This is a genomic window from Mycolicibacterium phocaicum (assembly GCF_010731115.1).
Lineage (GTDB): Bacteria > Actinomycetota > Actinomycetes > Mycobacteriales > Mycobacteriaceae > Mycobacterium > Mycobacterium phocaicum.
The window spans coordinates 5125428-5182041 of sequence record NZ_AP022616.1; the positions used below are offsets into that span (position 1 = coordinate 5125428).

General features: G+C 66.5%; 55 protein-coding genes and 5 pseudogenes (2 of these 60 only partly in view). 42 read left to right on the forward strand and 18 right to left on the reverse strand.

The genetic code is table 11. The annotated features are described in order from the left end of the window. The 7 genes from G6N46_RS24620 to G6N46_RS24655 form a co-directional block, all read left to right on the forward strand. Positions 1 to 317 carry the end of an HAD family hydrolase gene (locus G6N46_RS24620; protein ID WP_234880757.1) on the forward strand. Its footprint begins 958 nt before the window's first position, so the window shows 317 of its 1275 coding nt (coding positions 959-1275); its start codon lies off the left edge, out of view; it ends in the stop codon at positions 315 to 317. A 176-nt stretch (positions 318 to 493) separates the two neighbouring features. Continuing rightward, complete coding sequence (gene rplM, locus G6N46_RS24625) at positions 494 to 937, forward strand: 50S ribosomal protein L13 (protein ID WP_020101494.1); 444 nt, start codon at positions 494 to 496, stop codon at positions 935 to 937. Positions 938 to 948: 11 nt separating this feature from the next. Beyond that, positions 949 to 1407 carry a 30S ribosomal protein S9 gene (rpsI, locus tag G6N46_RS24630; RefSeq protein ID WP_073697610.1) on the forward strand — a complete coding sequence of 153 codons (459 nt, stop codon included), beginning with the start codon at positions 949 to 951 and terminating at the stop codon, positions 1405 to 1407. A gap of 88 nt (positions 1408 to 1495) precedes the next feature. Then, entirely contained in the window at positions 1496 to 2833 is a 1338-nt protein-coding gene (glmM, locus tag G6N46_RS24635) for a phosphoglucosamine mutase (RefSeq protein ID WP_110767471.1), read from the forward strand. Positions 2834 to 3381: 548 nt separating this feature from the next. After that, the gene (locus G6N46_RS24645; protein ID WP_064859822.1) at positions 3382 to 3684 is read left to right on the forward strand and encodes a type VII secretion target; all 303 of its coding nucleotides are present in this window, start codon (positions 3382 to 3384) and stop codon (positions 3682 to 3684) included. A 2-nt stretch (positions 3685 to 3686) separates the two neighbouring features. Next, on the forward strand, positions 3687 to 5150 hold the full coding sequence (locus tag G6N46_RS24650) for a hypothetical protein (protein ID WP_220098079.1): 1464 nt from the start codon (positions 3687 to 3689) through the stop codon (positions 5148 to 5150). Positions 5151 to 5233: 83 nt separating this feature from the next. Further along, the gene (locus G6N46_RS24655) at positions 5234 to 6127 is read left to right on the forward strand and encodes a manganese catalase family protein (RefSeq protein WP_135357792.1); all 894 of its coding nucleotides are present in this window, start codon (positions 5234 to 5236) and stop codon (positions 6125 to 6127) included. A 52-nt stretch (positions 6128 to 6179) separates the two neighbouring features. Here G6N46_RS24655 and G6N46_RS24660 read toward each other — a convergent pair whose 3' ends face one another. The 3 genes from G6N46_RS24660 to G6N46_RS24670 form a co-directional block, all read right to left on the reverse strand. Then, positions 6180 to 6764 (reverse strand): hemerythrin domain-containing protein, encoded by a 585-nt coding sequence (locus G6N46_RS24660; protein WP_064859825.1) that lies wholly within the window; start codon positions 6762 to 6764, stop codon positions 6180 to 6182. A 30-nt stretch (positions 6765 to 6794) separates the two neighbouring features. Next, positions 6795 to 7487: a phosphodiesterase gene (locus tag G6N46_RS24665; protein WP_234880756.1), complete on the reverse strand. Its 693-nt coding sequence runs from the start codon at positions 7485 to 7487 to the stop codon at positions 6795 to 6797. 83 nt (positions 7488 to 7570) lie between these two features. Beyond that, on the reverse strand, positions 7571 to 8422 hold the full coding sequence (locus G6N46_RS24670; protein WP_138250401.1) for a dienelactone hydrolase family protein: 852 nt from the start codon (positions 8420 to 8422) through the stop codon (positions 7571 to 7573). A gap of 85 nt (positions 8423 to 8507) precedes the next feature. Here G6N46_RS24670 and glmS point away from each other — a divergent pair, with 85 nt between their 5' ends. Then, positions 8508 to 10376, forward strand: a complete 1869-nt coding sequence (gene glmS / locus G6N46_RS24675) for a glutamine--fructose-6-phosphate transaminase (isomerizing) (protein ID WP_138250400.1) — start codon at positions 8508 to 8510, stop codon at positions 10374 to 10376. 122 nt (positions 10377 to 10498) lie between these two features. Then, on the forward strand, positions 10499 to 11941 hold the full coding sequence (locus tag G6N46_RS24680) for a GGDEF domain-containing protein (protein WP_138250399.1): 1443 nt from the start codon (positions 10499 to 10501) through the stop codon (positions 11939 to 11941). Here the strand turns inward: G6N46_RS24680 and G6N46_RS28855 are convergent. The 3 genes and pseudogenes from G6N46_RS28855 to G6N46_RS24690 form a co-directional block, all read right to left on the reverse strand. Beyond that, positions 11938 to 12144, reverse strand: a pseudogene (locus G6N46_RS28855) (HNH endonuclease); the annotation flags it as partial. The gene G6N46_RS24680 and the pseudogene G6N46_RS28855 sit on opposite strands and share 4 nt — an antisense overlap. A 106-nt stretch (positions 12145 to 12250) precedes the next feature. Next, on the reverse strand, positions 12251 to 13687 hold the full coding sequence (ltrA, locus tag G6N46_RS24685) for a group II intron reverse transcriptase/maturase (RefSeq protein ID WP_061000203.1): 1437 nt from the start codon (positions 13685 to 13687) through the stop codon (positions 12251 to 12253). 542 nt (positions 13688 to 14229) lie between these two features. Beyond that, a complete protein-coding gene (locus G6N46_RS24690) occupies positions 14230 to 15069 on the reverse strand; it encodes a DUF222 domain-containing protein (RefSeq protein WP_322790407.1) in 840 nt (279 codons plus the stop codon). 95 nt (positions 15070 to 15164) lie between these two features. Between G6N46_RS24690 and G6N46_RS24695 the strand changes: the two genes are divergently transcribed. The 11 genes and pseudogenes from G6N46_RS24695 (at position 15165) to G6N46_RS29130 (ending at position 24630) form a co-directional block, all read left to right on the forward strand. Further along, positions 15165 to 15902: a TnsA-like heteromeric transposase endonuclease subunit gene (locus tag G6N46_RS24695; protein ID WP_234880755.1), complete on the forward strand. Its 738-nt coding sequence runs from the start codon at positions 15165 to 15167 to the stop codon at positions 15900 to 15902. 125 nt (positions 15903 to 16027) lie between these two features. Beyond that, positions 16028 to 17991 (forward strand): annotated as a pseudogene (locus G6N46_RS24700) (Mu transposase C-terminal domain-containing protein). After that, positions 17979 to 18994: pseudogene (locus tag G6N46_RS24705) on the forward strand (TniB family NTP-binding protein). The pseudogenes G6N46_RS24700 and G6N46_RS24705 overlap by 13 nt, the downstream one beginning before the upstream one ends. A 327-nt stretch (positions 18995 to 19321) precedes the next feature. Continuing rightward, positions 19322 to 19855, forward strand: coding sequence for a hypothetical protein (locus G6N46_RS29125; protein WP_235688671.1), 534 nt, complete (start codon positions 19322 to 19324; stop codon positions 19853 to 19855). A gap of 132 nt (positions 19856 to 19987) precedes the next feature. Then, a complete protein-coding gene (locus tag G6N46_RS24715) occupies positions 19988 to 20266 on the forward strand; it encodes a type VII secretion target (protein WP_163692579.1) in 279 nt (92 codons plus the stop codon). Position 20267: 1 nt separating this feature from the next. Continuing rightward, complete coding sequence (locus G6N46_RS24720; RefSeq protein ID WP_138250395.1) at positions 20268 to 20981, forward strand: hypothetical protein; 714 nt, start codon at positions 20268 to 20270, stop codon at positions 20979 to 20981. 15 nt (positions 20982 to 20996) lie between these two features. After that, positions 20997 to 21332, forward strand: coding sequence for a hypothetical protein (locus tag G6N46_RS24725; RefSeq protein ID WP_138250394.1), 336 nt, complete (start codon positions 20997 to 20999; stop codon positions 21330 to 21332). Positions 21333 to 21977: 645 nt separating this feature from the next. After that, positions 21978 to 22562 carry a DUF1942 domain-containing protein gene (locus G6N46_RS24730; protein ID WP_174814107.1) on the forward strand — a complete coding sequence of 195 codons (585 nt, stop codon included), beginning with the start codon at positions 21978 to 21980 and terminating at the stop codon, positions 22560 to 22562. 131 nt (positions 22563 to 22693) lie between these two features. Then, positions 22694 to 23076, forward strand: a pseudogene (locus G6N46_RS24735) (BlaI/MecI/CopY family transcriptional regulator). Continuing rightward, a complete protein-coding gene (locus G6N46_RS24740; protein WP_138250391.1) occupies positions 23073 to 24011 on the forward strand; it encodes a M56 family metallopeptidase in 939 nt (312 codons plus the stop codon). Before G6N46_RS24735 ends, G6N46_RS24740 begins: the two are co-directional and overlap by 4 nt. 31 nt (positions 24012 to 24042) lie before the next feature. Then, a pseudogene (locus G6N46_RS29130) lies at positions 24043 to 24630 on the forward strand (hypothetical protein). Positions 24631 to 24652: 22 nt separating this feature from the next. Here G6N46_RS29130 and G6N46_RS28875 read toward each other — a convergent pair. After that, the gene (locus tag G6N46_RS28875; RefSeq protein ID WP_235688659.1) at positions 24653 to 25063 is read right to left on the reverse strand and encodes a hypothetical protein; all 411 of its coding nucleotides are present in this window, start codon (positions 25061 to 25063) and stop codon (positions 24653 to 24655) included. A 432-nt stretch (positions 25064 to 25495) separates the two neighbouring features. Here G6N46_RS28875 and G6N46_RS24755 point away from each other — a divergent pair, with 432 nt between their 5' ends. Together G6N46_RS24755 and G6N46_RS24760 are read left to right on the forward strand one after the other, a co-directional pair. Continuing rightward, positions 25496 to 25786 (forward strand): transposase, encoded by a 291-nt coding sequence (locus G6N46_RS24755; RefSeq protein WP_103850853.1) that lies wholly within the window; start codon positions 25496 to 25498, stop codon positions 25784 to 25786. After that, a complete protein-coding gene (locus G6N46_RS24760; protein WP_103850854.1) occupies positions 25783 to 26718 on the forward strand; it encodes an IS3 family transposase in 936 nt (311 codons plus the stop codon). Before G6N46_RS24755 ends, G6N46_RS24760 begins: the two co-directional genes overlap by 4 nt. Here the strand turns inward: G6N46_RS24760 and G6N46_RS24765 are convergent. The 4 genes from G6N46_RS24765 to G6N46_RS24780 all read right to left on the reverse strand — a co-directional run bounded on the left by G6N46_RS24765 (position 26699) and on the right by G6N46_RS24780 (position 30710). After that, positions 26699 to 26908 carry a hypothetical protein gene (locus G6N46_RS24765; protein WP_138250388.1) on the reverse strand — a complete coding sequence of 70 codons (210 nt, stop codon included), beginning with the start codon at positions 26906 to 26908 and terminating at the stop codon, positions 26699 to 26701. The two genes, G6N46_RS24760 and G6N46_RS24765, sit on opposite strands and share 20 nt — an antisense overlap. Positions 26909 to 27350: 442 nt before the next feature. Beyond that, a complete protein-coding gene (locus G6N46_RS24770; protein WP_138250387.1) occupies positions 27351 to 27638 on the reverse strand; it encodes a hypothetical protein in 288 nt (95 codons plus the stop codon). Between the two features lie 324 nt (positions 27639 to 27962). Continuing rightward, on the reverse strand, positions 27963 to 28721 hold the full coding sequence (locus tag G6N46_RS24775) for a DeoR/GlpR family DNA-binding transcription regulator (protein ID WP_138250386.1): 759 nt from the start codon (positions 28719 to 28721) through the stop codon (positions 27963 to 27965). A gap of 24 nt (positions 28722 to 28745) precedes the next feature. Then, complete coding sequence (locus G6N46_RS24780; RefSeq protein ID WP_138250385.1) at positions 28746 to 30710, reverse strand: PTS mannitol transporter subunit IICBA; 1965 nt, start codon at positions 30708 to 30710, stop codon at positions 28746 to 28748. A 211-nt stretch (positions 30711 to 30921) separates the two neighbouring features. On the opposite strand from G6N46_RS24780, the gene G6N46_RS24785 reads away from it, so the two are divergent. Beyond that, entirely contained in the window at positions 30922 to 31995 is a 1074-nt protein-coding gene (locus tag G6N46_RS24785; RefSeq protein WP_138250384.1) for a zinc-dependent dehydrogenase, read from the forward strand. A gap of 3 nt (positions 31996 to 31998) precedes the next feature. Here the strand turns inward: G6N46_RS24785 and G6N46_RS24790 are convergent, their stop codons facing one another. Beyond that, positions 31999 to 32364 (reverse strand): hypothetical protein, encoded by a 366-nt coding sequence (locus G6N46_RS24790; RefSeq protein ID WP_138250383.1) that lies wholly within the window; start codon positions 32362 to 32364, stop codon positions 31999 to 32001. Between the two features lie 137 nt (positions 32365 to 32501). On the opposite strand from G6N46_RS24790, the gene G6N46_RS24795 reads away from it, so the two are divergent. From G6N46_RS24795 to G6N46_RS24840, 10 genes are all read left to right on the forward strand, one after another. Continuing rightward, a complete protein-coding gene (locus G6N46_RS24795; protein ID WP_138250382.1) occupies positions 32502 to 33914 on the forward strand; it encodes an NAD(P)H-hydrate dehydratase in 1413 nt (470 codons plus the stop codon). A gap of 43 nt (positions 33915 to 33957) precedes the next feature. Further along, positions 33958 to 35319 carry a glutamate decarboxylase gene (locus G6N46_RS24800; protein ID WP_163692997.1) on the forward strand — a complete coding sequence of 454 codons (1362 nt, stop codon included), beginning with the start codon at positions 33958 to 33960 and terminating at the stop codon, positions 35317 to 35319. A gap of 98 nt (positions 35320 to 35417) precedes the next feature. After that, positions 35418 to 36563, forward strand: coding sequence for an alanine racemase (gene alr / locus G6N46_RS24805; protein WP_138250380.1), 1146 nt, complete (start codon positions 35418 to 35420; stop codon positions 36561 to 36563). Between the two features lie 5 nt (positions 36564 to 36568). Beyond that, on the forward strand, positions 36569 to 37660 hold the full coding sequence (locus G6N46_RS24810) for an alpha/beta fold hydrolase (RefSeq protein ID WP_138250379.1): 1092 nt from the start codon (positions 36569 to 36571) through the stop codon (positions 37658 to 37660). Further along, positions 37653 to 38114: a tRNA (adenosine(37)-N6)-threonylcarbamoyltransferase complex ATPase subunit type 1 TsaE gene (tsaE, locus tag G6N46_RS24815; protein ID WP_060999919.1), complete on the forward strand. Its 462-nt coding sequence runs from the start codon at positions 37653 to 37655 to the stop codon at positions 38112 to 38114. Before G6N46_RS24810 ends, tsaE begins: the two co-directional genes overlap by 8 nt. Continuing rightward, the gene (gene tsaB, locus G6N46_RS24820) at positions 38111 to 38734 is read left to right on the forward strand and encodes a tRNA (adenosine(37)-N6)-threonylcarbamoyltransferase complex dimerization subunit type 1 TsaB (protein ID WP_138250378.1); all 624 of its coding nucleotides are present in this window, start codon (positions 38111 to 38113) and stop codon (positions 38732 to 38734) included. The genes tsaE and tsaB overlap by 4 nt, the downstream gene beginning before the upstream one ends. Further along, positions 38731 to 39231: a ribosomal protein S18-alanine N-acetyltransferase gene (rimI, locus tag G6N46_RS24825; protein ID WP_138250377.1), complete on the forward strand. Its 501-nt coding sequence runs from the start codon at positions 38731 to 38733 to the stop codon at positions 39229 to 39231. Before tsaB ends, rimI begins: the two co-directional genes overlap by 4 nt. After that, positions 39228 to 40253 (forward strand): tRNA (adenosine(37)-N6)-threonylcarbamoyltransferase complex transferase subunit TsaD, encoded by a 1026-nt coding sequence (gene tsaD / locus G6N46_RS24830; protein WP_138250376.1) that lies wholly within the window; start codon positions 39228 to 39230, stop codon positions 40251 to 40253. The genes rimI and tsaD overlap by 4 nt, the downstream gene beginning before the upstream one ends. Further along, the gene (locus G6N46_RS24835) at positions 40250 to 40702 is read left to right on the forward strand and encodes a nuclear transport factor 2 family protein (protein ID WP_138250375.1); all 453 of its coding nucleotides are present in this window, start codon (positions 40250 to 40252) and stop codon (positions 40700 to 40702) included. Before tsaD ends, G6N46_RS24835 begins: the two co-directional genes overlap by 4 nt. Further along, positions 40699 to 41646, forward strand: coding sequence for a DMT family transporter (locus G6N46_RS24840; RefSeq protein ID WP_138250374.1), 948 nt, complete (start codon positions 40699 to 40701; stop codon positions 41644 to 41646). Before G6N46_RS24835 ends, G6N46_RS24840 begins: the two co-directional genes overlap by 4 nt. A gap of 15 nt (positions 41647 to 41661) precedes the next feature. Here G6N46_RS24840 and G6N46_RS24845 read toward each other — a convergent pair whose 3' ends face one another. The 3 genes from G6N46_RS24845 to G6N46_RS24855 are packed head-to-tail and all read right to left on the reverse strand — an operon-like array spanning position 41662 to position 45390. Next, positions 41662 to 43377: a GMC oxidoreductase gene (locus G6N46_RS24845; protein WP_138250373.1), complete on the reverse strand. Its 1716-nt coding sequence runs from the start codon at positions 43375 to 43377 to the stop codon at positions 41662 to 41664. Between the two features lie 10 nt (positions 43378 to 43387). Next, positions 43388 to 44419 carry a Rieske 2Fe-2S domain-containing protein gene (locus tag G6N46_RS24850; RefSeq protein ID WP_138250372.1) on the reverse strand — a complete coding sequence of 344 codons (1032 nt, stop codon included), beginning with the start codon at positions 44417 to 44419 and terminating at the stop codon, positions 43388 to 43390. After that, complete coding sequence (locus G6N46_RS24855; RefSeq protein WP_138250371.1) at positions 44416 to 45390, reverse strand: PDR/VanB family oxidoreductase; 975 nt, start codon at positions 45388 to 45390, stop codon at positions 44416 to 44418. The genes G6N46_RS24850 and G6N46_RS24855 overlap by 4 nt, the downstream gene beginning before the upstream one ends. 143 nt (positions 45391 to 45533) lie before the next feature. Between G6N46_RS24855 and G6N46_RS24860 the strand changes: the two genes are divergently transcribed. The 6 genes from G6N46_RS24860 to groL all read left to right on the forward strand — a co-directional run bounded on the left by G6N46_RS24860 (position 45534) and on the right by groL (position 52482). After that, positions 45534 to 46802: a PucR family transcriptional regulator gene (locus G6N46_RS24860; RefSeq protein ID WP_167526433.1), complete on the forward strand. Its 1269-nt coding sequence runs from the start codon at positions 45534 to 45536 to the stop codon at positions 46800 to 46802. A 130-nt stretch (positions 46803 to 46932) separates the two neighbouring features. After that, complete coding sequence (locus tag G6N46_RS24865) at positions 46933 to 48027, forward strand: Abi-alpha family protein (RefSeq protein WP_138250369.1); 1095 nt, start codon at positions 46933 to 46935, stop codon at positions 48025 to 48027. A 29-nt stretch (positions 48028 to 48056) separates the two neighbouring features. Then, positions 48057 to 49478 carry a DUF445 domain-containing protein gene (locus G6N46_RS24870; protein ID WP_138250368.1) on the forward strand — a complete coding sequence of 474 codons (1422 nt, stop codon included), beginning with the start codon at positions 48057 to 48059 and terminating at the stop codon, positions 49476 to 49478. 5 nt (positions 49479 to 49483) lie between these two features. After that, on the forward strand, positions 49484 to 50266 hold the full coding sequence (locus G6N46_RS24875) for a universal stress protein (protein ID WP_138250367.1): 783 nt from the start codon (positions 49484 to 49486) through the stop codon (positions 50264 to 50266). 209 nt (positions 50267 to 50475) lie between these two features. Then, positions 50476 to 50778: a co-chaperone GroES gene (gene groES, locus G6N46_RS24880; protein WP_029367666.1), complete on the forward strand. Its 303-nt coding sequence runs from the start codon at positions 50476 to 50478 to the stop codon at positions 50776 to 50778. 84 nt (positions 50779 to 50862) lie between these two features. Further along, positions 50863 to 52482, forward strand: a complete 1620-nt coding sequence (gene groL, locus G6N46_RS24885) for a chaperonin GroEL (protein WP_138250366.1) — start codon at positions 50863 to 50865, stop codon at positions 52480 to 52482. Positions 52483 to 52533: 51 nt separating this feature from the next. Here groL and G6N46_RS24890 read toward each other — a convergent pair whose 3' ends face one another. Together G6N46_RS24890 and G6N46_RS28325 are read right to left on the reverse strand one after the other, a co-directional pair. Then, positions 52534 to 53844, reverse strand: coding sequence for a carboxylesterase family protein (locus tag G6N46_RS24890; protein WP_138250365.1), 1311 nt, complete (start codon positions 53842 to 53844; stop codon positions 52534 to 52536). A gap of 59 nt (positions 53845 to 53903) precedes the next feature. After that, the gene (locus tag G6N46_RS28325) at positions 53904 to 54074 is read right to left on the reverse strand and encodes a hypothetical protein (protein WP_167526434.1); all 171 of its coding nucleotides are present in this window, start codon (positions 54072 to 54074) and stop codon (positions 53904 to 53906) included. A gap of 165 nt (positions 54075 to 54239) precedes the next feature. Here G6N46_RS28325 and G6N46_RS28985 point away from each other — a divergent pair, with 165 nt between their 5' ends. From G6N46_RS28985 to G6N46_RS24900, 3 genes are all read left to right on the forward strand, one after another. Continuing rightward, positions 54240 to 54362, forward strand: a complete 123-nt coding sequence (locus G6N46_RS28985) for a hypothetical protein (RefSeq protein ID WP_268815740.1) — start codon at positions 54240 to 54242, stop codon at positions 54360 to 54362. Between the two features lies 1 nt (position 54363). After that, positions 54364 to 54522, forward strand: coding sequence for a globin family protein (locus G6N46_RS28880; RefSeq protein WP_234880753.1), 159 nt, complete (start codon positions 54364 to 54366; stop codon positions 54520 to 54522). Between the two features lie 162 nt (positions 54523 to 54684). After that, the gene (locus tag G6N46_RS24900) at positions 54685 to 56022 is read left to right on the forward strand and encodes an adenylate/guanylate cyclase domain-containing protein (protein WP_138250364.1); all 1338 of its coding nucleotides are present in this window, start codon (positions 54685 to 54687) and stop codon (positions 56020 to 56022) included. On the opposite strand, the gene G6N46_RS24905 is transcribed toward G6N46_RS24900, so the two are convergent. Continuing rightward, positions 55963 to 56614, reverse strand: partial view of a mycofactocin-coupled SDR family oxidoreductase gene (locus G6N46_RS24905; protein ID WP_138250363.1) — the 3' portion only. It continues 182 nt past the right edge of the window; 652 of the gene's 834 nt are visible here — the last part of the coding sequence; its start codon lies off the right edge, out of view; its stop codon occupies positions 55963 to 55965. The genes G6N46_RS24900 and G6N46_RS24905 overlap by 60 nt on opposite strands.

Below are 56614 nucleotides of genomic sequence, written 5' to 3' on the forward strand. Positions count from 1 at the left end.
CCGCCGCTTTCGACCAGCTGCCCGAGCCCAAGCGCGCCGCCTTCGCCGCGGGGGACTCGGATACCGACGTCACGTTCCTGACCGACGCCACCGCGCTGCGGCTGGTGCTCAACCGGAACAAGACCGAGCTGATGTGCACCGCCTACGACAACGCCGGTGGGAACTGGCTTGTCAACCCGATGTTCATCGACCCCAAGAAGCAGGGCGACCCGTATGCCTGCGCCACCAAGGGCTACATCGAGCCGTCCGGCGCGAAGGGGCCGTTGCACCGGCCCGACGGCAGCGTGGTGCCCGACCAGCAGGACCGGGTGTACTGACCTGTCGCCCGTTTTGACCTGCAACGAAGCTCGCAGGTAAAGTCCTTCGTTGGTGCGCAGCACGCCGAGAGGCCGCTGCTTCCCGGGTCACCGTCGGTCGCCGGGAAATCGCAGGTCGCGCACTTGACCGGCACCCGGATAGCACCGGGAACCACCCGAGAAAAAGAGGTATAGCTGTGCCTACATTCACGCCGAAGGCGGGTGACACCACGCGTCAGTGGTATGTCATCGACGCCCAAGACGTGGTGCTCGGCCGGCTCGCCGTGGAAGCAGCCAAGCTGCTCCGCGGCAAGCACAAGCCGACGTTCACGCCCAATTCCGATGAGGGTGACTTCGTCATCATCATCAACGCCGAGAAGATTGCCCTGTCGGGCAAGAAGCTCACCGACAAGTTTGCTTACCGTCACTCGGGTTTCCCGGGCGGTCTGAGCAAGCGCTCCATCGGCGAACAGCTGGTGAAGCACCCGACCCGCACCGTTGAGAACGCGATTGTCGGCATGCTCCCGCACAACAAGCTGTCGCGCCAGGTCCAGAAGAAGCTGAAGGTGTACGCGGGTCCTGATCATCCGCACGCCGCGCAGCAGCCGATTCCTTACGAGATCAAGCAGGTGGCCCAGTGACCGAAGTTGACGTGACTGAAGTCACCGAAGTTCCCGAGTTCGAGGCTGTCGAAGAGTCGACCCCCCGCGAGCCCGTCTACATCGACCGTCCCATCCAGACCGTTGGCCGCCGCAAGGAGGCCGTCGTCCGCGTTCGCCTGGTGCCCGGCACCGGCAAGTTCAACCTGGACGGCCGCAGCCTGGAGGACTACTTCCCGAACAAGGTGCACCAGCAGCTGATCAAGGCCCCGCTGGTGACCGTCGACCGCGTCGACACGGTGGACATCTACGCCCACCTCGACGGTGGCGGCCCCTCGGGTCAGGCCGGCGCGCTGCGTCTGGCCATCGCCCGTGCGCTGATCCTGGTTCAGCCCGAGGATCGTCCGGCACTCAAGAAGGCCGGGTTCCTGACCCGTGACCCGCGTGCCATCGAGCGCAAGAAGTACGGCCTCAAGAAGGCCCGCAAGGCGCCTCAGTACAGCAAGCGCTGATCGTTTCTGCTCGTGGGCGGGCGTGTCGCAGTCTGGACACGCCCGCCTTCGGCGTTTCATGGGGTACCTGAAGGACGAAAGAAGGTTCATGAGTCGGCTGTTCGGCACCGATGGCGTCCGTGGCGTCGCAAACCGTGATCTGACCGCGGAGTTGGCGTTGGCGCTGGGTTCAGCTGCCGCCCGTCGGCTCTGCTCGACTTCCGGAGCCGGCCGTTGCGTCGCGGTCGTCGGACGAGATCCCCGGGCAAGCGGCGAGATGCTGGAGGCCGCGGTCATGGCCGGCATCACGAGCGAGGGCGTCGACGTGCTGCGGGTCGGCGTGCTGCCGACCCCCGCGGTGGCGTATCTGACCGCCTCGTATGACGCCCAGCTCGGCGTGATGATCTCCGCCTCGCACAACCCCATGCCGGACAACGGCATCAAGATTTTCGGTACCGGCGGGCACAAGCTCGACGACGACACCGAGGACCGCATCGCCGAGCTGGTCGCCGCGGGCCCGGGCACCCGGCCGACGGGCGCCGGCATCGGACGGATTCTCGACGCACCTGACGCGCTCGACCGCTACCTCACCCACGCCGCCAAGGCCGCGGTTGCGCCGCTGGCCGGGCTGACCGTGGTCGTCGACTGCGCGAACGGCGCCGCCTCCACGGCCGCATCGCTGGCGTACCGGGCCGCGGGCGCGACGGTCATCGCGATCAACGCCGAGCCGACGGGCCTCAACATCAACGACGGCTGCGGCTCGACGCACATGGCGCAGCTGCAGCAGGCCGTCATCGACCACGGGGCCGACCTGGGTCTGGCCCACGACGGCGACGCCGACCGCTGTCTGGCCGTCGACGCGTCGGGCGCCCTCGTCGACGGCGACGCGATCATGGTGGTGCTGGCGCTGGCCATGCGCGACGCCGGCGAGCTGGTGTCGAACACATTGGTGGCAACCGTGATGAGCAACCTCGGTCTGCACCTGGCGATGCGCGAAGCCGGCATCGAGGTGCGCACCACGGGTGTCGGCGACCGGTACGTGCTGGAGGAACTGCGCGCGGGCCGGTTCGCCCTCGGCGGCGAGCAGTCCGGTCACATCGTGATGCCCGAGCTAGGCACCACGGGCGACGGCATCGTCACCGGCCTGCGGCTGATGTCGCGCATGGCGCAGACGGGGCAGTCGTTGGCCGCGCTGTGCGCGCCGATGAAGACGTTGCCGCAGGTGCTGATCAACGTCGAGGTGGCCGACAAGGCCACGGTGGCCCAGGCGCCGGCGGTGCAGACCGCGGTCGCCGCGGCCGAGGCCGAACTCGGCGACACCGGCCGAATCCTGTTGCGCCCCTCCGGAACCGAACAGGTGGTCCGGGTCATGGTGGAGGCCCCAGATGAAATCACGGCGAGGACCGTCGCGTTCCGCGTCGCCGAATCCGTCAGCGAGCAGCCCTAAGGGTTGCGGCCGTAGACTTTACCGGGTGGGCGGACCGTGTCTAACCGGCGCAGACCTAGTTCGCCGGGCACGTGACTTAAGGCCGCCCATGGAGGTCTCCTCGTACCTCGAGGTACTTGGAATGGCACGGCCATCAGCGCGGCTCGCATGGCACTGTGCGGCGACGGCGCTCATTACGTCTCGCGCTGGATCAGGTTGAAGGCTAGGGCGTGTCTGATAAAAGTTTCGGGTGTGGTGGCCGAGACTTGGAGGCATAGGAAAGCAATTGGAACCGCGACACCGTCGCGTCCGCGGCGATGGGGCCGCAACGTCGTTGAACTCAACTTCAACGACGTCAAGCAATGGCGCGGACTGGCCACCCGCTACGACAAGCTGGCCATCGTCTACCGTGCCGCGGCAGTCCTACGGGCAGTCACCCTTTGGCTACCCCATTTATCAGACACGCCCTAGTGCCGACAGCCGTCCAGGAAGGTTGTTCTGGCGGGTGGACACAGGACATTTTCAGCTTCGATGGAACCGAACGGCCGCGCCGCGCGTCATAGCAAGGCATGGGAGAACGTGACGTCGCTCGGATAGACCTCTCGGCAGTGCGGGATGTCGCGCAGCGGTGCGAATCGGTAGCCGACATGCTCGGCACCGCGGTCGCGCCGTTGTTGCGCTGGTACTTCGACGGGTTCTGCGGCGGGCGTGATCATGCTGCCCGCGCTGCCGCCTTGCGCGCCGCGCTGGACCAGTCGGCCGGGCAGCTTCGGGCATGGGCGTCAGCGTCGACGGAAGCCGCAGCGGCACTACGGGTTTCGTCAGGGCGCTACGAGGACGCGGACACCGACCTCGCCGGCCGGTTGGTCTGATGATGGCGGCTGCGTTCGATGTGGCCGGGCGGCTCTCCGAAGGCGACGGCGCGGTGACGGTCCTCGACGAGTACGTGACGGCATGCCAGGTGTTGGGCTCGCCGTCTCCAGGGCCGTTGGCGGAGTTGTATTACGCCGAGACTGGGCTGAACCTCGACGCGCTGGCCGCGGACGCCCGCTCGCTTGACGCTGCGGTGGTGGTGGCGCAGGATGCAGTGCGGTTGCAGGGCAACGGATATCGGGACCTGACGGCACAGTGGTCGGGTGCGGGTGGGGACGCTGCCGGCGGGTTTCTGCGCACCCTGACGGTGGCGGCCGAGGATGTGGTCGCGCATCTGCAGCGGAGCGCGCAGGCACTGACGATGCTGCGGGACGCGTTGTGGCGCGCCGTCGACGCCAAGGTCGACGCGGTGTTGCGGGCCGACGCGCAGACTGCCGGACACCGAGACCAGTGGAGCGCAGCGGCCCGCGCCGTCCTCGCCCGGGCCGGCGACCTGTCGGCCGCCAGCGAGATCGTCGATCAGCAGGTCAAGCCCTTCGTCCTTCGTGCGGTGTCGGGGGACCTGCTGCCTGCGCTGCAGGACGCCTCCGATGCCGTTGCGGCGGCGTACGATTCGGCCATCGCGGCGGTCACCCCGGCAGGGGTGTCGTTCGCGGTGCCCGTCGTGCTGACGCCCGATTGGGCGCCTCAGGCTTCGCCCGCACCGGCGTGGCCGGCCGCGCCGGCATATCAGGCCGCGGCGGCTGCGCCCTTCGCGACGTTGGGAACCGCGGCGGGGTGGGCGCCGACGGCGCCGTCCGCACCTGCGGCTCCGCCGGTGCCGGCCGAACCTGTTGCCGCGCCGTCGACCCCGCTCGTTTCTGCCGAATCCGCTCCGGCACCGTCGACCCCTGCGCCCGGAGGTCCCGAACCGGCGCTCGGCGCTGCCGCAGCAACCCCGGCGGCAACCGGGCCGTCCGGAGACCTCGGATTCGGTTCGGGTATCGGCGGTTTGGGCCGGCAGCTGACCGATGCCATCGGGGGAGCGCTGGGTTCCATGGCGGGTTTGGCGCCCGGCGTATCGGGACTGGGCGGTCTCGACAACGTCAGGGACGGTCTGGGAGACGACCTCGTGCTCGGCGCCGATGGCACCGATACCGACCACGAGCCGGACGACGCGGCGGATGGCGATGCCGATGACGAGCCGGACGACAGCGACGCAGAGGAGGCCGACGAGGAGGACGCCGCCAAGAGCGATGCCGCCGGCGAGGAGGACACCTCGGGGGAGACCGCTGAGTCCGATGACGCCGAGCCCGGCCCCGTCGACGCCCCGGTGCTACCGCCTCAGCAGCCGGTACCCGGCCAACCAGTAGCCGACCCGGCGCCCACCACGCCGCCGGTGGAACCGGTTGCGGAGCAAACCGATCCGACCACCAAGACGCCATGCGAGATCGCGGCCGACGAACTACCGAATGTGGGGGAGTGAAGCCGTCGGGCTGGATGCTGTTTCGCCGGGCCGGCAGGGGGTACGCGGTTGCGGTAGATCACTACCAGCCCAAGGGAGCGTGAATGTTCACTCATCACAAGGATTTGCAATTCGAGGTACGCGTCGATCAACCCGATCCGCGCTTTGCGACGCTGCTGCAGGAGCAGTTCGGCGGCGCGAACAGGGAACTCAAAGCGGCGATGCAGTACTTCACCCAGGCATTCGTACTGCGCGAGAAGAACCCGAAAATGTACGACCTGTTCATGGACATCGCCACCGAGGAACTGAGCCATCTCGAGATGGTCGGTGCCATGATCACGATGCTGCTGGACGGCTTCAATGACGATCTCAAGCAGGCCAACGAGCGCTGCGACTGGATGGCGACGGTCGCCAGTCCGGATGGCCGCGACCAGGCCATTCACCAGGTCGCGATGAATCCGCTGTACTGCGTGCTGACCGGCGGCGGCCCGGACGTCAGCAATGCGGCCGCGATTCCGTGGTCGGGGTCGTATGTCAACGCGAACGGTGATCCGTCGGTCGACCTGCGCAGCAATCTCGCCGCCGAGTCGAGGGCCAAGATCGTCTACGAATACCTCAAGCAGTTCACCGACGATCCGGGGGTGCAGGACACGCTCACGTTCCTGATGACGCGCGAGGTCACCCATTTCCAGCAGTTCACCGCCGCCCTGAACGAGCTGCCGGTCAACTTCCCGCCGGGCACCCTGGCCGGTGACGAGCGTTTCCAGACCCTCGCGTTCAACATGTCCAACGGTCAGGGCGACGTCCGCGGACCGTGGAACGAAGGTCAGGGTCCGTGGCCCGAAGGTATGTCGTGGAACTACGTGAAGTCGCCCACGAAAGACTGGCTGGGCACGTCCCTGCAGAAGAACACCGGGGCCAAGAACAATCCCAGTGGAGAACCCGCGGTGCACTGCGACAAGCCGTTCACCCACGAACAGCACACCGCCACAACCTGATCCAGCGGTCCGCTGCCACCGGCGAACGCCGGTGGCCGCGGCCGTAAGACAATCACGAGGTAGGTGGGTCGGGCGGATTCTGTCGGTCTCGTCCACTCACCGCGTCCCGAACGTGGTCGACCACGGCGGCCGCCACACCCACCGTTTTCTGTACCGCGGAACTCGACGGGGTATCTGGATGCGGCCGGGTGGCCGCCATCTTCTTGGCTGCTTCGAGCTCGTGGCCCAGCTTTTCCAAGCGTTCGTCGCTCACCGCGGCGGACAGCCTCGGCCACACGACGTCTTGCTCGTAGGCGATGTGCTCGCGGCCGGCCTTGATGAATTCGTCAAGTGCCGCATGATATTCCGCTTCGCCGGGCGCGCCGTCCGCCAATTGCTGCAGCAGCTTCTTCCCGGCCTCTTCCTGAGAGATGGCGTGATCGGCGAGTTCGTCACCGTCATCGAGCGCGTCCCGGACCGCCGGCCAGAACAACTGCTCTTCGATTGCCTCGTGCTGTGATTCGGCGATCACCAAGTTTTCGACCATCGTCGCCAGGCCGCTCTGCTGAGCGCCGGTCCCGCGGGGAGCTCCGTCGAGCACTTCGAACATGCCCAGCACGCTCTCGTGTTCACGTCGCAGAAATGCCAAGGCGTCCATACGGTTTCTCCTCTTCGGTCCGGATCTGGGTCATGCGCTGTCGGGGTGCCGCCCTTTGCGGCTGCGTCGATACGCCTGCATCCGTAGGTTCGACAGCCAGTGCGGCGCCAACTGCACGCCGGGTGCGGTGTGCAGCACCGGGTCGAAGTCGGTGTCAGCTATTTCATCGTGCGGCACAACGTCTTTGATCGTCAGCCTGGCCAACGGGCGAAACGATGCGAAGCCCGGGGCCTGGTCGATGGCGACGGTCATCGGCCCGTCGTGCAGGGCGCTGCGGATGCTGTCCAGCGACACTCCGGCGCCGTCGACATGGCTCAGGATCTGCGCGCGCAGCCACCAGTTGGTGCCCTGGTACCGCAGTGGCATGACACTGGACATCGGCTGGCCCGGCCATCGAACGACCGGCCGGACGCCGACGCGGCTGAGCCGTCCGCGGCCCGCCGACGCCAACAGCACGTCCCAGGGCGGTGCCGCCGATGCCGTCTCCGAGTCACCCGCCGGTAGCCGGAACGCCAGTCCGATCACGTCGGGCAGCGCTCTCGGTGTGCCGATGCCTTTCGACAGCCGCACCAGTACGTCGGAGGCGGACTCGATCGGTAGGCCTACGCCGGGCGCGGCCACCCGCTCGATCGAGCCCCATGCCAATACTCCGCGCGGGTGGAACACCCGGCGGTGGCGGGCGGCGGCGACCCACTGAAACGGGGCGGTGACGGTCTCCAACACGCTGACGCAGGTACCCCGGACGTCTGCGGCAAAAACGTCATCGCTGGGGTGGATTGTGGCGGTGCCGCGTCGTGCACGCGTTCCTAGCCCTTCAACAGGGCTGCGACCTTGTCTTCCAGTCCCGGGGTCTCGGCGTCGGAATCGGCGGCGACGGTCTTCGGCAACACCACGTCGGGGTCGGCAAAATCCTTGTAGGTCTTGTCGCCGGTCAGCTGAAACAGCAGGTAACCGGTCAGCAGGGCGCGCACCGTCTTCTGGGTGCGACGATCCGCGCCAGGCATCCCGACCAGTTTGGACAGCCGGAAGCCTTCGGCCAGCCCGCCCGGCTCGGCCTTGGCGACGGTGCGCACCGTCGCCGTCCGCCACGCGGCCGCCAGTTCGGTGGCGTTGGAGTGGATGGTCAGCTCGGCGCCCGGCGCGTTGAGGATCAGGCCGGGCACCCGCAGACCGGCCGCGGGCTGATCGGCGTCGGGCTTGCTGGCGGTCGGGAACACCGCGGCCACCGCTTTCAGCGGGTTGGCCGACGAGCCCAGGCCGGCGGCGGTGAAGATCGCGGCCGATGCCCCGAAACCGTGCCCGACCAGGCCGAGCTTGGTGGGGTGCACGCTGATCTTGCCGGGTCCCAGCCGGACCCCGGTGATGATGTCGAGGGTGGTCCCCAGGTCGAACGCCAGGTTCAGCACCGACGGCGCGATGCCGGTCTCGGTGTTGGGCGCGGCCGCGACGATGCCCCAAGACGCCAGATGCTCGAGCGTGCCGTTGTAACGTCCGACACCCTGCAACCAGTCGTGGCCGAACGCCACGCCGGGCAGATTCAGCCCCGACTCGGGGGTGTAGACGGTGCCCGGCAGGCCGGCAAAACCCAGGTCACCACGCAGAACGCGGTGCGGGCCGCGGCGCGTCAGGGCGCCGAAGAGCTTCTTCGTCTTGGCCACCCGATGACGTTAGCGCAGTGGCCCTGGTTTATGCGCCACGCATGCACGGTCCGGCACTGGGGCGGCTGCACTACCCTGGATAACCATGTGTGGAATCGTCGGCTATGTCGGGCAACGGCCGGCCCGCGACATCGTGGTCGACGCGCTGCGACGGATGGAATACCGCGGCTACGACTCGTCCGGTGTCGCTCTGGCCGATGGCCACGGGGGTCTGACCATCCGGCGGCGCGCCGGCCGACTGGCCAACCTGGAAGAGGCGCTGGCCGAAACCGATGCTGCCCAGCTCGAAGGCACCACCGGTATGGGGCACACCCGCTGGGCGACCCATGGGCGTCCCACCGACCGCAACGCGCATCCGCACAGCGATGCCAGCGGCAAGCTCGCGGTGGTCCACAACGGCATCATCGAGAATTTCGCCGGTCTGCGAGCCGAGCTCGAGGCCGCCGGCGTCGAGTTCCAGAGCGACACCGACTCCGAGGTCGCCGTCCACCTGGTGGCGCAGGCCTACCGGAACGGGCCGACAGCCGGTGACTTCGTCGCCTCGGTGCTGGCGGTGCTGCGCCGGCTGGAGGGCCACTTCACGCTCGTGTTCTCCAACGCCGACGAGCCGGGCACCATCATCGCGGCCCGCCGCTCCACGCCGCTGGTGGTCGGGGTCGGCGACGGCGAGATGTTCATCGGCTCCGATGTCGCGGCCTTCATCGAGTACACGCGCGACGCCGTCGAACTCGGACAGGACCAGGCCGTGGTGATCACCGCTGACGGCTACCAGGTGCTGGACTTCGACGGCAACGACGCGTCCGACCGTGCGCGCCCGTTCCACATCGACTGGGACCTGTCGGCCGCCGAAAAGGGTGGCTACGACTACTTCATGTACAAGGAGATCGCCGAGCAGCCCACGGCCGTCTCCGACACGCTGCTCGGCCACTTCGTCGACGGCAAGATCGTGCTCGACGAGCAGCGGCTGTCCGACCAGGAACTGCGCGATGTCGACAAGGTCTTCATCGTCGCCTGCGGAACCGCGTACCACTCCGGCCTGCTCGCCAAGTACGCCATCGAGCACTGGACCCGGCTGCCGGTCGAGGTCGAGCTGGCCAGCGAGTTCCGCTACCGCGACCCGGTGCTGGACCGCAGCACGCTGGTGATCGCCATCTCGCAGTCCGGCGAGACCGCCGACACCCTGGAGGCCGTCCGGCACGCCAAGGGCCAGAAGGCCAAGGTGCTGGCGATCTGCAACACCAACGGTTCGCAGATTCCGCGCGAGGCCGACGCCGTGCTCTACACCCGGGCCGGGCCGGAGATCGGCGTTGCCGCGACCAAGACGTTCCTGGCTCAGGTGGCTGCCAACTACCTGGTGGGCCTGGCGCTGGCGCAGGCGCGCGGCACCAAGTACCCGGACGAGGTCGCCCGCGAGTACCGCGAGCTGGAGGCGATGCCGGCGTTGGTCGAGCAGGTGCTCGAGCGGCTGGACCCGATCGCCGATCTGGGCCGGCAGTTCGCGCAGTCGCCGACCATCCTGTTCCTCGGTCGGCACGTCGGCTATCCGGTGGCCCTCGAGGGTGCGCTCAAGCTCAAGGAGCTGGCGTACATGCACGCCGAGGGCTTTGCCGCCGGCGAGCTCAAGCACGGTCCCATCGCGCTGATCGACGACGATCTGCCGGTGATCGTGGTGATGCCGTCGCCCAAGGGCTCGTCGATGCTGCACGCCAAGCTGCTGAGCAACATCCGCGAGATTCAGGCCCGTGGGGCGGTCACCATTGTCATCGCCGAGGAAGGCGACGAGACGGTGCGCCCGTACGCGGACTACATCTTCGAGCTGCCGACGACCTCGACGCTGTTCCAGCCCCTGCTGTCGACCATCCCGCTGCAGGTGTTCGCCGCGTCGGTGGCCCGCGAACGCGGATATGACGTGGACAAGCCGCGGAACCTGGCGAAGTCGGTCACCGTCGAGTAGCTCCGTATCGACTCGTTCGCTGGCATGAAAGATGCCTATGCCCTAGCATGGGAAATCGCAGGTCAACCGCGTCCGCACTTTGGGCTGAAATATTAGCTGCGGAAGCGGTTGAATGCGGGTGAGTGTCAGTCGAAGGTGTTCGTCGTGAGGGCCGTGGATTGTTGCTGGATGCTGCTGCGCGCCACGCCACGGTCCGATTGGTCCGCGAATGGTGGCACACGCCGACCGACTACGCGGCGCAGGTCGAGTACTTCGCCAAACGGTCACTGACCGGGCTGATCCAGTTCCTCGTCGGGCTCGGCGTCGGCATGGTCGGTTTGATCGTCATGATTGCCCAATGGTCCGTTGACCAGCCCGCAGGTGTGGCGGTCCGGGCTGTGTCGGTCGTGTTCATCACGGCGATGTACGTGTGGAGCTGGGTGTGGTGGCTGCGGCCGTGGCCGTCGTACCGGCTGTCGCGCGCGTTCATCATCAACGTCGACGTCGGCGTCACCGTGGTCACTCTGCTCAACCAGAAGGTGCTGTCCGGCATGTTCGGGCTGAGTGCGCTGCTGTTGGTGTCGTTCTACATCATCTTCTTCGACGGCCCGAAAGCTCTTGCCGTACACAGTTGTTGGGCGGTGTCGTCGATCGCGGCGATTTCCGTCGAGATCGCGATGATCAGCGGCGGCGATCCGGTGCTGGCGTTCGTGAAGTTGTTGTCCGGCGGGGCACTCGCGGTGGCACCGATCGCCGCCCACTTCGGCATCTGGGTGCTGCGCAATGAGGCCAACGAGGCCTCGAACGACCCATTGACCGGATTGCTGAACCGCCGCGGTCTCAATCTCCACATCGACGACCTGCTGCGTGGTCACCGCAAGCGCACAGCCGACGTCGTGGTCATCGTGATCGACCTCGACCGGTTCAAAGTCGTCAACGACCGGTTTGGCCATGGTGTCGGCGACGAGGTGCTGGTGCGCTGCGCCCACCGGCTGGAGTCCGCGGTGCACGGCGGCGCGCTCGTGGCGCGAGTAGGGGGCGAGGAGTTCGTCGTCGTCGACGTCCTGCAGCCGGGGGACTGGGCGTCCGTGGCCGACCGGATCCGGGTCGCGCTGTGCGGCCGCGGCGACCACGCGCCGATCACGGCGAGCATCGGTATCACCGCCGCGGCGATCACCCACTTCGCCGAATCGGGGTGCGACCACGCGGAACTGCTCGGCGATCTGGTCGCCCGTGCGGACGAGGCGATGTTCGTCGCCAAGCGTGGCGGCGGCAACGCCGTCAGCTACTGCCGTCGATGCCCGACGCGGTTCGGACATCGCGGTGAACCGTTCGCGATCCACCCACGCGCGGTGCGGCGTCGCAGTGTAGATCGCCGAAAGAACCAACACTCCATAACCGGCCGTCCCGGCGGACAACAGGATTGGGCCTCGGGTCACACGTCCATAACTCGGCCTGTGCTCCAGAATGGTGGCGCCTCGTCGAGCCGCTCCGGGTGCGGGCCTGCCGCTGCGCCGCCGAAGCGGCAGGCCCGCGATGCGTGTTCACTGTTGAGTTGTCAAGGTGCGCAATGCTTTAGGTGTTAGGCGGCTGTGTCGAGTCGCATGGTGCGGCGGTTGTAGGCGGGGATGGGTTTTCGGTGTGGGTCGACGGTGGCTGGTGGGATGAGCCAGGGGTGTCGGTCGAGGCCCATGACGACGTCCCAGCCGTCGTGGTGGATGTTGGCGTGGCAGGCTGGGCACAGTAGGCAGCCGTTGCCCAGACTGGTTTCGCCGTGGTGGGTCCAGTAGGCGTCGGCGGCGGGCGTAGTGTCCGGGCTTGTCGCCCGGGCTATTTCCCGCCGCCGCGCCCCCGAACCGGACGTGCGATTCTCACCGCATCCGGCTCTCCGTAGGTCAAGCTGGGACGGCGCTTGATGGTGCCCAGGGTGTGGGGATTTTCGAGCCCCGGTAGCGGTAGCGCTGGATGCGCATCGTGGTGGGGTCGTAGAGCCGAACACCGTTGTATTCCGGCCACTTACGCACGTGGTAGCTGGCCCACAGGGCCCGTTTGTAGGTGCGTGGGTGTTTATGCATCAGCCAGCGCCACACCCGCCACCACAAGTAGTTGCGGATGTGGGAGTAAGCCCGGCTGGCTGAGCTGTGCCGGAAGTACTGGGCCCAGCCGCGAACCATCCGACTCAATCGCCTGAACATCTGGTCCGCGGATTGGTGGGTGATCCGTTTGGTCACCGTCTTGAGTTTGTGTCGCATTGTCTGCAGCGAGGTCCGCGACGGGTAGCTGTAGACGTATGACCGGGTGCTTCCCCTCTGGGTGTGCCGCTGGATGTGGAATCCCAGGAAGTCGAAGCCCTCGTCGATATGGACGACCTGCGTCTTGGCCGGGGCCAGCCGCAGCCCCATCGGTGCCAGCAGGTCGGCCATGTCCTCCCACAGGTGTTCGGCGTGCCCGCGTTGACCGAAGACCAGAACGACGAAGTCATCGGCGTACCGCACGAGGTGGTACGTCGCTGCGCCGCGTTGGCGGTGGCTACGGCGGGCCGAGGCGTCCCGGTGGGTCGCCCATCGGGCATCGAAGTGATCATCGATGACCGATAAGGCGATGTTGGCCAGTAGCGGCGAAAGGATGCCGCCCTGGGGAGTTCCGGAGTAGGTGTCATAGGTGGTGCCGTCGGTGTCGAGCACTCCGGCCTTCAGGAATGCTTTCACCAACCGCAGGATGCGTGTGTCGCCGATCCGGCCACGTACCCGCTGCAGCAGGGCGCTGTGGTCGATCTCGTCGAAACACGCCGCGATGTCAGCTTCGAACACCCACTCGTAGCCTTCACGAGCGAACTTTCGAATGTCCTCGATCGCGTCTTGTGCCCGTCGCCCTGGCCGGAAGCCGTAACTCGAATCGGAGAAGTCCGTTTCGAATATTGGCTCCAGCACCAGCTTCAGCGACGCCTGTACCACCCGATCGGCCACGGTCGGGATACCGAGCTTGCGGACCTTGCCGCCGCTTTTGGGTATCTCCACTCGCCGCACCGGTACTGGTCGAAAAGCACCGGAGCGCAACGCTTCCCGCAATTCTTCCAGAAACCCGGCAACGCCATCGGCTCGCGCCTCGATGCTGCCGGCGGTGCGTTTGTCGATCCCCGCACTGCGGGCACCGGTGTTCTCCCGGACCCGTGACCACGCCACCGCGAGGAAACACGGATCCGCCGCGAGGTTGAACAGATCATCAAACCGACGACCACGATCGGCCGCCGCCCAACAGTGCAGTTTGGTTTGCATCCTCAGTACCCGCCGGTGCGCCACCAACGGCAGCTCCAGCGCGGCACCGATATTCATCGGCGCATCTCCTGACATGGCAATCCCCAATCTGCGTGTCCTACTGCCGCCCTTCCCGATGTGGCCGGCTTTCCCGACCTCGCAGTACTACGGCGGCTCCGCCCCATCCCGATGCTGTTGGTGGGCATCGACACCTACCCGCCGCACCCCTGGCCGGGATGCGGGTAGGGAAGCACCCGGATGGTTCCCGTGTTCACGTGTCTCCGATTGGCGAGTCCGGCACCCAGCTTTGCCCCGGTGGCCCCGGTGGGTACGCCACAGACCATTCCCCACCAGCTGCCGCTCACCCCAGGCCGAGACGAGCGGCGGACGCGTCCGTCTACATCACTTCCGCGTGCACCACACACCAGTCCGATATCCACCAGGTTTACAGACCGGTTCCACATAACGAGGGTTCTGACACTGGTTCCTCACGTATGCCCTCTCACCGCGCTCACCACGCGCCGCGTCATCTGGCAGTGCTGACGCGCCGTGGCTTTGTCAGGGCCGCTTGCCACCCAATCTTTCTCGATCCCTTCAGGATTGGGCTGCCCTCAGCTTTATCAGGCCGCTGTGACGGCCCGATATCGGAGGTCTTTCACCTCCGATCGGAAAACACGCGCCTCACGGCGCACGTGCACGATGTGGTGGGCGTGGGTGCGTCCGGGTGGGGCGCCGCATTTGATGCAGCACTGATCGCGCAGATATAGCGCTTTGCGTAGGTGCGGTGGGAACAGGCGTTTCTCGCGGCTCATGTCGAGGGGTACGTGTTCGCCGTCGACGATGATCGTGGTGACGGTGGTGTCGCAGGTGAGCCGGTCCAGGGTCATGGTGCTGATCGATCCGATGAATTCCAGCGTGGCCAGGTCCGGAGTGTCGGCGGGCACCGTCACCAACAACTGCGTCCGCGGCGCCGACGCGACATCCCCGCCGCGGGCGGCGATGTCCAACACCGCCTCCAGCGCATCAGCGCGCCGTCTGCCGGCCGTGCGGGTGTCGGGGCTGCCGTCGGGTTCGGGCCGCGGCGCCGACAGTTCTTCCATCGCCGCGATGTATTTGGCGCCGACTTCGGCATCCAGGTCCGCGCGGACCTGGACCCTGCCGTCGCTGGTGATGCGGTGTTCGGCGGTGTTGATCGAGCGGTCCTCGGCGGCCGGCAGCCCACCCTCGGCGGCCGCGTGCCGGTTGCCCAACCGCCGGGCCCGGTCGGCGATCGCCGCGGGGGTGGCGCCGGAGAAGAACTGCCCCAGCAGGTCGGTCACCTGCGCAAACCGGGCCGCCTCATCCACTGGACCTGGCGAGCGGGCTCGTATGTGGTTGATGCCTTTGACGATCGCATCGACATGTTCACCGGAGATCGCCCCGTCGCCGGCGTGCGCCGAGAGCGTGGGCAGCGCCGGCAGCTGTCCGTTCTCATTTGATCTGTTGTTTTCTCAAATGAGCTGATATATCGGCGTGCCTTTCTCATTTGACCTGATACAGGCATTATCTTTGGGGCATGTCGACGCTGGCTGTGGGTGCCCGGGTCGATTCGTTCTGCGGCGCTGAGCTGGAGGTCGCCATGGATGGTCAGCGCTCCCGGCTGCCGTTGGAGCGAGCCTGTGCGATCGGTTTCGATACCGATTGCGGTCCGGTCCGGCGGTTTCCTTCGTTTCGCGGGCAACGCAATTTTCCTGGTTCGTGGTGGTTGACCGGTACTCGCACCCATGTCGGTTATGAATCGTGGCTGGAGCGCGATCATGTGATGGCTTTTGACGCCGACCCTGATGTCATTGGCGTTGCCTCGCAACCGTTTCGGATTCATTGGCCCGATGGGCGCCATCATGTTCCGGACTTCTACGTCCGGCGCTCTGATGGCACCGTGTTGATCGTTGACGTTCGCGCTGATGACCGCATTAAGCCGGCCGACGCCGAACTGTTTGCCTGGTCCGAGGTGGCGTGCTCGGCCGTGGGTTGGCGTTATCGCCGCGTCGGTGCGCTCGATCCCATCCTGGCGGCCAACCTGCGGTGGCTGTCGGGTTACCGGCATTCGCGGGTGCTGCGCCCGGGCCTGGCGGCCGAGCTGCTCGCACATTTCGCCCAGGAGCGGCCGTTGCTGGCGGGCGCGAAGGCGGTCGGCAACCAGGTAGCGGCGTTACCTGTGCTGTTTCACTTGTTGTGGCACCGGCGGTTGGTGGCGGATTTGACGCTGTCGGTGCTCGACGATCAGACCTCCGTGGTCGCGGCCGCAGCATGACCAGTGGGCGCAGCGGCGTGATCGGGGTGGGCGACGAAATCCGGTTGGGTGCACAGGTTTTCACCGTCGCTACCCTGTCAGGTCAGACAGTCCGGCTGATCGACGCGGTGGGCGAACGTCGCGTGATGTCGTTGTCGGCGCTGTTGGCTGATCCCTCGTTGGCGGTGCTGGCTGGGTCGCGGCCGGCGTTGTGGTCGGCAGCCGTGCTTGATGGTGTTCCTGATGAGGTCGCCCGCCGTGCCCAGTGGTGGGAGCGGCACGTGGTGGAGGTGTTGACCGGCCGCCCCCCTGGCATCGAACCGGGATGGGCGCCCCGGCCACAGTTCGATCCGGCGACGCGTTCGTTGCGCCAACGTGAGATCGCCAAGCTCGCCGAATTGCACGCGGCCGGCGAGGAGATGACGTTGCTGACGTTGCAGCGCCAGCGCCGCCGGTATGAGGATATGGGCCTGCTGGGCCTTGTCGACGGCCGCTACCGGGCGCGCCGCCCGGTGTTAGGCCGCGTCGATGAGCGCGTGGTCGCGGTGGTGCGGCGGCTGATCGACGAGGAAACCGACATGTCGACCGGCACGGTAAGCCGGCTGCGCCGCCGCGTGGAAAAGGCCCTGGTAGCCGAATACGGGCCCGAGAACGCGCCGAAAGTCCCGGCGCAGGCCACGTTCTATCGGCTGGTTAACCGCCTCGCTGAGGGCCGGCACACCTTCGGATCGGCGCGTACGCGCCGATCGCTGGCCAAACAACCCGAGGGCCCATTCGGCGCGGTGACGGTTGCCCGCCCAGGTGAGATGGTCGAGATTGATTCGACGCCACTGGATGTGCGGGTCGTCCTTGACGACGGTGTGGTCGATCGGGTTGAGCTGACCGCCATGGTCGATAGCGCAACCCGCACGATTGTGGCGGCGGTGTTGCGGCCCACGACCAAGTCGGTTGATGCCGCGCTGCTGTTGGCGAGGGCCTTGACCCCCGAGCCGATGCGTCCCGGATGGTCGGACGCGCTGCGGATGTCGCGGTCGGTGCTGCCGCACCGCAGCCTCACCGATGTCGACCAGCGCCTAGCCGATGCCGCCGCACGGCCGGTGATCGCTCCCGAAACGATCGTGTTCGATCACGGGAAAGCGTTTCTGTCACAAACATTTCGGCAGGCCTGCTGCTCATTGGGTATCAATCTGCAGCCCGCGCACCCCGACACCCCCACCGATAAGCCGAAAGTGGAACGCACTCTGCAGTCGGTGGCGACGTTGTTCGCCCAGCACGTCGCGGGCTACGTCGGTTCCAGCGTCGAATACCGGGGCAAGAACGCCGACCAGCAGGCGGTCTGGTCGATGCTGGAACTGCAAGCGCTCCTGGATGAGTGGATCGTCGCGGTGTGGCAGAACCGCCCCCACGATGGGTTGCGTGATCCGGTGACGCCAGGAAAGGCGTTGACCCCCAACGAAAAATACGCGGCATTGGTGGAGATCGCCGGGTACGTGCCGGTGCCGTTGTCGGCCGATGACTACATCGAGCTGCTGCCGACCACCTGGCGCACGATCAACTCCTACGGGATCCGGGTCAACAACCGCACCTACGATGCCCGCGCATTGAACCCCTACCGTCGGCAAGACTCCGGCGTGCGATCGCATAACGGCCAGTGGGAAGTGCATTACGACCCTACGACGTGTCGCGGATCTGGGTGCGTAATCACCACGACGGCGGGTGGATCACCGCCGTATGGAAACACCTGCGCAGCACGCCCGTTCCTTTCGGTGAAGCGGCGTGGCGCCAGGCCCGCATCATCGTTGCCCAGCGCGGCCGCGACCACGTCACCGAATCGGAGATCGCCGCCGCGGCCGACGCCCTTCTTGATCGCGCGCAACACGGCCCCACCGGCGACGATGAAACACCGCCACCGGCAAGTTCAGCGGCGCGACGAACTGCGGCGCGCACCCGCGCCACCGGCGATCCGTCATGGCCACGCCCCGCGGTTGAGGCGTCGGAGGCTGCTGTGCCCGCTGGGCCGCAGGAATTCGATGAGGATGACGACATCGCCGAGGTCATTCCGCTGCCCGTGTTCGATGCCCGTAAGGAGGCTGAGCAATGGCGTTGGTGAGCCCGATCAGTCAGCTCGAAGATCGACGACAACCCACCACCACTTTGGAGGGCTGGCGGCGGTTCATCGATGCCGACCGACCCGAGTTCACGCTGCTACCGGAGCAGGAATGGGCGGGGCTGGACGATGTGAGCCGGATGGCCTACAACGAGGCGCGGGTGGCCCATCACTCCGAACTTGTGGTGGTCACTACCTCGGCGATCCAGAAGATCACCAACGAAGGCCAGTTGCTGACGCTGCTCAATCAGCGCGAGATCGGCGCCCGGCGCGGGCTGATTGTTTCCGGTGGCGCCGCGACCGGAAAGACCACCGCGATCAAACAACTCGGCCGTTTCCACGAGCTGCGGATACGGGCCCGTTTCACTGACACCGCCCGCATCCCGGTCGTCTATGTGACCGCACCCCCGAAAGGATCGCCCCGCAAGCTGGCGATGGAATTCGCCCGGTTCCTCGGGCTGCCGCCGGTCCGGTCGCGGATGAATGTCACTGATATCGCTGACGCGGTCTGCCAGGTGCTCATCGACGCCCGCACCGATGTGGTCGTGGTTGATGAGATTCATAACCTGAACCTCGATACTCGTGCCGGAGAAGAACTTTCCGACCATTTGAAGTACTTCACCGAGCACCTGCCCGCCACGTTCATCTACGCCGGGATCGATGTGGAACGCTCTGGGTGTTCACCGGCACCCGGGGCCGGCAACTCGCCGGCAGGTGCGCGGTGATCAACACGTCCGCCTTCCCGTATGGCCAGGAGTGGAAACCGTTGGTCGCCGCCATGGAAAGTACGTTGCGGCTGCATCGCCACGAGCCTGGAACCCTGGTCAAGCAGGCCAAATACCTTCATCAGCGCACGGGCGGGATGATCGGCAGCCTGGCGCATTTGATCCGTTCGGCTGCGATCCGGGCGATGCTCGATCAAACCGAACAGATCACTCGTGAATCGATGGACAGTGTGCTCATCGACTACGCCGCCCAGACCTCCGCGCAGCGCAGCGCCAGCTGATCAGATATGACGGCGGTGAGTGTGCGCTGGCCCGAACCGGCTGTTCGGGCTCTACCGCGACCGGTCACCGCATTCCAGTTTGAAACCGTTCATTCCTTCATCACGCGGCTTGCGCACGCCAATCATGTTGCGCCACAGGACTTACGCGGATACGCCGCCCGCCCGGGTGACTACTATCCCAACACCGAGCGTCTCGGATTGCTCAGTGGATATCCGCCCGCGGTACTGCTGAACCGATTGCGGGGCCTGCGCCCGGATGAGCGTGACGCCACCCGTCAACGGGCACGATCACGGCCGGCGTGCCGCTGGTGTTGCGCCCGGCGCGGCGTGAACGAACCCGTTCACTGCTGGTTTCCCGACCACGTGACCGCGTGTTATCGCCATTACCGCTGGATCGGCCCGTCCGCGAACACCTGGGATGATCAAGTGTCACTGACCGGCCACCATGGCGTGATCGCCGCCGCCAGGAGGCACGCGCGCCTGCACCGGCTCCATCATCCCGACATCATCGAGGCCGCACTGAACGACGCACTGCGCATCGTCATGCGGCAGCGTCGCCTCGACGGCCAGCCCGAGTGCGATATCACCAACGCCAGCCCATCGGCACGATGGGCTACCGCCAAAGACGTACGCACACACCTGACGACCTACCCGCAGGTCATCACTGTCGCCGGAGCCATCATCGCCCATCGGCCACTACTGCTGAACGCCGGCAACGAAAACCTTGTCATCGCAGCGTTTCTCGCCCGTGCATACATGGCGTTCCACCCGAAGACTGACAGCGTCGAGGAAGCACTGCGGTGCTGGCTCTACGACCAACAGATCATCCGCCGCTCACGTCATGGCGCCCGCAATGGTTAGCCCCACACAGCGATCCGCGATCGGCTCACCTTGATGGCGACATCCTCGAGACCGGTGCCAACGCCCACCGCGTGGACGACAGCACTTAAAACACATACCGCCCCCGAGATCGCCGCACGTAGACTTGACTGTGTGGGGGACGTGATCGAAGTTGACAGTCAGGGATTGGGTGTGCTGGCCGCACAGTGCGACCAGGCGAGCAACGCGCTGAACATCGTCCCCGCTCCCATGGCGGGTCCGGCCCGCCAGGCTACCGCGACCGCAGTCGCTGGCGCCTACACCGACTTTCACGCCGCAGCTGGAGTTCTGGCCGCCCGAGCCACGTCAACGGGGTACAAGCTGCGCACCGCCAGTGGCCTCTACCACACGACCGACGACGAGTCTGCACAGAACTTGACGAGGGAGCTCTGAGATGCCGAACGTCAACACCGCTGGGCTGCCGGGCCTGTCGCAGATCACCGAATGGGACACCACGCACCTGCAGACCGCGGCCCGTGACTGGTCGGCGGCCGCGCAGCGATGGGAGGACCATTTCACCGTGATCCACCAGGGCACGCTCTCGCCAGGCGGCACCGTGTGGGAAGGACCCGCAGCCGATGCGGCGGCCGACCGGACTTTCGGCGACCTGGTGAAAGTGCGCGGTGCCGCCAACTGCTTGTACGACGCCGCGGGTGTTGCCCGCAACGGCGCCGATGAGCTGGCGTGGGCCAAAGGCCGTGTGCTGGAAGCGGTCACCGACGCCCAAGAGGCGCAGTTCGTCGTCACCGAGAACCTGTCGGTCAGCGACCCGACCACCACCGTGCTGATGCGCGGCTGGGAAACCCGGCAAGCACAGGCACAGGAGCATGCCGCCGAGATCGTTTCGCGAGCAACGATTCTCGCCGCGACGGACCGGGAGGTAGCCGGCAAAATCACGGCCGCGCTAGCCCCGCTGCGTGAGCTGCGGTTCGACGAGCCCACGGACTCTCCGGTCCAGTTGGACGGCTGGCACTCGGCGCCGCCGACGGGCATCGTGTGGTGCCGAGACCATCCTGGTGGCGGATTCATGTGCCGCGAATTGCTACCGAACGGCACGATCTCAATATTCGCGTCACCGACCGACATCAGTGGCCACTGGCCGGACTGACGAGAGGCACCCACGATGGATGGCAACGAACCACAATATGTGCTGGTAGTGCGGCCCCAGGCCAAGCAGCACACCGACCAGACGTGGACGGCCTGGTACCCGAAATCGGACTGGTCAGTGACCGGCACCACCAAATCCGAAGCGCTACAGGAACTCCGGAGCGAGTTCGAGCGGCGACTATCGGCTGGCCTGGCCAACAACGAGCCTGACGACGCGCTCCTGGCTGAGCACCTCGCCGCCCCTATTCCTGGGGTATACGCCATCGAGCACGCGGCCTATATGCGGATGCGCAGCGGCCCGAACTTCCAGCAGACACTCGACGCCTATATCGAGCAGTTGGACGCCGGGTAGCAACACCAACGCCAGATTGAGTGCAGTCTGGGTGGCTGGCCGGGCTGTCCCAGTTGAGGATGATGTGCTGGCCGCCGGCAAAGGCGCCCTGTGGTCATCACCCACCGCGACTCCACCATCTCCGTGGGTGGCCGATCTCGGTGATCCGCAGGCGGCCCGCATCTGGCTGTTGATGTGATGGGGCGGCGACTTCAGGGTCGATGCTGCTGCTTAACACCGTGGTTGCGTCCACTTGGTCGCCTAACGATAGACATGGAAGCAACCGTTCCCCATCCATCGGCGAAATGATCATATCCCCGGCGTGCAGGCTCGGAGAAGATCCGCTGGCAGTCTGGGGCGACCAAAATGGGTGCCGGCACGCTATACGCGCCAACCGATGTTGGCGCTGATGCCGCGGCGTCCCACTGACAGTGACATCGACCGACTGAAAAGCCTTTTCGCCCAACAGCACCGAGCCGCGGGTATCGGACGTCGACATCGCCGCCGCAGTCATGGCCATCACCGACAGCATGGCCCGAACCGAAATCGATCACATGACGCTGGGAGGCGGCCGCCCGCGCCGATCCGGCGCCGCAGCGCCGCACACCTGGTACTAATGTACGTAGTACGTACGTAGATTATGTGAGAGGGCGTGTTCAGGTGTACATGGTTCGACGGATGGTGGTGGCGGCAGCCGGGATGTTCGGCTTGGCGATGATGGGGGCACCGCTGGCCGCGGCGGCCGAGACGTGTCCGCATCAGATGGGGTCGGCGCAGCACCTGCCCGACGCCGGTGGCGGCGCGGCGGCCGACTGGACGCTGACCGGTCTGCACCCCAGCGCCGACCCGGCTCCCGGATACCCGCTGGCCGGGCGGTTGTGGGAGGCCACCGTGACGGTGCGGGCGGTGTCGGGTGCGGTGACTCCGATGATCCCGAACTTCAGCGCGATGGGTGAACAGCACGCCCAGTATCCGGTGTTGTGGCAGCTGGCCAGCCCGTCGGGTATCTCGGCGGCCACCCTCGCGCAGGGGCAGAGTGCCACGGGCAAGGTGTACTTCGACGTGACTGGGGCCGACCCGATGATGGTGACGTATTCCGCCGGTGGGCCCAAGCCGGCGATGATGTGGTGCGACATGGCGGCGATGGCGCCGATGATGTCCAAGCCGATGCCCATGCCGATGGACGACTGCCCCTGCTGCGACGGCGGCTGCGATTGCTGCGACAACAAAGGCATGAACAACGGAATGTAGGACCCGCGGCGCTGGGCACATCCGGCGCACCCGTTCTACTATGTAGCTACGTAGAACGATGCGGGACGGCGAGCATTCCGCTGCCCGGCCAGATGGGCGAGAAGCCACGACATGAATTTGAGGTGTGGGGCATGCGGGTTCGGGGTTTCGGGGAACTTGAAGCGGTCATCATGGACCGCATCTGGAACCGGACGAGGACTCGCCGACCACCGTGCGGGAGGTGTTCGACGAACTGGCCGCCGAGCGCGACATCGCGTACACCACGGTGATGTCGACGATGGACAACCTGCACACCAAGGGGTGGCTGACCCGGGACCGCCGCGGCAAGGCCTACCACTATCGGCCCGTCCTGACCCGTGAGGAGCACAGCGCCCGGCTGATGCGCGACGCGCTCGACGGCGGCGGCAACAGCGATCTGGTGCTGGCCCATTTCGTGGAGCACATGAGTGCCGAGGAGTCGGCGGAGCTGCGGGCCGCGTTGCGTCGCCTGGCCAAACGGGCGGACACCCCGTGAGCACGGTGGTGTGCCTGCTTGGCTACAGCCTCGCGGTGCTGCTGGCCGGGCCACCCGTGCTGCGCCGGCTCACCGCCGGCGGGCACGCGCCCCGCCTAGGGGCGGCGGCCTGGCTGACCGCGATCATCAGCGTCCTGGCCAGCTGGGTGGCCGCAGCCGCGATCACGATCGTCGAACTGGTCCGCCATTGGGGACATCTGGACCGCCTCATCGTCTCGTGCCTGATGTGGCTGTGCCGCGCGGCCAGCGGCGCCGTGGACAGCACGGCGCAGGCTGTGGTGATCGGTGCGCTCGCCGCGGCGGGCGCCGGTGCCGCGATCGCCGCGGTGCGGGTGGTGCGAGCAGCGGGTCTGCTGCGCCATCGTGCCCGCGAGCACGCCCGCGATGTGCGGCTGGTCGGGCGCGCGACCGCCGACGCCGATGTGGTGGTCATTGATGCGCCCCAGCCCGCGGCCTACTGCGTGACGGGCCGCCCGGGGGCCATCGTGTTCACCAGCGCCGCGCTGGCTGCGCTCGATGACCGCCAGCGCGCGGCGGTGCTGGCCCACGAACGCGCCCACTTGGCCGGGCACCATCTGACGGTGATGGTGGGGATGCGCGCCCTGGCCCGGGTTTTTCCCCGCCTGCTGCTGATCACCGAAGGCGTCCAACAGGTTTCGCGGCTGTTGGAGATGTGCGCCGACGATGTCGCGGTCCGCGATCATGGTGCTCGCGCGTTGCTGTCCGGGCTGATCGCGCTGTGCGGCGCGGCACCGGCCGAAGCCCTCGGGGCGGCCGATGTTGCCGTGCTGGACCGTGCTGCCCGCCTGACCGGGCCCGCCGGCACAGGGCTGGCGGCGCGGGCGGGTTTGGCCGCCGCGCTGGTGACGGTCATCGCAGGGCCACTGTTCATCGCCGCCTTGGCGGCATCGGGCACAGCGCTGTGCATGGGATAGGACCACATGTCGAGGTAAGGACGATCCGAAGATGGCCAGTGACACGACTTTTCGTTACCTGACCCGCCGAGCCGCCCTGGCGGCACTGGGGTTGGTGCCGTCGCGGGCCTGGCCTACGCAGTGCTCGGGATCGTCGAATCACCCCGGGCGTCCGGTTGACTGACGGCGCGATGATGGGGGTCGGCGGCGCCGACATGGCCCGCTACATGGAGATGTTCGCGCGGCACACCGAACTACGCCGCACCGTCGAGGACATTCCCGGCGGGTACGCACCACCACCGAATCCGGCGCCCCCGAACTGGCCGCCCAACTCAAAGCGCACGTGGCAAGCATGTACACCCACGTTGACCAGGGCAATGAGGTCATGTGCATGAGCGAGAGCCTGCCGACCCTGTTTCGGCACGCAGGCGGCTACCGCCGCCAACTGTCGTTCACCGACACCGGTGTGGTGGCCGAGGAAACCTCCGACGATCCTGCGATCACCGACGCGATCCGAGCCCACGCCCGGGAAGTGAGCGGCTTCGTGCGTGACGGCATGCCCGCCGGGATGCGGTCCACGATGGGCGATTCGGGATCGATGATGGGCCCCGGGCCCATGATGGGACCAGGAGGCCACTAGTAGTGGCCCCGGTGCGGCCGAGTCACTCGTCGCGCCCGAAAGCGTAGGTAGCCGGGATGGTTTCACCCGGTGCCGGCGCACCGTAGACGATGGCGATCTCGTCGTGGGCTTTCAGCAGGATCGCCGCTGGATTGCCGGACTGTAGTGCGCCGTTGACGAACACCCGCACATTCTTGCCGCCGCTAGCGTGTAACGCGCCAATGTTGATGGCCGACAGGCTGACCTGCCACTCGGAGAAGAATTCACCGAGGCTGAATTGCCGGCTGGCCGGCGATTCGACATGGATGACGCCGGTGTCGTCATGGGTATGCAGCGGGCTCATGGTGCGACGCTTCAAGTCGATGCCGATGTTCGCCGGCACCGGCACCGGCCGCCCGTCGACCAGTACATCGACATGGGCGTGAACGTGATCGACCATGCCCTCTTCACCCAACATCGGCAACCCGCCGCAGCCACAGCGCCGGCGGCATCACGTGGCGCGGGCCACGGCGGCATCCTGTTGGCGCCCACCGCCACCGTTGCGGCCGGGTGATCCAGGCCAGTCGCCGCCACCTTGGCGTGGTTGCGGGCATTGTGCGGTAGCCAGACGAACACCGCCGCGAGCACCGCCGCCGCCACAACAACGAATGCGCCGATCCAGACCCATCTGCCGCGGCGTCCGCCATCGCGCACATGCGCCATCGCTTTTCGCTGCGCCCGTTCGGCTTTCGCCGCATCTCGCGGATGCGTGGCTCCCATGCGGTCTCTCCGATCTCGCTACCTAGGCCAACTGGACACAGATACCGACGCCCCATATCGGCATCAAAGCTGGTGCTCCCGTGACCTTCCCCCGAGACCGTGGAGGCATCAGCTATAAGGAGTAGCGATGTCAGAGAAGCGGAAGAAGTACGACCGGGAGTTCCGTGAGGGGGCTGTTCGGATCGTCGAGGAGACGGGTAAGTCGATCGCGGCGGTGGCTCGGGATCTGGGGGTGAACGAGGGCACCCTGGGCAACTGGGTGACCCGGGCGCGGGAAGCGCGGGAAGGTCGCGGTGAGCTGTCCAAGGACGATGTTGCCGAGCTCAAGCGCCTGCGTGCCGAGGTGGCTGAGTTGCGGATGGAGCGTGATGTCCTCAAGCGATCAGTGGTCCTGTGGGTGAAGGAGGCGACGAAGTGAGCGTGGCACGCTTCATCGCCGACCAGAGGACCAAATACCGTGTGCCCCATACGATCACGTGCGCGCTGTTGGGTGTTGGTGTGTCGTGGTTCTATAAGTGGCTTGGCCGGGCCGGCAACCATGATGGGGTGCACACCGACACCGACCGGCGCCGCGTGGCACTCGATGAGGCAGTCAGCACCGCATTTGTCAGAGCAAAGGGGTTGCATGGGTCGCCGCGGCTGGTCGCTGACCTGCGGGATCTGGGCTGGCAGGTGTCGGAGAACACGGTGGCCGATTCGATGCGCCGTCAGGGGTTGGTGGCCCGCAAGATCCGTCGCCGGGGTGGCCTGACCCGCCAGGACCAGACGGCACCGAAGTTCCCTGACCTGGTCAAACGGGACTTCACTGCGGCCGCGCCGAACTGTAAATGGGTGGGCGATATGACCGAGATTCCCACCGAGTGCGGGCAGAAGCTGTATCTGGCGACGGTGATCGACCTCTACAGTCGGCGGTTGTTGGGGGCGGCGATGGGACTGCACCCGGATGCCGAGTTGGCGTGCGCGGCAATCAACATGGCCGTAGCTGCCCGCGGTGGCCGCCAAGCGATCTGGCGCGATGAGGAGTCCGAACGGGTCATATTTCACACCGATCGCGGCAGCACTTATACCGCGAAGGTGTTCACCACGTTGTGCCGGACCTTGGGTATTCGGCAGTCGATGGGCCGTGTGGGGTCGTGTTTCGATAACGCCGCCGCGGAAGCGTTCTTCTCTTCATTGGAATGGGAAGTGTTGTCCCGCAATATGTTCCGTGATACCGTTCATGCGCAGGCTGTGGTGATCGATTGGTGTTACACCTTCTACAATCACCAGCGTCGGCACAGCGCCGCCGATGGGTTATCGCCGGTCAACTACGAGATCAGGGAATCCAACATCACGCCGGAAGCGGCATAAGGAACCCTCCACGATCTCGGGGGAACCACACCCGCGCAGCCTTCAGCTCGGCGATTTCAGCCCGCAGCTGCGCCACCTCGGGACGCTCGGCCTCAGTGCCACTGTGGTTGCCGCGCATCATCATCCACAGCATCAACCCCATCCCGACCGGGCACGCCAAGGGCGCGATCGCCACCAGGAATTCACGCATCGCGACTCCTTCCCGCATCAAGACTTCTCTGACATCCGGAAACAGCACAATCTACTATCTCCGTACCTAGATAGTAGACAAGGCCCTTGCTCGCCGCCACCGAGCAATTGAGTGTCGTCAAAGACTTGGACCCTGTTTGTCATCGTGGATTCTGACCCCGAGTGGGTCGAGCAGACCGCCGAGGCCACCGAATCGTCCGGGCCGCGTTTGCGGTTCGGTCGCACGGGCATGACCGTGGGCATCCAACTTTTGAGAGCGGCCGTGTGGGACCGATATCGATGTTTGAGGATCCTGGTTGCTCCGACCTGGATGCGATGGTCGTTCGTTGAGCTGCTACAGAATAGGAGGACCAATCTGTATCGGATCAAATGAGAAACCACCAACCGCGCGGTTATCGATCCATCTGATACATCGCAGGTCAGCGCTGTGTAACTGCATCAGTTCAAATGAGAACGGACAGCAGCGCACCGCCGACGCGGATCAGCCGCTCGGCCACCGACGGTGCGCACCCCAGTGAGATCAGCAGTTCCCGCGGCGTGCGGCCCTGCGATGCGGCTACCCCGCAGCTGTTCAGCACCCCGGTCATCGTCGCGGCGAGATGGTCAACCACGCCTCGGGCGAGCAGCAGTGCCCGCATCGCGGTGACGGCGTCATCGCCTGCAAGGTTCTCGGGGATGACCACGTCACGCAGCTGGTCGAGAAGGGGGTTGAGATCCGGTGCGATTCCCATGCCCAATTGTATCGAACAAATGTTCGAACAGCAAGAGTCAATTTCGCACGTTCTGGTGATGTGTCAGGACATCGGTGACAGTTCATCTTGTCCAGCGTGGGAGCCGCGAGGTAGCCGGTTCAGCTCACTGCGCACTCGGTGGCGAGCCTGAATGAGCTGGGGCGAATGTGTGTTGACGCGATGCGTTCGCCAGTAGTCCCGGTGCGGACTTTGACGCGTGCAGGGGTGTCGACGTTGTCGAGGCTACGTTCAAGCGCATTGCGGAAGCCGGTCGGAAGGTATGCAGTGGTATCACGTTGGCAGACACGCGTATACGCTTGATACTCAGGCGCGCACCACCGACGGCCCTAACGCTTCATAGCGTGCCGCCTCCGTCACCGGCAGTTCTGTGCCGGTGACGATCGTCTCGAAGTCGGATACCTCGGCGAACCGGCAGAAGCTGGTCTCGCCGAATTTGGAATCGGCGGCAACTAGAATGCGCCGCGTCGCGACAGACACCGCTGTCTGCTTGACCGCGGCCACGGCAGGGTCCGGGGTGGTCAGCCCGTGCTCAGGCGTGATGCCGTTGGTGCCGAGGTAGGCGACATCGATGACCAGGCTGCGCAACCGCTCGACGGCCCAGTTGTCGACCGTCGCCAGGGTCCGTCCGCGCATCCGTCCGCCGAGCAGCAGCACCGTCACGGTCTCGCTGTGGGCGAGCGCCTCGGCGGCCAGCAGCGACGACGTCACCACTGTCAGCTGCTCGTCCGCCAGTCGCTCGGCGATCAGGCGCGGGGTGAAACCCTCATCCAGGTAAACGGTTTCGGCTCCGTGCAGCACGTCCGCGGCTGCGGCGGCGATCCGGTGTTTCTGGGCCAGGTCGACCTGGCTGCGGTACTCCACAGTCGATTCGAACGCTGCCGTTTCCAGCGGTATGGCTCCGCCGTGGACCCGTTTGAGCATGCGTCGCCCGGCCAGCACCTTCAGATCGCGGCGGATGGTCTCCGACGCGACGTTCAGTTCTTCGGCCAGCGCCAGCACCTCGACCCGCCCGCGGGTGCGGGCGAACTCGACGATGCGGCGCTGACGGCTGTCGGAATCCACGGATGACATTCTTGCGGGCGTCGCCTAGCGGCTTTCGCTCAGCACCGCCCGAACCTCCTCGGGAGTGCTGGCTCGGCGTAACCGCTCCACTTCGTCCTTGTCCAGGAACACGTGGGCGATGCGGGTGAGAAGCGCCATGTGGTCCTTGCCGGCGCCGGCGATGCCCACCACGAACTCGGCGGGCTTGCCATTCCAATCGATGGGTTCGGGATAGCGCACGAACGAGATGCCGGAATGGCGGATCGCGCCCTTGGCGTCGTTGGTGCCGTGCGGGATCGCCAGGCCGTTACCCATGTACGTCGACACCGATTTCTCCCGCTCGTGCATGGCGTCGACGTAGGCCTCGTCGACGGCCCGGGCGGCGACCAGCAGCCGGCCGGCCTCCGTGATCGCGGCCGAAGCGGTGGTGGCCGAGCCGGCCAGCACGATCGAGTCGAGTGACAGCACATCGTCGGCAGCGGCGGGTTCGGTTGGGGCCGTGGCGGATTCGTCTGAGGGAGGGGTGCCGTTGGTGCGTCCCAGCAGTTCGACGATTTCGTCGTAGCGGGGCGAGTTCATGAAGTCGTCGACCGAGACGTGGATCGCCGACGGGGTCTTCTGCCGCGCACGCTCGGTGAGATCGCGATGCGTGACAGCCAGGCCATAAGTGTCGGTGAGATTGGAGATCGCCTGGTTGACGACCGTCACGCCGGTGATTCCGGCGTCTCGGATCTTCTTGCGTAGCACCGAGGCTCCCATCGCGGACGAACCCATGCCGGCATCGCAGGCGAACACGATGTTGGAGATGGCAGCGGTCGAACCACCGGTCAGTGCGGCGGCGACGCTGGACCGCTTGCCCTTCAGTGCCTCCATTTCGGCGGTGGCGGCGGCCAGGTCGGGCTCATCGGTGGCGCGGTCGGTCTTGAGTAGTACGGCCGCGACCGCGAACGAGACGGCCGCCGCCCCCAGTACCGACAGTGTGACGCCGAGGTAGCTGCCGCTCGCGGTCTGGGCGTAGACGGCGATGATCGAACCCGGTGCGGCGGGCGCGCGCAGTCCGGAGCCGAACAGCACGTTGATGAAGACGCCGGTCATTCCGCCGAGGATGGTGGCGGCGATCAGCTTCGGCTTCATGAGTACGTACGGGAAGTAGATTTCGTGGATGCCGCCGAGGAACTGAATGATCGCGGCGCCCGGAGCCGAGGCCTTGGCGGCGCCACGGCCGAACACCATGAACGCCAACAGGATTCCCAGGCCGGGGCCGGGGTTGGCCTCCAACAGGAACAGGACGGACTTGCCGGTGGCGAGCGCCTGGGTGGTGCCCAGCGGGGTGAGCACGCCATGGTTGATGGCGTTGTTGAGGAAGAGCACCTTGGCGGGCTCGATGAAGATCGAGGTCAGGGGAAGCAGGTCGTGTCCGACGAGGAAGTCGACGCCGTGGCCGGCGCCGCGGGTGAAGGCCGACACCACCGGGCCGACACCGAAGAACCCGATGACGGCCATCACCAGGCCGGCGATGCCGGCCGAGAAATTGTTCACCAGCATCTCGAAGCCGGGCCGAATCTTGCCGTCCCACAACGCATCCAGCTTCTTGATGACCCAGCCGCCCAATGGCCCCATGATCATCGCGCCCATGAACATCGGAACATCCGATCCGGCAACCACTCCCATGGTGGTGATGGCGCCGACGACGGCACCGCGGGTTCCGTACACCATCCTGCCGCCCGTGGATCCGATGAGGATCGGGAGCAGGTAGGTGATCATCGGCCCGACGATGCCGCCTTTCTCGAAGGCTCCCCAGCCGCCGATGTGGGCCACCCAGCCGTCTGGGTTCTGCAGCGAGTGAAAAAGGCCGGGCAGCCAGCCGGTCTTGATGAACAGTGCGGTGATCAGGCCCCATGCGATGAAGGCGCCGATGTTCGGCATCACCATGTTGGACAGCGCGGTACCGAGCTGCTGTACCCGCACACGCAGACTGACGCGCTGTGGTGTTTCCGTGGTTGCAGTCACTGTGCTGGACCTCCGCCTGACCCACTGTGAGGGTGATGCCCGTCACATCACCGTGTGTTACGAGTAAAGCCCACAAATGGGCATGTTGGCAAGAAAATGGGCAAAAGTGGGCAGAGAAATGTTTGTATTTCTGCCCGAATTGCGGCTAGAGTGGCCACAACGTGAACCACGACACACCCGCCGGCCAAGCCGGACAATCGGAAGGAAGCCCATGAAAGCGCTGCGCTATTACGCACCCGAGGACGTCCGGCTCGAAGAGGTGCCCGAACCCGTGTGCGGGCCCGACGAGATCAAGATCCGGGTGCGCAACTGTTCGACGTGCGGCACCGACGTCAAAATCCTGCACAACGGGCATCAGAACCTGACCCCGCCGCGGACCATCGGGCACGAGATCGCCGGCGACATCGTCGAGGTCGGAGCCGAGGTGAATCCCACGTACGGCACCGCCTGGGTGCCGGGCGACCGCGTGCAGGTCATCGCCGCCGTGCCGTGCGGCGAGTGCCACGAATGCGCCAAGGGCTGGATGGCGGTGTGCCAGAACCAGACGTCCATGGGTTACCAGTACGACGGCGGGTTTGCCGAGTACATGATCGTGCCCCGCCAGGTGCTCAAAGTCGATGGGCTGAACCGGATTCCGGACAATGTCGGTTACGACGAGGCGTCGGCGGCGGAACCCTTCGCCTGCGCCATCAACGCCCAGGATCTGCTCGGCATCGAGCCGGGCGACACCGTCGTGGTGTTCGGAGCCGGTCCCATCGGGTGCATGCACATCCGTATCGCGCGCGGCGTGCACAACTGCGGGCCGGTCTACCTCGTCGACGTCAACGACGCCCGGCTGAAGATGTCCGCCGACGCGGTGCATCCCGATGAGGTGATCAACGCGGCCAAGACCGATGTGGTGGCTCGCGTCCTGGAGCTGACGGACGGGCGCGGCGCCGACGTGGTGATCACCGCAACTGCCGCCAACATCACCCAGGAACAGGCCATCGCGATGGCCGCGCGCAACGGCCGCATCTCGTTCTTCGGCGGCCTGCCCAAGACCAACCCGACGATCACCTGCGATTCCAACGTCGTGCACTACCGGCAGCTGCACATCCACGGCGCCAACGGATCCGCGCCCGAGCACAACAAGCGTGCGCTGCACTACATCTCGACCGGTCAGGTGCCGGTGAAGGACTTGATCACGCGGCACATCGCGCTCGACGAGGTCCTCGACGCGTTCGGCATCGTCCAGAACGGCGAAGCCATCAAGGTGACGGTGGAGCCCAGCGCTGTGCTCGTCTGAGCCTCAGCCGCCGACGGCGGCGATATAGCCACCGATGGCGCCGATGCACAGGACCGCACACAACCCCAGCGTGCCGACGGCAAAAGGCCAGGCACGCAGGCGCTTCACCAGCCGGATGGCGGTCACGACCGTGCCGGCCAAGGCCACCAGTGCCGCCGCGATGAATCCCGCTGCCATGGCATTGATCCCGGCGTCGATGTGACAGGTCGCCGGCGGGCAGTAGTCGGTGAACGCGAGCGCGAACACTGCGAAGAACGCGGCCACACCGCCGCCGACGTAGGTGAGCACCAGCGCGCTGATCGACGCGGCGAGGTCCCCGCTCGAGAGCGGGGGCTTGGCCGGTGGCGGCGGCAGGTAGCCGTAGGTCATGGCGGGATGGTAGCCGCGCCGACGGTGACGTGGTGGGCGAAAAATCGACAGAAGTTCGCACACCAGCGCCCACTCGAAGCCCGAATTTGACGCACATGCCAACCCCTGCGGGGCGGATGTGCGTAACCTTCGGAGCTATGCGGCACTACTACACCGCCGAGCAGATTCGCGCGGCCGAGGCGCCGCTGTTGGCTTCCCTGCCCGATGGCGTGTTGATGCGCCGGGCGGCCTATGGCTTGGCGACGGCCATCGCCGCCGAACTCAAGTCCCGCACCGGTGGGGTCGCGGGCCGCCGGGTCTGCGCGGTCGTCGGCTCCGGGGACAACGGCGGCGACGCGTTGTGGGCAGCCACCTTTCTGCGCCGGCGCGGAGCCGGCGCAACGGCTGTGCTGCTGAACCCGGACCGCACACACGCCAAAGCGCTCGAAGCCTTCCACGCAGCCGGCGGCAGAATCGTCGAAACCATCCCCGAAGCAACGGATTTGGTGATCGACGGCGTCGTCGGCATCGGTGCCACCGGGCCGCTACGGCCCAATGCCGCCGCCGTCTTCGCGGCCAACACCGCGCCCGTCGTCGCCGTCGACCTGCCCAGCGGTATCGACGTCCAGACCGGCGCCACCGACGGCCCCCACGTGCGGGCCGCGCTGACCGTCACCTTCGGCGGCCTCAAACCCGTGCACGGACTGGCCGACTGCGGCCGCGTCGAACTGATCGACATCGGACTTGACCTGCCGCAGCCGACGTTCCTCGGATTCGAAGCGCACGACGTCCGCGCCCGTTGGCCGGTGCCGCACCCGTCGGACGACAAGTACAGCCAGGGCGTCAAGGGCGTGCTCGCCGGGTCGGCGACCTACCCCGGCGCGGCAATCCTGAGCACCGGCGCCGCTGTTGCCGCGACCTCCGGCATGGTCCGTTACGCCGGTTCCGCGCACGCCGAGGTGGTGTCGCACTGGCCGGAAGTCGTTGCGGCGCCGGATGTGACGACCGCCGGGCGGGTCCAGGCGTGGGTGGTCGGCCCGGGCCTCGGCACCGACACCGCCGGTGACGAGGCACTGCGCTTCGCCTTGGACACCGACCTCCCCGTGATCGTCGACGCCGACGCCCTCACGCTCCTGGCCGCCGACCTCGACCTCGTCGCGGACCGCACGGCACCCACCGTGCTGACACCGCACGCCGGTGAATTCGCCCGGCTCGCAGGACATCCGCCGGGTTCCGACCGGGTCACCGCCACCCGCGAACTCGCCGACCGCCTCAATGCCACCGTCCTGCTGAAAGGCAATGTCACCATCATCGCCGAGCCGGGTGGCCCCACGTATCTCAATCCCGCCGGCCAATCCTGGGCTGCCACAGCCGGATCCGGCGACGTCCTGTCCGGCATCATCGGGGCCCTGCTCGCGTCGGGCATCGCACCGGGCGAGGCTGCGGCGATGGCCGCGTTCGTCCACGCCCGTGCCGCCGATCTCGCCGCACATGATCCCGGCCCTCGTCCCGCGCCGACGTCGGCGCACCGCATTCTGGCTCATGTCCGGGCCGCCATCGCATCGCTCTAGGAAGGGAATTTTTGTGTCGCACAAGCATGTTCGGGCATCGGTCATGAGCCCCGCTTACACCGGCAGGCTCTCCACGGCACCGGTTCCATCGCTGCGGCTACCCGACGACCCGATGGACCCGCAGGCGGCCTACCGGTTCATCCACGACGAGTTGATGCTCGACGGCAGCTCCCGGCTGAACCTCGCCACCTTCGTCACCACGTGGATGGATCCCGAGGCCGAGAAGCTGATGGCCGAGACGTTCGACAAGAACATGATCGACAAGGACGAATACCCGGCCACCGCGGCGATCGAGGCCCGGACGGTGTCCATGGTGGCTGACCTGTTCCACGCCGACGACCTGCGCGACGACGACCCGTCGTCAGCGTGCGGGGTGTCCACCATCGGTTCCAGCGAGGCCGTCATGCTGGCCGGCCTGGCCCTCAAGTGGCGGTGGCGCGAGAAAATCGAAGCGGATGGAAAGGACTGGCGCACCCATACCCCCAACCTGGTGATGGGTGCCAACGTCCAGGTGGTGTGGGAGAAGTTCTGCCGCTACTTCGACGTCGAGCCGCGGTACCTGCCGATGGCCGAGGACCGCTACGTCATCACCCCCGAACAGGTGCTCGCCAACGTCGACGAGGACACCATCGGCGTCGTGGGCATCCTCGGCACCACCTTCACCGGTGAGCTCGAGCCCATCGCCGAGATCTGCGCGGCGCTCGATCAGCTCGCACAAGAGAAGGGTCTGGACATCCCCGTCCACGTCGACGCGGCCAGCGGTGGTTTCGTGGTGCCGTTCCTGCACCCGGATCTGGAGTGGGACTTCCGGTTGCCGCGGGTGGTGTCGATCAACGTCAGCGGCCACAAGTACGGACTGACGTATCCGGGCATCGGGTTCGTGGTCTGGCGCAGCAAGGAGCATCTGCCCGAGGACCTCGTCTTCCGGGTCAATTACCTGGGCGGCGATATGCCGACCTTCACCCTGAACTTCTCCCGGCCCGGCAACCAGGTGGTGGGCCAGTACTACAACTTCCTGCGCCTCGGCCGGGCCGGTTACGCGCAGATCATGCACTGCCTGTCGGACACCGCCCGCTGGATCGGTGACGAGCTGCGCAAGAGCGAGCACTTCGAGGTCATCACCGACGGCTCGGCCATCCCGGTGCTCGCGTGCCGGCTGAAGGGCAAGCGGCCCTACACCGAGTTCGACGTGTCACACGCGCTGCGTGCCTACGGCTGGCAGGTGCCGGCGTACACCATGCCCGAGGGTGCGACGGACATCGCAGTGCTGCGTGTGGTGGTACGTGAGGGCTTCTCGGCGGACCTCGCCCGCGCCTTGCGAGACGACCTGATTACCGTCCTGAACAGCCTCGATGAGCTCAAGCCGGAGGGCCAGTTCGACGACGTGCAGCCCTTCGCGCACTGACCGCCAACCTGAGCGTGTGTGCCAGATCTCCCGAAATCGTGGTGCACACGCTCAGGCTCGGCGCGGAGTGCAGGGCGTCTGGGAGAATCGGAGGCGATATGAGCTCGCCCGATCCCCAACCTGCTGCCCAGGCCGTCATCGACCTGGGCGCAATTGCGCATAACGTGCGGCTTTTGCGGGAACGCGCGGGCAGTGCCGCGGTGATGGCGGTGGTCAAGGCCGACGGTTACGGGCACGGTGCGCCGCAGGTCGCGCGCGCCGCACTGGCGGCCGGGGCCGCCGAGCTGGGCGTCACCAACATCGGTGAGGCGCTGGCGCTGCGGCAGGCCGGCATCACGGCGCCGGTGTTGTCGTGGCTGAACCTGCCCGGCACCGACTTCGCTCCCGCGTTGGCCGCCGATGTGCAGGTGGCGGTGGCCTCGGTGCGTCAGTTCGACGACGTGCTCGACGCGGTGCGCCGCAGCGGCGCCCCTGCCACCCTCACCGTCAAGGTCGACACCGGCCTCAGCCGCAACGGCGTCAGCCCCGCTGAATACCCGGCCCTGCTCGACGCCATCGCCCGGGCCGCCGCCGACGGTGCGGTTCGCCCTCGCGGCATCATGAGCCACCTCGCGTGCGGCGACGACCCGCAGCACCCGATGAACGACACGCAGGCCGCCCGCCTCACCGCGGCGCGCAAGCAGGCGGCGGCTGCCGGCGTGCACTTCGAAGTCGCGCACCTGGCCAACTCGCCCGCGACGCTGACGCGGCCCGATCTGCATTTCGATGTGGTGCGGCCGGGTATCGCGGTCTACGGGCAGTCGCCCATCCCGGCGCTCGGGGATTTCGGCCTGCGACCCGTCATGACGCTGAAATGCCCTGTCGCCGCGGTACGTTCGATCAAAGCCGGCGACGGTGTGTCGTACGGACACACGTGGATCGCCGACCGCGACACCACTGTCGGGCTCATTCCGCTCGGCTATGCCGACGGGGTGTTCCGCGGCCTGAGCGGACGCATCGACGTCAGCATCAACGGCGCCCGATACCGCAACATCGGCCGAATCTGTATGGACCAGTTCGTCGTTGACCTCGGCCCTGACGGTGCCGGCGTCACGGTGGGGGACGAGGCGGTGCTGTTCGGCTCGGGTACCGCCGGTGAGCCGACGGCGCAGGACTGGGCCGAACTGCTGGGCACCATCAACTACGAGGTCGTGACCAGCCCGCGGGGCCGGATTGCCCGGACCTATCGCGAGTCGACGGGCTGACGTCCATGAGCGACAACAAGAATGCCCGGTGGCTGGCGGGCATGGCCGGTCTCACTGCCGTCGGGTCGGTCGCCGGGGTCAGCGTCGCCCGCTCGTTGCGCCGCCGTCGTGGTGAGGACCCTTACGCCGGTGAGGATTTCACGACGCTCGACGCCGACCGCGGATACGTGGTGACCGCCACCGACGGGGTGCCGCTGGCGGTGCGTGAGGTCGGTCCGAAAGACGCCCGGTTGACGGTGCTCTTCGCGCACGGTTTCTGTAACAGCATGGGCTCCTTCCATTTTCAGCGCGCCCGGCTGGCCGAGCGGTGGGGCGACCAGGTCCGCATGGTGTTCTACGACCAGCGCGGTCACGGCCGCTCCTCGGCCGGGCCGACCGACTCCTACACCGTCCCGCAACTGGGGCAGGACCTCGAATCGGTGATGCGGGTGATGGTGCCGCGTGGTCCCGTGGTGCTAGTCGGTCACTCGATGGGCGGCATGACGGTGTTGTCCCATGCCCGGCAGTTCCCGCACAACTATCCGGCCCGGGTGTGCGGCGTGGCGATCCTCGCCTCTGCGGCGCAAGGGGTTACCCGTTCGCCGCTGGGTGAGGTGCTACAGAATCCGGCGCTCGAGGCGGCGAAAGTCGCGGTGCGGTTCGCGCCCGGAGCGGTCAGCGCCGGCCGGGGTGCGGCGAAGGCCGTCATCGGCCCCGTGCTCAAGGCCGCGTCGTTCGGTGATGACGCGGTCAGCCCGTCGGTGGCGCGGTACGTCGAGAAGATGACGCACAACACGTCGATCCGCACGACCGTCGAGTTCCTGCACGCACTCGAAACCCACGACGAGGCCGGCGCGCTGCCGGTGCTGCAGCACGTGCCCACCCTGATCGCCTGCGGCGACCACGATCTGCTCACCCCGCTGGCGAAGTCCGAGGCGATGGCCCGGCAGCTGCCGAAATCCGAACTGGTGATCGTCGAAGGGGCCGGGCACATGGTGCACATGGAGCAACCTGAACTGATCAACGAGGCGCTGGAGCGCTTCGTCGAGCACGCCACGCCGTCACGGCTGGTGGCGCTGACCCGGCATCTGCGTGGAAAGGCCAAGCGCAATGGATGATTCGCACGGCACCGTGCATCTGCCGACCGAGGCCGACACGATGGCCCTAGGCGCCCGGTTCGGCGCCGAGCTGCGGGTCGGTGACGTCGTGGTGCTCACGGGTCCGCTGGGTGCTGGGAAAACCATGCTGGCCAAGGGAATTGCGCAGGGCATGGACGTCGATGGCGCGGTGACGTCGCCGTCGTACGTGCTGGCCCGAGTGCATCCTGCCCGTCGCGCCGGATACCCCGCCATGGTGCATGTCGACATGTACCGCCTGCTCGACTCGGGCAGCACCGACCTGCTCGGAGAACTCGATTCGCTCGATCTCGACACCGACCTCGATGACGCCGTGGTGGTCGTCGAATGGGGCGAGGGTCTGGCCGAGCGCCTGTCGGCCAGCCATCTGGACATCCGGTTGGAGCGAGCCGACGACGACACCCGTACCGCTGTCTGGCATTGGAGCCGTGGATGATTCTCGCCATCGATACCGCCACCCCGGCCGTCACCGCGGGCGTCGCACGGCGCACCGCGGCCGGTGTCGAGGTGCTGGCCGAACGAATCACCGTTGATGCCCGTGCGCACGCCGAGCAGTTGACGCCCAATGTGATTGCCGCCGTTGCCGATGCCGGTATCACGTTCGCCGACCTGGAAGCGGTGGTCGTCGGCTGCGGGCCGGGCCCGTTCACCGGGCTGCGCGTCGGGATGGCCACCGCGGCAGCCTATGGACAGGCGCTCGGCGTCCCGGTGTACGGAGTGTGCAGCCTGGATGCGATCGCCCCGGTGACCACGGGAGATCTGTTGGTGGTCACCGATGCCCGGCGCCGGGAGGTGTACTGGGCGCGGTACCGCGACGGCGTGCGCGTCGACGGACCGGCCGTCAGTGCCGCGGCCGACGTCACGGCGGAGTCGGGTTCGGTCGCCGGCCCCGCCGCGCAGGCAGCGCTGTTCCCGTTGCCGTCACTCGCGGTCGAGTACCCCACGGTGGCCGGACTCGTGACCGCCGCCGACTGGGACCAGCCGCCCGCCGCGCTGGTGCCGCTGTACCTGCGCCGCCCTGATGCGAAAACGCTTGCCGAGCGGGGACTCTCGTGACCATCGAGTACGGGTCCCTGACGGTCGGCGATGCCGACCGGTGCGGCGAACTGGAAGCGATCCTGTTCCCCGGCGACGACCCGTGGCCGGCCGTCGCCTTCATCCGTGAGCTCGACTCGGCGCACAACCACTACGTTGCCGCGCGGGACGGCAAGCTGCTGGTGGGGTATGCGGGCATCAGCCGGTTGGGCCGCAAACCGCCGTTCGAGTACGAGGTGCACACCATCGGGGTCGATCCGGCGTACCAGGGGCAGGGCATCGGCCGGCAGCTGCTGGACCGGCTGTTGACCATCGCCGACGGCGGCACCGTCTTCCTGGAGGTGCGCACCGACAATGAGCCGGCGATCGGCCTGTACGAAAGTGTCGGATTCGTGAAGATGGGTGTGCGTAAGCGGTATTACCGGATCAGCGGTGCGGACGCGTACACCATGCGGCGGGACGCGGGTGTGAGCAGTGAGTCAGGCGGCGCGGACGTGAGGAGCAACCAAGTCACATGACAGTCATCTTGGCAATCGAAAGTTCCTGTGACGAAACAGGCGTCGGCATCTGCGATTTGGCGGAAGACGGCACCGTGACGCTCCTTGCCGACGAGGTCGCCTCCAGCGTCGACGAGCACACCCGGTACGGCGGTGTGGTTCCCGAGATCGCCTCGCGCGCGCACCTGGAGTCGTTGGGCCCCACCATGAGTAGAGCCCTGGCGACTGCCGGCATCGAACGGCCCGACGTGGTGGCGGCGACCATCGGACCCGGCCTGGCCGGCGCCCTGTTGGTGGGTGTGGCTGCGGCCAAGGCCTATTCGGCGGCGTGGGGTGTGCCGTTCTACGGCGTCAACCACCTCGGCGGACACCTGGCCGCCGACGTCTACGACCACGGTCCGCTGCCCGAGAGCGTCGGCCTGCTGGTGTCGGGCGGCCACACGCATCTGCTGCACGTGCGGTCGCTGGGTGAGCCCATCGAGGAGCTCGGCAGCACCGTCGACGACGCGGCGGGCGAGGCGTACGACAAGGTGGCGCGGCTGCTCGGCCTCGGCTATCCGGGCGGCCGGGTACTCGACGAGCTGGCCCGCACCGGTGACCGCGATGCCATCGTGTTCCCGCGCGGCATGACCGGGCCACGAGATGACCCGTACGCCTTCAGCTTTTCCGGACTCAAGACCGCGGTCGCCCGTCACATGGAGAAACACCCGGACGCGTCGCACGCCGATGTGGCGGCCGGTTTCCAGGAGGCTGTCGCGGATGTGTTGACCCGCAAGGCCGTTCGCGCGGCCACTGATCTCGGTGTGTCCACGCTGCTGATCGCCGGGGGCGTGGCCGCCAATTCGCGGCTGCGTGAGCTGGCCGAAGAACGTTGTGCCGAAGCGGGTTTGACCCTGCGGGTGCCGCGACCCCGACTGTGTACCGACAATGGGGCCATGATCGCGTCGTTCGCCGCGCACCTGATCGCGGCGGGGGCCAAGCCGTCGCGTCTCGATGTGCCGAGCGACCCGGGGCTGCCGGTGGTGAAGGGGCAGATCGCGTGAGCTTGCAACATCTGGCGGACAAACTGGCCATCACCGAGCTGCTCTACCGGTACGCCGAGTTGATCGACGCCGGCGACTTCGACGGCGTGGGAGAACTGTTGGGACGCAGCCGGTTCGGCGGACCGACTTCCGGCAGCGTCGAGGGCCGGAACATGATCGCCAACACCTTCGCCCGCACCACCCGCCGTTTCCCCGACCACGGGAACACCCCGCGCACCCGGCATCTGGTGCTCAACCCGATCGTCGAACTCGACGGCGATACCGCTCATGCGCGGTCGACGTTCTGCGTGGTGCAGCAGACCGATACGGTGCCGCTGCAACCCATCGTGGTGGGCCGGTACGCCGATACTTTCGCGCGCGACGACGCCGGTTGGTACTTCACCGAACGCGTCGTCGATGTTCAGATGGTCGGCGACGTGTCCGACCATCTGAACATCGCCCTGCAATGAGCCCCAACCCCATGCGGCATCTGGGCTTGCTGCAGATCTCTGCCGCGAGCGTGCTGTGGGGTACCGGCGGCTTGGTGGTCACCGTCGTTCACGACCGGAGCGGGCTGGGCGCAATGACGGCCAGCGCGTGGCGAATGGCGCTGGCGACGGTTGCGCTCCTGGCTTTCATTGCGGTCACGAACCGTGTCGGACAGGCGATCACGCTGATGCGGTCGCGCCCGATGGTCCCGATCGTCGTCGGCTGCGGCACCGCCCTCTATCAGGGCCTATATTTCGCGTCGGTGTTATCCATCGGGGTGGCGGTCGCCACCGTCGTCGCGCTGGGGTTGGCGCCGATCCTGGCGTCGATCTGGCAGCACGTCGATGCGCGGACCTCGCCATCGTTGCGTGAGGTCGTCGTCCTCGTTGCCGCACTCGCCGGTCTGTGCCTGGTCACTTTCGGCGGTGCACCGCACGAACGCGGCGGCGGCGCAACAAACTTCACGGCCGGGTTACTGCTCGCCATCGCCGCAGGCGCCACCTACGCGGCGACGACGATCTTGGGGCACCGGCTTGCGAGCCGGACCGATTCCGTCGTCATCGCCACATGCACCACCACCGCCGGCGCGGTGGCGCTGGCGCCATTTTTCCTCTTGGCTTCGCTGAGGGGCGAACCGGTTCTCCCGTCGGACCCGACGTCGCTGGCACTGTTGGTGTATCTCGGCGTTGTCACGCTGGCGTTGTCGTACGGACTTCTCTACGCCGGCCTACGCACCACACCAGGGGCGGCCGCAACGGTGGTGACTCTCGTCGAACCGATTTCGGCGGCAGTCCTGGCGGCGGTGCTACTCGGGCAACAGCCGACCTGGCTGTCGGTTGTTGGTGCCCTTCTGATTCTGGGGGCCGTCGTGGGGTTGCCCGCAGGTCGGGACGACCCCGATAGGCGCCCCGACCCGGGCGTCTAGTTTCGCCGCGCGCCGCTACGCGTCATTCGAAGCCGGGGAGAGCGGGATGAGGGGAGGTCGCAACGCGCCCGGAGCGCCCGCCGGCACAACCGGTTTGACCGGGGCGACAGCGTCCACCCGGCGGTAGGGCAGCCCCTGCGCGGGACGCAGGTCTTCCTCGCCCTTGTTGGGCCACATCGCCGCCGCACGCTCGGCCTGGGCGGTGATGGTCAGCGACGGGTTCACGCCCAGATTCGCCGAAACCGCCGAACCGTCAACGACACTCAGAGTCGGGTAGCCGTACACCCGGTGGTACGGGTCGATGACCGCGTTGGAGGCATCCGAGCCGATGGCGCAACCGCCGAGGAAATGCGCCGTCATCGGGATGTTGAACAGCTCGCCCCAGGTGCCGGCCGTCACGCCGTCGATCTTCTCGGCGACCCTGCGGGTCGCGTCGTTGCCGGCCGGGATCCACGTCGGGTTGGGCTGGCCGTGGCCCTGCTTGCTCGACAGGTGCCGGCCGCGGAGTCCCTGCTTGGTGAACGTGGTGATCGAGTTGTCCAGGTTCTGCATGACCAGCGAAATCACCGTGCGCTCACTCCAATTGCGGACCGACAGCACCCTCAGCAGCGCACGCGGATGCGTCACGGCCAGGCCGAGTGCCTTCAGCCAGCGTGGCCGGCGGCCGCCGCCGTCGGTCATCAGGGTCTGCAGCAGACCCATCGCGTTGGAGCCCTTGCCGTAGCGCACCGACTCGATATGGGTGTCGCTCGTCGGATGGAACGACGACGTGATGGCGACCCCGCGGGTCAGGTCCAGCGCCGGGTCGACTTTGTATTTCATTGCGCCGACGATGGATTCGGAATTGGTGCGAGTGAGCACACCGAGGCGGTCCGACAGTTGCGGTAGGGTGCCGCTGTCCTTCATCTTGTGCAGCAGGTTCTGGGTGCCCCAGGTGCCGGCCGCCAGCACGACGTGCCGCGCCGTGAAGGTGCGCCGGTTCTTGCGCAGGGTTCGGCCGGTGCGCACGGTGTCGATCTCCCAGATGCCGCTGGGGCTCTGCCGCACGGAGTCGACCGTCGTCAGCGGATGCACTGTGGCGCCGGCATTCTCGGCGAGACCGAGATAGTTCTTCAGCAGTGTGTTCTTGGCGCCGTAGCGGCAGCCCGTCATGCAGCTGCCGCATTCGATGCATCCCGTGCGGTCCGGTCCGACGCCGCCGAAGAACGGGTCCCGGACCGTCTTGCCGGGTTCACCGAAGAACACGCCGACCGGCGTCTGGACGAAGGTGCCGCCCACGCCCATGTCCTCGGCGACCGCCTTCATGATCTCGTCCGCCGGAGTCATACTCGGGTTGATCACCACTCCGAGCATGCGCCGGGCCTGGTCGTAGAACGGCGACAGCTCCTCGGACCAGTCGGTGATGTGGGCCCACTGCGGGTCGTTGAAGAACGTCGCGGGCGGCTTGTAAAGGGTGTTGGCGTAGTTCAGCGATCCGCCACCGACGCCGGCCCCGGCCAAGATGACGACGTCCCGCAGCATGTGGATGCGCTGTATGCCGAAGCACCCGAGTTTGGGCGCCCACACGAATTTCCGGACGTCCCAACTGGTTTTCGGGAACTGGTCGTCGGTGAACCGGCGGCCGGCTTCCAGAACGCCGACACGGTAGCCCTTCTCGGTCAGCCGCAACGCCGTCACGCTGCCCCCGAATCCGGACCCGACGACGATCACGTCATAGTCGGTGTTGGACATGTACTTCTCCTCAGTTGGCAGTGAAGCGGCTGGTTTCGTCGTCGACCATGTCCATGGCGATACGTCGGGCCCGAATGGCGGCCCGATCGGCCTTGACGTTGATGTCGCGCCGGCGGGCACCGGGTTCATCGAGGCGCCGCTGAATCGTCTCCAGGATGGCGGCATCGCGTACGGCCCACTCGTGGAACATGATCCGCAGATACTCGGTGACGGAGTCCTCGGCACCGGCGTAGTTGCGGGCCATCTGCAGGAAGACGTGCGTCGAGCCCGGCGTTTCCGGCGTGAAGCCGTGAATTCGCAAGAGCCCGTAGGACTGTCCGTCTTCGAGCTCGATGGCGTAGTGCTGCGTGTGTAGCGCGGGTGAGACGAAAGTGCCCTCTTCACGCCGGGTGGCCACCGACTCTTCCGGCAATCCGGTGATCGCCGACTCCCACGGCGCCAGTCGGCTCGGTGGAGTCGACCGGGTGTAGGCCACCGAGCGTTCGGAGATCTCCACCTCGCCCAGCGGCGGCAGCTGCCGGATATCCGGCGGCACGACCTCGGGATGCGTCACGAACACATCGGTCAGATCGAGGTAATGCTCGTGCAGCAGAAGGTAGTTCGCTTCGACACGCAGGACCTCGGTGGTGCTGGTCCAGCCGGACCCGTCCAGGTACCACGGCACGCGCGGCGGCGGGCGCAGGGCGGCGGCGCGGGGCTCGCCGAGCCAGATCCAGATGAATGGCGCGGTCTCGACGACCGGGTACGCTGCCACCCGGGCGCCGGGCGGCACGTTCTCCTGCGACGGCACGTCGGCCAGACAGCCGTCGGGCTCGTAGCTGAAACCGTGATAGCCGCAGACCACACGGTCGCCGTCGAGTCGGCCCTCGGACAGGGGATAGGCGCGGTGCACGCAGCGGTCCTCCAGGGCGACCACTTCTCCGGACGCGCGGCGGTACAGGACCACGTGCTTGTCCAACAGACGCCGGGCGAGCAGTCCCGCGCCGACCTCATCGCTCAGCGCGGCCACATACCAGCAGTTGAACGGGTAGTTGGTTCTCATAGATCGAGCACCAGCCTTTCGGACCGGGAGCGCGAGACGCAGATCATGATGGTTTTGTTCTCCGCCTTCTCCGAGTCGTTCAGCACGGAGTCGCGGTGATCGCCGATGCCGGCGATGATTTCGCATTCACAGGTGCCGCAGACGCCTTCCATGCACGACCCCAGCACGTCGAGGCCCGCTTCTTCGGCCACGTCGTAGATCGTCTTGTCCGACGGCACGGTCAGGGTGACACCCGACCGTTGGCATTCCACTTCGAAGCTGTCCAGCGCATCCGCCGGCGACTCAATGGTCTTTGCCGAGAAGCGCTCGAGGTGCAGGCTGCCGCCGGGCCACGCTTCGCAGCCCTTCTCGACGGTGTCCAGCAGTCCTTCGGGGCCGCAGCAGTAGACCAGCGTGTTGTCCTGCGGAGCCGCGAGCACCGCCGCCAGCTTCGTGCGGAACGCGTCGCCGTGCTCGTCGCGCGCACAGATGGTCACGCGGTCGCCGAAGCGTTCCAGCGCATCGAGGTACGCCATCGATGAGCGGGAGCTGCCGCCGTAGATCAACTGCCAGTCGGCACCGGTGGCCTCGGCGGCCTCGATCATCGGGAGCATCGGCGTGATGCCGATACCGCCCGCGACGAACCGGTAGCGCGGTGAGTTCACGAGCGTGAAGTGGTTGCGCGGCCCGCGCACCCGCACCGTGGTGCCTTTGTGCAGCTTGTCGTGGACGAACTGTGAGCCCCCGCGGCTGTTCGGGTCCAGCAGGATGCCCACCTGCCACTCGCTGCGACTGGCCGTACTGCCGCATAGGGAGTACTGGCGCGTCAGTGACGGCGTCATGACGAGGTCGATGTGAGCGCCGGGGGTCCACTCGGGCAGGTCGGCGCCCGAGGGGTCGGCGAGGGTCAGCGTGACGACACCGTCCGCGGACTGCTCGCGCCGGCGCACCTCGAGGTCGACCTCGACTTCCCGGTATGCGGCGTTGTTCATGGGTACGAAAGCTATTCACCGCGGCGGTCCGGATCGACGTCTCGGGACGACCAACTATCGAGGTGTTCGAGGAGCGTCGTTGTCCTGCGGCGACAAAGCCCGATTTGCGGCAACTTCAGCACCTGGTGATCTACCGTCGTTTCATGCCGGAAAGACGCGTCGACGAGGGTGGCGTCGTCGTACGCGCGGCGCAGATCATCGGCGCGCTCGACGGCAAGTTGGACCACATCACGCAGTCGATCCAGAAGATCCTCCTGACCGAGATCGCCGAGCTCAGCGAGGATGCGCAACTGATGGATTTGCAGGAGCACACCGTCGCGGCCAATGTTGAAACTGTCTTCGCCTCCATTCGGCACCGCATCCCGATCGAGGACGTCGTGCCGCCCACGGAATCGCTCGAGCATGCGCGGCGGATGGCACAGCGGGGCGTGCCCGCAAATGCGATGGTGCGCGCCTACCGGTTGGGCCACCAGGAAGTCCTGAACTTCGTGCTCGACGAGATCGCGGCGTCGGACATGGATCCCCGTTGGGCGCTCGACGTGTTCAAGTACTTCCAGACGGTCTCGTTCGGCTACATCGACTGGATCTCCCAGCAGGTGCTCAATACGTACCAGCAGGAGTACGACCGGTGGGTCGAGAACCGGAACAGCATGCGAGCCCAAGGGGTTGGCGCCATACTCGGCGCGGACGGTGGTGACGTCGATGTGCTCACCGAGGAAATCCGCTACCCGCTGCGGCGCATACACGTGGCGCTGGCGCTCTGGTACCCCGATGGCAACGACGGCGACGAGCTCGTCCGAATGGAACGTTTCGCCAACCACCTTGCCAGGTCACTCGGCACCCACGAGCCGCCGCTGTTCCTGTCGGTCGACCACCTGACCGCGTGGGTCTGGCTGCCGCTGTCGACGCACGGTGCTGCGAACGTGACAGAACGTATTCGGGAATTCGCGACAGTACAACAGGATTCACCGTGGATCGCGATGGGCAACCCGCTTCCCGGCATCGATGGGTTCCGCCGGTCACATGAGCAGGCGGTGGACGTCCGTGCCGTGGCGGTGGTGTCGGGATCCGTCGACCGCCGCGTCATGGCGGCGAGCGACCCAGGGCTGCCCGTCGCAACGCTGCTCGGGAATGACGTCGGATCGGTCGGCGCCTGGGTGGCCGAAATTCTGGGCCCGCTCGCGAGTGACACCGAGAACGACGAACGGCTTCGCGAGACATTGCGTGTATTCCTGCGGACCGGGTCGAGTTTCAAGGCCGCCGCCGATGAAATGCATCTGCATTCGAATTCGATCAAGTACCGGGTGAACCGCGCCATCAGTCGGCGTGGCGCGCCGATTGCCGACGACCGCATCGAGGTCGAGGTCGCATTGCTGCTGTGCCACTGGTTCGGCCAGGCAGTTCTGAACTGACAATTCGCCGTGACGGGGCATTTGTGGACCGTCGACAACGCGCGCCTTGGACGCGCCACGAACTTTGGTTGTTTGCGACGTAGTTCGCCTGCCCTCACGCCCGTAGTTTTTGGATCACTGCGAAACGCATATGAGCGAGCCGGTCCTTTGGATAATTACTCGCACAGTCCAACGGAGGCGAATCATGAGCGACGGTCCAAAATCCGACGATCGCGATCAAGAGCAGAGCAGTAATCCGTTGGACGCCATAGTCGATCCGCTCACCAAGTTGGGCATCGACACCGCGCGTGACATCGCGGCCGCCGTGCAATCGACCCGGGCCGCAGCCGGCGACCTGTTCAAGGTCGTCAACATTCTGAGCCGGCTGCCCGGACGCGAGACGCATCCGACACCGGCAGCGATCTCATCGCCGGCGGATGCTGCCGATGACAGCGACGATATTGACGATGGCGACGAAAGTGCCACTGCTGCAACCGCTGTGCTGCCCGTCGTGGCGCCGGACGCGTTGCCGGACGTGAACCCGGGAATCTTCGGCGGCCTGAAGCGCGTCGCCGTCACGCCGGTACGCCGAGTGATGGGTGGCTCCGGCGACGCCGTCAAGAAGAAGTCCGAACACCGCGACGGCGACAAGAAGGACGCGAAGCATGACAGCGACGCTGATCTGCGCCACTGGGGCGACGAGCTGATTGCCAAGTCGCAGAAGCCCACACGTAAACAATCACACCGGCATCCGGCATTCAGCCAGATTCTCAATGAGCTTGCGCCGGACGAAGTTCGGATGCTGCGCTTTCTGGCCGTCGCAGGCACTCAGCCGTCCATCGACATCCGGACGAAGACGATGTTCCAGGTCGGCTCCGAGCGGCTCGTCAGCGGCGTGAACATGATCGCCGACATGGCCGGATGCCGTTGGCCGGAGTCCGACCAACGTTATCTCGCGAACCTCAATCGCCTTGGCCTGGTGCGCTTTTCGTCTGAGCCAGTCGCGGACTACCGGCGTTATGCGCTGCTCGAGGTGCAACCGCGGGCGCTCGAGGTGACCGAGGTGATACCCAAGACGATCAGCGTGTACCGCAGCATCTATCTGTCGGATTTCGGCAAACAGTTCTGCGAAGTCTGCATCGACACCGACGGTTACAACGCCGGGGGCTGGGCCACCGATGAGCGCGGCGACAAGATCATCGGGAAAGGCCCACCTGATCCCGCCGCGCACAAACCCAAGCACTGATCCGACCCCGACAAGCCCAGGGATATGCCATGACAACGCTCGCCGCCGGGCCCTTTCTTGATTGGGAGGAGCTCACCGGACAATCGAAATTCGTAGTCGACATCATCAGCGTGCCGATCTTCAGCGCGATTGCCGGCTTGATCACCAACTGGACCGGCGTCATCATGTTGTTCGCGCCCGTGCGGTTCACCGGCTTCTATGTGCCGGGCCTGAAACGGATATTTCCCTTTCTTCCCCGTAAGGTCCAGATTCTGCCCACCTTCGCGCCCAACGGAATTCTGGGTTTCCAGGGATTCATTCCGTGTCGCGCCGAGAAGATGGCCAGCCTCATCGTCGACACTTCCATAGCCCGGATCGGCAAGATCTCGGACTTCTACGCACAACTCAATCCCGACAAACTCGCCAAAGCCATTGCAGTGGCGGCCAGACCGGACATCGGCCGACTGACCACCGAGATCATCGAGGCCCGGCATCCGCAGATGTGGCGCTCGCTCCCACAGCCACTGAAAGACGAGGTGCTGCAGACCGTCGACGCCGAGTTACCGACCATTTCCAAGCGCGCCTTCGCCAAGATCGGCGAGAACATCGACCAGTTGCTCAACGTCAAGCTGATGACCGTCAACTTCCTGCGCCGCAACCCAGAAGTGTTGCGGGACATCATCAAAGGCATGGCGGTGCCCGAACTGCGCTTCATGGTGCGCATCGGCGCACTGGGCTTTCCGTTCGGTGTGCTGCTCGCACTGTGGCTGTCGCTGATCTATTACTCCAGCGATGAGGCGCGCGAACACGCAGCGGCCCATGGCGGTTTCGCGATCCACCTACCGGGATTCCTCGACTCGATCCTGCACTTCCTGCCGACCTGGCTGTGGGTGCTCGGCGGGGCCGCGGTGATCGGCATCATCGTCAACATCATCGCGATCAAGGTCGTGTTCGAGCCCGGCGAGCCGCAGCCCCGATACAAATATCTCTGGAAGCAAGGACTTTTCGCGAAGCGTCAGCACCAGGCCGCCCACGAACTCGCCACGATGTTGTCGCTGCAGGTCCTGACCGTCAAGAACTTCGCGCACGAACTGCTCAACGGCGCCAGCGCGGAGAAGACCCGTGCGCTGATCCAGTCCGCGGTCGGCGAAGAGGCCGAACGCATCCTGGGCCCGTACCTCGTCGTCGCCCGCAAATCGTTCGGTGTCGTCGATGTCGAAGGGCTGCAACGCGGCGCCGGCGACAAGCTGGTCGATTTCGCCCCGAGCGTCCTCTACGACCCCGGATTCAACAAGACCCAGGCCAAGAAGATCGAGACGTTCGCGACCGAGAAGTTCCGGGCGCTGCCGCCCGACAAGTTCGGCGAGATGCTGTACTCGGCCATCGAGCAGGACGCCTGGCTGCTGTACGCCCACGGTGGACTCCTGGGCATCCTCGTCGGCGCCGTCCACATCCTCGTGTTCGGAGCGTGATCACCATGACGTCCTACTCCCGAATCGTCGTCGGCACCGACGGATCCGACGAGGCGACCGACGCGGTCACCGTCGCCGGCGTGGTGGCCGCTGCCCTCGGTGCGCCGGTCACCGTCGTCACGGCGTGGAAACCCAGCGTCTCGGTTCCGGGCGGACGGGAACAGCCGTGGGCGGATCTGACGGCCGAGGGCGCCGACGTCGACCTCACCGCGTTGGGCGTCATGGCAATCGACAAGGTTCCGGTGAAAGGCAGCGCGTTCGACGCCCTGGTCGACGCCGCGGCGCAGTCCGAGCGGCCACTGATCGTCGTCGGGGCGGCGGGGCTCGGTCACACCTCCAGCCGGTTCTGGGGGAGTACCTCGAACGAACTGTCGCACCACAGTCCCGTCGACGTGTTGTTCGTGCGCAAGCCGGTTTCGGCAGTACAGACGATCGCCCTGGCCACCGACGGCTCCGACACCTCGGTGCGCGCGGTCCAGGCCGGGTACGACCTGGCGGCCGCACTCGGGGCCCGGCCGATCCTGGTCACTGTGGCCGGCGACGCCGTCGCGGCCGAGGAGACGCTGAACGACGTCGAAACCCAGCTGGGAATCACCGGCTCGCTCGAGAGGCTCGCGCTGGCCGGCGATCCGGCCGACGTGCTCGCAGCTGCCGAATACGACCTTCTCGTGATCGGGAACCGTGGCATGGCGGGCTTCGCCCGGGTCCTCGGGTCAACGGCCAACACCATCACTCATCGAGCGACCTCCAACCTGCTGCTGGTCAACACGTCACCGGCGGCTGATTAGCCTGCCGATTCTGCTCTCAGCGAGTTCGCCTGAATCCGGCACTGCCCCACCCTTGAGCGCTAGCACTCGCGTGTATAGAGTGCTAGGTGGCATGCGGCCAACCGCGCTCCGGCACCCGCGACGACGGTGTGTGGTCAGGACGCTTGCCGAACAACCTGGCATCCGGGGATTGGCCCTGGATCGACATACCAACCAAGTGGAGGGCTTCCATCGTGGCAGTCAACATCAAGCCACTCGAGGACAAGATCCTCGTTCAGGCCAACGAGGCCGAGACCACGACCGCTTCCGGTCTGGTCATCCCTGACACCGCCAAGGAAAAGCCGCAGGAAGGCACCGTCGTCGCAGTTGGCCCCGGCCGCTGGGATGAGGACGGCGAGAAGCGGATCCCCCTGGACGTTGCCGAGGGCGACACCGTCATCTACAGCAAGTACGGCGGCACCGAGATCAAGTACAACGGCGAGGAGTACCTGATCCTCTCGGCCCGCGACGTGCTGGCTGTCGTCTCCAAGTAAGCATTCGTGTCCCGCCCCGGAAATCCCCGTGTCCGCACGGGCGGTTTTCGGGGCGGTATGCGTTAGGCGTCAAGAAAGACTTTTATGAGCAAGCAGATTGAATTCAACGAAGCTGCGCGCCGCGCCATGGAAGCCGGTGTCGACAAGCTCGCCGACGCGGTCCGCGTGACCATCGGCCCGCGTGGCCGGAACGTCGTGCTGGCCAAGGCCTTCGGTGGCCCGCAGGTCACCAACGACGGCGTCACCATCGCACGCGACATCGACCTGGAAGACCCGTTCGAGAACCTGGGCGCCCAGCTGGTCAAGTCCGTCGCGACCAAGACCAACGACGTCGCCGGCGACGGCACCACCACCGCTACCGTGCTGGCCCAGGCCATCGTGAAGGCCGGTCTGCGCAACGTCGCTGCCGGTGCCAACCCGATCGCGCTCGGCGCGGGCATCTCGAAGGCCGCCGACGCGGTGTCCGAGGCCCTGCTGGCCGCGGCCAAGCCGGTGTCCGACAAGACCGCCATCGCCCAGGTCGCGACCGTGTCGTCGCGCGACGAACTGATCGGCGAGCTGGTCGGCGAGGCCATGACCCGCGTCGGTGCCGACGGCGTCGTCACCGTCGAGGAGTCCTCGACCCTGAACACCGAGCTCGAGGTCACCGAGGGTGTCGGCTTCGACAAGGGCTTCCTGTCGGCGTACTTCGTCACCGACTTCGACGCCCAGGAAGCCGTCCTCGAGGACGCGCTGGTGCTGCTGCACCGCGACAAGATCAGCTCGCTGCCCGACCTGCTGCCGCTGCTGGAGAAGGTCGCCCAGGCCGGCAAGCCGCTGCTGATCGTCGCCGAGGACATCGAGGGTGAGGCCCTGTCGACCCTGGTCGTCAACGCCATCCGCAAGACCCTCAAGGCCGTCGCGGTCAAGGCGCCGTTCTTCGGTGACCGCCGCAAGGCGTTCCTCGAGGACCTCGCCGTCGTCACCGGTGGCCAGGTCGTCAACCCCGACGTGGGCCTGACGCTGCGCGAGGCCGGCCTCGACGTGCTGGGCACCGCCCGCCGCGTCGTCGTCAGCAAGGACAGCACTGTGATCGTCGACGGCGGCGGCACCGCCGAGGCCATCGACGGCCGCAAGGCGCAGCTGCGCAGCGAGATCGAGGCCTCGGACTCGGATTGGGACCGCGAGAAGCTCGAAGAGCGCCTCGCCAAGCTGGCCGGCGGCGTGGCCGTCATCAAGGTCGGCGCTGCCACCGAGACCGACCTGAAGAAGCGCAAGGAAGCCGTCGAGGACGCCGTCGCCGCCGCCAAGGCTGCGGTGGAAGAGGGCATCGTCACCGGTGGTGGCGCCGCTCTGGTTCAGGCTCGCGCCGCTCTGGACAGCCTGCGTGGCTCGCTGTCCGGCGACGAGCTGATCGGCCTCGAGGTCTTCTCCTCGGCGCTGTCGGCCCCGCTGTACTGGATCGCCACCAACGCCGGCCTCGACGGCCCGGTCGTGGTGAACAAGGTGGCCGAGCTGCCCGCCGGCCACGGCTTCAACGCCGCCACCCTGACCTACGGTGACCTGCTGGCCGACGGTGTCGTCGACCCGGCCAAGGTGACCCGGTCCGCGGTGCTCAACGCCGCGTCGGTGGCCCGGATGATCCTGACGACCGAGACGGCCGTCGTGGACAAGCCGGCCGAGGAAGCCGATCACGGGCACGGCCACCACGGCCACGCCCACTAGGTAGTTCCAACGAACCACCCCCGGTCCTGATGGGCCGGGGGTGGTTTCGTCTTACCCGAAAACGAGGTGTCGCTGCCCGAGCGCCGCGATGCCGTCATGCGCGAAACCTGCCCACAGGGAACGCATCTGGCGCCCGAGGTCTTCGTCGACGGTGCGTGGCTCGGGACCGAGCATCGGCGCGTCACGCCACGAGCCAACCGCACCCAGGAGCAGCGGGAGCTCGATGCAATGGCATGCGCCCAGCGGTGCTCGCGGTGGTGCCCAGTCGATGCGGAAGGTCGCCGACCGTCCACCCAGTCGTTCCCAGGTGCGGGCGAGATCGATTGCCGGCCTGCCGAATACGCTGCGGGTCAGGTTGCGCCCGATCGCCGCGGTGAGCACTGCGCCGAGCGGTCCGAGCCGCTGCACGCGGGCGCCGCGCGGATCCATGGACACAAAGGGCCGGCCGTCGTCGCGCGTGTAGCCGACCAGGATCTCGACTCGCTTTGCCGCGTCGGCGAGCTGCGACTCGAAGTGTTCGGCGGAAACCATCGGTGCGTAACCGAGAATCGGTGCGAAGGCCATCATGCCGAGCCGTCCAAACGGCTGGGCAGCGGCCAGCGCAGCAAGCTGTGCCGCGAGCAGTTGGTCGATGTCGGCCTCCACGGCCGGCACGCCCTTCAACGACGCCAGCGCCGCGGTGCGCATCGCGGCGGCCATCGAGGAGCGCTCGCGCGGCAGGCCCAGCGGAGCGCTCTGCAGGATGGCCCGGGTGAACAGGCCCGTTGTCTCCGGGCACAACATCAGCGACAGCACGGAATCGCCGCCGGCGGACTGGCCGAACACCGTGACCCGGCCTGGATCGCCGCCGAACGCCGCGATGTTGTCGCGGACCCACTGCAGCGCGCAGATCTGGTCACGCAGCCCGAGGTTCTGCGTCTCCGGGTCATGGATGTTCAGGTACCCGAAGATGCCGAGCCGGTAGGTGACGGTGACCACGACGACCCGTCGTTCGGCCGCCAGCGTCTGCGCGTCGTACTTCGGGGATTCGCCACCACCCGACACGTAGGCCCCGCCGTGAAACCACACCATCACCGGTAGTCCTTCGGCATCCGCGGGTGCCGTGACGCTGAGCACCTGGCACTGCTCACTCTTCGTGAGGCCGTCGACGACGGCACCGGTGACGGACTGCAGACGCGATGGCAATTGAGGGCACGCGGGGCCGCGCTCGGTGGCGTCGATCTCTTCCAGGCCGACCGCGACCGGCTCCGGGGCGGCGAACCGGTCGGCGCGGGCATAGGGAATGCCGCGGGCGACGACCACGCCGTCGTCGTCGATCGCCCGCAGGGTGGTGCCGCCGATGTCGATGCTCTTGGCCGCCATCGGATCACAATATGAAGGACCCCCGGTCCTTGTGGGCCGGGGGTCCTTCATCGGGGCGATCAGAACGCTTGGTCGTAGAACCCGTTGCTGGTGTTGGAGTTGTCGTGGTTGTCGACGCTGTAGTGGGGACCGATCGGGGTTCCGGTGGTGGCCTGCGCGGGGACGGCCAGACCCAGGACGGCGGCGGTCATGCTCGATGCGATCAGAGTGGCAAAGCCGAACTTCTTCATTTTGAACCCCTTTTTCGGTTGTTGTGGTGCTCTGATCGTTGAAACCAGTTGTGCGGCAGTAGCATTCCGATCGGCAGGATTTGATGCACGGTTGGCAGGATTAACTCTTTGGCGAAATCTTGTCGATTCCCCGCCTCGGCCTGACGCGGGCGCGATGCTTGGGCGATGACCGAGACGATGCCATCGCTCTATCGACGGCTGGGCGGCTACGACGTGATCGCGGCGATCATCGACGACATGTTCGCCCTGCGAGCTGACCGGCGGGCCGTGCCATTACATCGGGCGTGACATGAAGACCTCACATGCAGGACTGGCGATCTCGGGGGCCGAATGGGACGCCAACATGAAGCATGCCGACGCCGTGCTGATCGAGAACGGTGTGGCCGACGCCGAAAGAGCCGAATTCCTGGCACTTTTCGAGCGATACCGCGGCGACATCGTCGAATAGCAAGGTCGCCGACGGCCGGTCGATGGAGGGCGCGGACGCAGTGTCGTGCTGAGGGCGTCCTTGAGGCGTATATACGGTTAGCGCTGCTCTCAGGCCGACATTGTGATCGGGCTCGAGCGGAACTCGAGTACACCAGACCCGCGTCTCCGCTATTTTCGCCCTGTGGGTGCGCAAACGGTGCGGTGCTGGGTGCAGCAGCGGCATGCCCAACTCCACATGCGCAAGTGGATGCTGGAGTTCGACGACGCCGACTCCGAGCGCGAATTCCGGGCGCACGACGACGCCAACGGGCTGCGGGCGGCGACCTTCGCGCAAGTGGTCGGCATCCTGTTCACCGTCGTATACGCGGCCGTGGACTTCCTGGTCCTGCGCGGGTTCGTCCCCGGCGCGCTGATCGTCCGCGCGGTCACCATCGGTATCTTCCTCCTGGGCATCGTGGCGATCCGCCGCATTCGGACGCTCCAGGACCGTCTGCAGGTCGCCGCTGTCGTGCAGCTGACGGTGATCCAGGTGCTGCTCGTACCGGTGCTCGCTCGCGTCGGCGATTTCCCGACCCAGTACCTGATGACGTCGGCCACCGTCACGCTGCTGGGCGCCGTCGGTCTACTGAGGTTGCGCATGCACGCCGCGCTGGCCAACACCGTGGTGTTCGTCGCGGTGTGCCTGGAACTGCCGACTGCCCGGGGCAGCCTGGACGAGCTCGGCACGATGGTGCCCCAAATCGGGGGACTGTCCGCGATCAGCGTGCTGATCGCGTATGCGCTGGAGCGGCTGCGACGTATCGACTTCCTTCGGCAGCGTGAAGTCGAACAGGAGCGGGCCCGGACGGAGGAAATCCTCTACAACGTGCTGCCGGCACCGATCGCGGACCGGCTGCGTGACGGCGCGCTGACCATCGCCGACTCGGCGGACAGCGTCAGCGTGTTGTTCTCCGACATCGTCGGCTTCACCCCGGTGTCCGAGACGTTGACGCCAGAGGCGCTCGTACAGCTGCTGGACGAGATGTTCCGCGCTTTCGACGAGCTCTGCGATCGGCGCGGCATCGAGAAGATCAAGACCCTCGGTGACGCCTACATGGCTGTCGCGGGCCTGCCCAACCCCGATGACGACCATGCGGCATCGATGGCCGAACTGGCGCTCGACATGCAACGCACCGTAGGCCGCCTGGCATCGAGCTGGCCGAGTCCGATCTCGATGCGGATCGGCATCTCGTCGGGCCCGGTGGTCGCGGGCGTGATCGGTCAGCGCAAGTTCATCTACGACCTGTGGGGCGACACCGTGAACACGGCCAGCCGCATGGAATCCAGTGGCCGCCCGCACCGCATCCAGGTATCCGAGTCCACGCACACGCTGCTCGAGCACCGCTATGAGTTCAGCGATCCGCAGGTGGTCGACGTCAAGGGCAAGGGGCCGATGACGACGTACTTCCTCGAGGGCGCCCTACTTGACCGAGATGCCGCCGTCGACCGGCAGCGTGATTCCAGTGATGTATCGACCTGATCGTCCGCAGAGGTAGACCATCGCCTCGCTGACATCGGAGGGGTCGATCAGCTCGACCGGCAAGGGTGCCTGCAGCCCCGTGACGTCCTCGGGGTGCTCGGCGACCAGTTCGGCGAACCCCTCGTTGAGGATCATCGGCGTGGCCACGCCCGTCGGATGGACGGTATTGACCCGAATATTCTTCTCCGCCAAAGACGTTGCGTAATAACGCATCAGGCCGACGACACCGTGCTTGCCTGCATGGTAGCCCGCCATGCCGCGGCTCTGGCTGGTGAGCGTCGGGCACAGGCTGTTCAGTCCGGCGGTCGAGCTGGTGATCACGATGGCACCGCCTTCGTCCTGGCTCAGTAGGTACGGCAGCGCGGCCTCGATGGTGTAGTAAACGCCGTTGAGCAGCACGGCGACGGAATCGTCGAAGGCAGCCATCTCGTGCCGTTGTTCCCCGAAGCCCGGGAGGATGCCCGCGTTCGCGAGCACGAAGTCGAGCCGGCCGAGCTCGGCAACACCGTCGGCCACAATGGCTTTCAGTCTTTCGAAGTCACGGACGTCACCCGTTTCCGCGACGATCCGGCGACCGGTCTTCTCGACCAGG

Excerpts from the sequence above, each read along its gene's own strand:
- glmM (WP_110767471.1), top strand. The coding sequence starts at position 1,496 with ATGAGTCGGCTGTTCGGCACCGATGGCGTCCGTGGCGTCGCAAACCGT.
- G6N46_RS24645 (WP_064859822.1), top strand. The coding sequence starts at position 3,382 with ATGGGAGAACGTGACGTCGCTCGGATAGACCTCTCGGCAGTGCGGGAT.
- G6N46_RS24650 (WP_220098079.1), top strand. The coding sequence starts at position 3,687 with ATGGCGGCTGCGTTCGATGTGGCCGGGCGGCTCTCCGAAGGCGACGGC.
- G6N46_RS24655 (WP_135357792.1), top strand. The coding sequence starts at position 5,234 with ATGTTCACTCATCACAAGGATTTGCAATTCGAGGTACGCGTCGATCAA.
- G6N46_RS24660 (WP_064859825.1), bottom strand. The coding sequence starts at position 6,764 with ATGGACGCCTTGGCATTTCTGCGACGTGAACACGAGAGCGTGCTGGGC.
- glmS (WP_138250400.1), top strand. The coding sequence starts at position 8,508 with ATGTGTGGAATCGTCGGCTATGTCGGGCAACGGCCGGCCCGCGACATC.
- ltrA (WP_061000203.1), bottom strand. The coding sequence starts at position 13,687 with ATGAATATCGGTGCCGCGCTGGAGCTGCCGTTGGTGGCGCACCGGCGG.
- G6N46_RS24695 (WP_234880755.1), top strand. The coding sequence starts at position 15,165 with ATGTCGACGCTGGCTGTGGGTGCCCGGGTCGATTCGTTCTGCGGCGCT.
- G6N46_RS24720 (WP_138250395.1), top strand. The coding sequence starts at position 20,268 with ATGCCGAACGTCAACACCGCTGGGCTGCCGGGCCTGTCGCAGATCACC.
- G6N46_RS24725 (WP_138250394.1), top strand. The coding sequence starts at position 20,997 with ATGGATGGCAACGAACCACAATATGTGCTGGTAGTGCGGCCCCAGGCC.
- G6N46_RS24730 (WP_174814107.1), top strand. The coding sequence starts at position 21,978 with ATGGTTCGACGGATGGTGGTGGCGGCAGCCGGGATGTTCGGCTTGGCG.
- G6N46_RS24755 (WP_103850853.1), top strand. The coding sequence starts at position 25,496 with ATGTCAGAGAAGCGGAAGAAGTACGACCGGGAGTTCCGTGAGGGGGCT.
- G6N46_RS24765 (WP_138250388.1), bottom strand. The coding sequence starts at position 26,908 with ATGCGTGAATTCCTGGTGGCGATCGCGCCCTTGGCGTGCCCGGTCGGG.
- G6N46_RS24770 (WP_138250387.1), bottom strand. The coding sequence starts at position 27,638 with ATGGGAATCGCACCGGATCTCAACCCCCTTCTCGACCAGCTGCGTGAC.
- G6N46_RS24785 (WP_138250384.1), top strand. The coding sequence starts at position 30,922 with ATGAAAGCGCTGCGCTATTACGCACCCGAGGACGTCCGGCTCGAAGAG.
- G6N46_RS24790 (WP_138250383.1), bottom strand. The coding sequence starts at position 32,364 with ATGACCTACGGCTACCTGCCGCCGCCACCGGCCAAGCCCCCGCTCTCG.
- G6N46_RS24795 (WP_138250382.1), top strand. The coding sequence starts at position 32,502 with ATGCGGCACTACTACACCGCCGAGCAGATTCGCGCGGCCGAGGCGCCG.
- G6N46_RS24800 (WP_163692997.1), top strand. The coding sequence starts at position 33,958 with ATGAGCCCCGCTTACACCGGCAGGCTCTCCACGGCACCGGTTCCATCG.
- alr (WP_138250380.1), top strand. The coding sequence starts at position 35,418 with ATGAGCTCGCCCGATCCCCAACCTGCTGCCCAGGCCGTCATCGACCTG.
- G6N46_RS24810 (WP_138250379.1), top strand. The coding sequence starts at position 36,569 with ATGAGCGACAACAAGAATGCCCGGTGGCTGGCGGGCATGGCCGGTCTC.
- tsaE (WP_060999919.1), top strand. The coding sequence starts at position 37,653 with ATGGATGATTCGCACGGCACCGTGCATCTGCCGACCGAGGCCGACACG.
- tsaB (WP_138250378.1), top strand. The coding sequence starts at position 38,111 with ATGATTCTCGCCATCGATACCGCCACCCCGGCCGTCACCGCGGGCGTC.
- tsaD (WP_138250376.1), top strand. The coding sequence starts at position 39,228 with ATGACAGTCATCTTGGCAATCGAAAGTTCCTGTGACGAAACAGGCGTC.
- G6N46_RS24840 (WP_138250374.1), top strand. The coding sequence starts at position 40,699 with ATGAGCCCCAACCCCATGCGGCATCTGGGCTTGCTGCAGATCTCTGCC.
- G6N46_RS24845 (WP_138250373.1), bottom strand. The coding sequence starts at position 43,377 with ATGTCCAACACCGACTATGACGTGATCGTCGTCGGGTCCGGATTCGGG.
- G6N46_RS24850 (WP_138250372.1), bottom strand. The coding sequence starts at position 44,419 with ATGAGAACCAACTACCCGTTCAACTGCTGGTATGTGGCCGCGCTGAGC.
- G6N46_RS24855 (WP_138250371.1), bottom strand. The coding sequence starts at position 45,390 with ATGAACAACGCCGCATACCGGGAAGTCGAGGTCGACCTCGAGGTGCGC.
- G6N46_RS24860 (WP_167526433.1), top strand. The coding sequence starts at position 45,534 with ATGCCGGAAAGACGCGTCGACGAGGGTGGCGTCGTCGTACGCGCGGCG.
- G6N46_RS24865 (WP_138250369.1), top strand. The coding sequence starts at position 46,933 with ATGAGCGAGCCGGTCCTTTGGATAATTACTCGCACAGTCCAACGGAGG.
- G6N46_RS24870 (WP_138250368.1), top strand. The coding sequence starts at position 48,057 with ATGACAACGCTCGCCGCCGGGCCCTTTCTTGATTGGGAGGAGCTCACC.
- G6N46_RS24875 (WP_138250367.1), top strand. The coding sequence starts at position 49,484 with ATGACGTCCTACTCCCGAATCGTCGTCGGCACCGACGGATCCGACGAG.
- groL (WP_138250366.1), top strand. The coding sequence starts at position 50,863 with ATGAGCAAGCAGATTGAATTCAACGAAGCTGCGCGCCGCGCCATGGAA.
- G6N46_RS24890 (WP_138250365.1), bottom strand. The coding sequence starts at position 53,844 with ATGGCGGCCAAGAGCATCGACATCGGCGGCACCACCCTGCGGGCGATC.
- G6N46_RS28325 (WP_167526434.1), bottom strand. The coding sequence starts at position 54,074 with ATGAAGAAGTTCGGCTTTGCCACTCTGATCGCATCGAGCATGACCGCC.
- G6N46_RS28985 (WP_268815740.1), top strand. The coding sequence starts at position 54,240 with ATGACCGAGACGATGCCATCGCTCTATCGACGGCTGGGCGGCTACGAC.
- G6N46_RS28880 (WP_234880753.1), top strand. The coding sequence starts at position 54,364 with ATGAAGACCTCACATGCAGGACTGGCGATCTCGGGGGCCGAATGGGAC.